Source organism: Pseudomonas sp. S5D5, from assembly GCF_003013355.1.
GTDB classification, from domain to species: domain Bacteria; phylum Pseudomonadota; class Gammaproteobacteria; order Pseudomonadales; family Pseudomonadaceae; genus Aquipseudomonas; species Aquipseudomonas aylmerensis.
On sequence record NZ_PTEO01000001.1, the window covers coordinates 1,056,492 to 1,114,162 of the forward strand.

The 57,671-nt window shown below is 60.8% G+C and carries 48 protein-coding genes (2 of these 48 cut by a window edge); 38 read left to right on the top strand and 10 right to left on the bottom strand.

Annotation, left to right across the window (positions count from 1 at the left end; translation table 11 throughout):
- The 6 genes from queA to C9990_RS05085 all read left to right on the top strand — a co-directional run.
- On the top strand, positions 1–611 hold the 3' portion of the coding sequence (gene queA, locus C9990_RS05060) for a tRNA preQ1(34) S-adenosylmethionine ribosyltransferase-isomerase QueA (protein ID WP_065908609.1). Its footprint begins 439 nt before the window's first position; 611 of the gene's 1,050 nt are visible here — the last part of the coding sequence; its start codon lies off the left edge, out of view; it ends in the stop codon at positions 609–611.
- A gap of 5 nt (positions 612–616) precedes the next feature.
- Positions 617–1,732 (top strand): tRNA guanosine(34) transglycosylase Tgt, encoded by a 1,116-nt coding sequence (gene tgt, locus C9990_RS05065; protein WP_003175976.1) that lies wholly within the window; start codon positions 617–619, stop codon positions 1,730–1,732.
- Positions 1,733–1,775: 43 nt separating this feature from the next.
- Positions 1,776–2,114, top strand: coding sequence for a preprotein translocase subunit YajC (gene yajC / locus C9990_RS05070; protein WP_003175975.1), 339 nt, complete (start codon positions 1,776–1,778; stop codon positions 2,112–2,114).
- Positions 2,115–2,176: 62 nt separating this feature from the next.
- Positions 2,177–4,045, top strand: coding sequence for a protein translocase subunit SecD (gene secD, locus C9990_RS05075; protein WP_106802682.1), 1,869 nt, complete (start codon positions 2,177–2,179; stop codon positions 4,043–4,045).
- Positions 4,046–4,054: 9 nt separating this feature from the next.
- A complete protein-coding gene (gene secF / locus C9990_RS05080; RefSeq protein ID WP_065908613.1) occupies positions 4,055–4,969 on the top strand; it encodes a protein translocase subunit SecF in 915 nt (304 codons plus the stop codon).
- A gap of 123 nt (positions 4,970–5,092) precedes the next feature.
- Positions 5,093–5,635 (top strand): glycine zipper 2TM domain-containing protein, encoded by a 543-nt coding sequence (locus tag C9990_RS05085; protein WP_065908615.1) that lies wholly within the window; start codon positions 5,093–5,095, stop codon positions 5,633–5,635.
- Between the two features lie 203 nt (positions 5,636–5,838).
- Here C9990_RS05085 and suhB read toward each other — a convergent pair whose 3' ends face one another.
- On the bottom strand, positions 5,839–6,654 hold the full coding sequence (gene suhB, locus C9990_RS05090) for an inositol-phosphate phosphatase (RefSeq protein ID WP_003175971.1): 816 nt from the start codon (positions 6,652–6,654) through the stop codon (positions 5,839–5,841).
- Between the two features lie 145 nt (positions 6,655–6,799).
- Between suhB and trmJ the strand changes: the two genes are divergently transcribed.
- The 21 genes from trmJ to C9990_RS05195 all read left to right on the top strand — a co-directional run bounded on the left by trmJ (position 6,800) and on the right by C9990_RS05195 (position 25,651).
- Positions 6,800–7,570, top strand: a complete 771-nt coding sequence (gene trmJ / locus C9990_RS05095) for a tRNA (cytosine(32)/uridine(32)-2'-O)-methyltransferase TrmJ (RefSeq protein ID WP_003210307.1) — start codon at positions 6,800–6,802, stop codon at positions 7,568–7,570.
- Positions 7,571–7,572: 2 nt separating this feature from the next.
- Entirely contained in the window at positions 7,573–8,358 is a 786-nt protein-coding gene (gene cysE / locus C9990_RS05100) for a serine O-acetyltransferase (protein ID WP_106802683.1), read from the top strand.
- Between the two features lie 301 nt (positions 8,359–8,659).
- Entirely contained in the window at positions 8,660–9,151 is a 492-nt protein-coding gene (gene iscR, locus C9990_RS05105; protein ID WP_003194020.1) for a Fe-S cluster assembly transcriptional regulator IscR, read from the top strand.
- Positions 9,152–9,201: 50 nt separating this feature from the next.
- Complete coding sequence (locus C9990_RS05110) at positions 9,202–10,416, top strand: IscS subfamily cysteine desulfurase (RefSeq protein WP_017530022.1); 1,215 nt, start codon at positions 9,202–9,204, stop codon at positions 10,414–10,416.
- 99 nt (positions 10,417–10,515) lie between these two features.
- On the top strand, positions 10,516–10,902 hold the full coding sequence (iscU, locus tag C9990_RS05115; protein WP_003209682.1) for a Fe-S cluster assembly scaffold IscU: 387 nt from the start codon (positions 10,516–10,518) through the stop codon (positions 10,900–10,902).
- 28 nt (positions 10,903–10,930) lie between these two features.
- A complete protein-coding gene (gene iscA / locus C9990_RS05120; protein ID WP_003175963.1) occupies positions 10,931–11,254 on the top strand; it encodes an iron-sulfur cluster assembly protein IscA in 324 nt (107 codons plus the stop codon).
- An 8-nt stretch (positions 11,255–11,262) separates the two neighbouring features.
- On the top strand, positions 11,263–11,784 hold the full coding sequence (gene hscB, locus C9990_RS05125; protein WP_106802684.1) for a co-chaperone HscB: 522 nt from the start codon (positions 11,263–11,265) through the stop codon (positions 11,782–11,784).
- Positions 11,785–11,835: 51 nt separating this feature from the next.
- Positions 11,836–13,698 carry a Fe-S protein assembly chaperone HscA gene (gene hscA, locus C9990_RS05130; protein ID WP_106802685.1) on the top strand — a complete coding sequence of 621 codons (1,863 nt, stop codon included), beginning with the start codon at positions 11,836–11,838 and terminating at the stop codon, positions 13,696–13,698.
- 3 nt (positions 13,699–13,701) lie between these two features.
- Positions 13,702–14,043, top strand: coding sequence for an ISC system 2Fe-2S type ferredoxin (gene fdx, locus C9990_RS05135; protein WP_015885743.1), 342 nt, complete (start codon positions 13,702–13,704; stop codon positions 14,041–14,043).
- Between the two features lie 14 nt (positions 14,044–14,057).
- A complete protein-coding gene (gene iscX, locus C9990_RS05140) occupies positions 14,058–14,258 on the top strand; it encodes a Fe-S cluster assembly protein IscX (protein WP_065908623.1) in 201 nt (66 codons plus the stop codon).
- Positions 14,259–14,350: 92 nt separating this feature from the next.
- The gene (gene ndk / locus C9990_RS05145; RefSeq protein WP_060754319.1) at positions 14,351–14,776 is read left to right on the top strand and encodes a nucleoside-diphosphate kinase; all 426 of its coding nucleotides are present in this window, start codon (positions 14,351–14,353) and stop codon (positions 14,774–14,776) included.
- Positions 14,777–14,805: 29 nt separating this feature from the next.
- Positions 14,806–15,954, top strand: a complete 1,149-nt coding sequence (gene rlmN / locus C9990_RS05150) for a 23S rRNA (adenine(2503)-C(2))-methyltransferase RlmN (protein WP_065908625.1) — start codon at positions 14,806–14,808, stop codon at positions 15,952–15,954.
- 12 nt (positions 15,955–15,966) lie between these two features.
- A complete protein-coding gene (gene pilW, locus C9990_RS05155; RefSeq protein ID WP_065908627.1) occupies positions 15,967–16,725 on the top strand; it encodes a type IV pilus biogenesis/stability protein PilW in 759 nt (252 codons plus the stop codon).
- Entirely contained in the window at positions 16,725–17,732 is a 1,008-nt protein-coding gene (locus C9990_RS05160; protein ID WP_106802686.1) for a RodZ family helix-turn-helix domain-containing protein, read from the top strand. The genes pilW and C9990_RS05160 overlap by 1 nt, the downstream gene beginning before the upstream one ends.
- A 2-nt stretch (positions 17,733–17,734) precedes the next feature.
- Complete coding sequence (gene ispG / locus C9990_RS05165; RefSeq protein ID WP_025859271.1) at positions 17,735–18,844, top strand: flavodoxin-dependent (E)-4-hydroxy-3-methylbut-2-enyl-diphosphate synthase; 1,110 nt, start codon at positions 17,735–17,737, stop codon at positions 18,842–18,844.
- Positions 18,845–18,867: 23 nt separating this feature from the next.
- Positions 18,868–20,157, top strand: a complete 1,290-nt coding sequence (gene hisS / locus C9990_RS05170) for a histidine--tRNA ligase (RefSeq protein WP_065908631.1) — start codon at positions 18,868–18,870, stop codon at positions 20,155–20,157.
- A gap of 41 nt (positions 20,158–20,198) precedes the next feature.
- The gene (locus C9990_RS05175) at positions 20,199–20,840 is read left to right on the top strand and encodes a tetratricopeptide repeat protein (protein WP_065908632.1); all 642 of its coding nucleotides are present in this window, start codon (positions 20,199–20,201) and stop codon (positions 20,838–20,840) included.
- Positions 20,833–21,984, top strand: a complete 1,152-nt coding sequence (gene bamB / locus C9990_RS05180) for an outer membrane protein assembly factor BamB (protein WP_065908633.1) — start codon at positions 20,833–20,835, stop codon at positions 21,982–21,984. Before C9990_RS05175 ends, bamB begins: the two co-directional genes overlap by 8 nt.
- 134 nt (positions 21,985–22,118) lie before the next feature.
- Complete coding sequence (der, locus tag C9990_RS05185; protein ID WP_065908635.1) at positions 22,119–23,588, top strand: ribosome biogenesis GTPase Der; 1,470 nt, start codon at positions 22,119–22,121, stop codon at positions 23,586–23,588.
- 135 nt (positions 23,589–23,723) lie between these two features.
- A complete protein-coding gene (locus tag C9990_RS05190; protein ID WP_065908636.1) occupies positions 23,724–24,872 on the top strand; it encodes a pyridoxal phosphate-dependent aminotransferase in 1,149 nt (382 codons plus the stop codon).
- Positions 24,860–25,651 (top strand): amidohydrolase, encoded by a 792-nt coding sequence (locus C9990_RS05195; protein WP_106802687.1) that lies wholly within the window; start codon positions 24,860–24,862, stop codon positions 25,649–25,651. The genes C9990_RS05190 and C9990_RS05195 overlap by 13 nt, the downstream gene beginning before the upstream one ends.
- Before the next feature lie 60 nt (positions 25,652–25,711).
- Here C9990_RS05195 and C9990_RS05200 read toward each other — a convergent pair whose 3' ends face one another.
- The 5 genes from C9990_RS05200 to C9990_RS05225 form a co-directional block, all read right to left on the bottom strand.
- Entirely contained in the window at positions 25,712–26,476 is a 765-nt protein-coding gene (locus C9990_RS05200; protein ID WP_157955046.1) for a hypothetical protein, read from the bottom strand.
- A gap of 338 nt (positions 26,477–26,814) precedes the next feature.
- Complete coding sequence (gene leuA / locus C9990_RS05205) at positions 26,815–28,494, bottom strand: 2-isopropylmalate synthase (protein ID WP_065908640.1); 1,680 nt, start codon at positions 28,492–28,494, stop codon at positions 26,815–26,817.
- A gap of 324 nt (positions 28,495–28,818) precedes the next feature.
- Entirely contained in the window at positions 28,819–29,640 is an 822-nt protein-coding gene (locus C9990_RS05215; RefSeq protein WP_106802689.1) for a M23 family metallopeptidase, read from the bottom strand.
- 3 nt (positions 29,641–29,643) lie between these two features.
- Entirely contained in the window at positions 29,644–31,023 is a 1,380-nt protein-coding gene (gene xseA, locus C9990_RS05220) for an exodeoxyribonuclease VII large subunit (RefSeq protein ID WP_065908643.1), read from the bottom strand.
- 10 nt (positions 31,024–31,033) lie between these two features.
- Positions 31,034–31,924, bottom strand: coding sequence for a LysR family transcriptional regulator (locus C9990_RS05225; RefSeq protein ID WP_106802690.1), 891 nt, complete (start codon positions 31,922–31,924; stop codon positions 31,034–31,036).
- Between the two features lie 99 nt (positions 31,925–32,023).
- Here C9990_RS05225 and C9990_RS05230 point away from each other — a divergent pair, with 99 nt between their 5' ends.
- The 4 genes from C9990_RS05230 (at position 32,024) to guaA (ending at position 36,833) form a co-directional block, all read left to right on the top strand.
- Positions 32,024–32,791 (top strand): sulfite exporter TauE/SafE family protein, encoded by a 768-nt coding sequence (locus tag C9990_RS05230; protein ID WP_106802691.1) that lies wholly within the window; start codon positions 32,024–32,026, stop codon positions 32,789–32,791.
- 143 nt (positions 32,792–32,934) lie between these two features.
- On the top strand, positions 32,935–33,483 hold the full coding sequence (locus tag C9990_RS05235; RefSeq protein ID WP_025859262.1) for a hypothetical protein: 549 nt from the start codon (positions 32,935–32,937) through the stop codon (positions 33,481–33,483).
- A 220-nt stretch (positions 33,484–33,703) separates the two neighbouring features.
- The gene (gene guaB / locus C9990_RS05240; RefSeq protein ID WP_010207937.1) at positions 33,704–35,173 is read left to right on the top strand and encodes an IMP dehydrogenase; all 1,470 of its coding nucleotides are present in this window, start codon (positions 33,704–33,706) and stop codon (positions 35,171–35,173) included.
- A gap of 82 nt (positions 35,174–35,255) precedes the next feature.
- Entirely contained in the window at positions 35,256–36,833 is a 1,578-nt protein-coding gene (gene guaA / locus C9990_RS05245; protein ID WP_065908647.1) for a glutamine-hydrolyzing GMP synthase, read from the top strand.
- Between the two features lie 71 nt (positions 36,834–36,904).
- Here guaA and C9990_RS05250 read toward each other — a convergent pair whose 3' ends face one another.
- Together C9990_RS05250 and treR are read right to left on the bottom strand one after the other, a co-directional pair.
- Positions 36,905–39,961, bottom strand: coding sequence for a membrane-targeted effector domain-containing toxin (locus C9990_RS05250; protein WP_106802692.1), 3,057 nt, complete (start codon positions 39,959–39,961; stop codon positions 36,905–36,907).
- A 65-nt stretch (positions 39,962–40,026) separates the two neighbouring features.
- Positions 40,027–40,731: a trehalose operon repressor gene (gene treR, locus C9990_RS05255; RefSeq protein WP_065908651.1), complete on the bottom strand. Its 705-nt coding sequence runs from the start codon at positions 40,729–40,731 to the stop codon at positions 40,027–40,029.
- A 254-nt stretch (positions 40,732–40,985) separates the two neighbouring features.
- On the opposite strand from treR, the gene treP reads away from it, so the two are divergent.
- The 5 genes from treP to C9990_RS05280 all read left to right on the top strand — a co-directional run bounded on the left by treP (position 40,986) and on the right by C9990_RS05280 (position 48,479).
- On the top strand, positions 40,986–42,428 hold the full coding sequence (treP, locus tag C9990_RS05260; RefSeq protein ID WP_065908653.1) for a PTS system trehalose-specific EIIBC component: 1,443 nt from the start codon (positions 40,986–40,988) through the stop codon (positions 42,426–42,428).
- A gap of 49 nt (positions 42,429–42,477) precedes the next feature.
- Positions 42,478–44,124 (top strand): alpha,alpha-phosphotrehalase, encoded by a 1,647-nt coding sequence (gene treC / locus C9990_RS05265; RefSeq protein WP_106802693.1) that lies wholly within the window; start codon positions 42,478–42,480, stop codon positions 44,122–44,124.
- 156 nt (positions 44,125–44,280) lie between these two features.
- Positions 44,281–45,501 (top strand): carbohydrate porin, encoded by a 1,221-nt coding sequence (locus tag C9990_RS05270; protein ID WP_065908656.1) that lies wholly within the window; start codon positions 44,281–44,283, stop codon positions 45,499–45,501.
- 165 nt (positions 45,502–45,666) lie between these two features.
- Positions 45,667–48,198, top strand: coding sequence for a phosphoenolpyruvate--protein phosphotransferase (gene ptsP, locus C9990_RS05275; protein WP_106802694.1), 2,532 nt, complete (start codon positions 45,667–45,669; stop codon positions 48,196–48,198).
- 2 nt (positions 48,199–48,200) lie between these two features.
- A complete protein-coding gene (locus C9990_RS05280) occupies positions 48,201–48,479 on the top strand; it encodes a PTS transporter subunit EIIB (protein WP_106802695.1) in 279 nt (92 codons plus the stop codon).
- A gap of 322 nt (positions 48,480–48,801) precedes the next feature.
- Here C9990_RS05280 and mltF read toward each other — a convergent pair whose 3' ends face one another.
- Positions 48,802–50,262: a membrane-bound lytic murein transglycosylase MltF gene (mltF, locus tag C9990_RS05290; RefSeq protein ID WP_065908659.1), complete on the bottom strand. Its 1,461-nt coding sequence runs from the start codon at positions 50,260–50,262 to the stop codon at positions 48,802–48,804.
- A gap of 287 nt (positions 50,263–50,549) precedes the next feature.
- On the opposite strand from mltF, the gene purL reads away from it, so the two are divergent.
- Together purL and C9990_RS05300 are read left to right on the top strand one after the other, a co-directional pair.
- Positions 50,550–54,446, top strand: coding sequence for a phosphoribosylformylglycinamidine synthase (gene purL / locus C9990_RS05295; RefSeq protein WP_106802697.1), 3,897 nt, complete (start codon positions 50,550–50,552; stop codon positions 54,444–54,446).
- 4 nt (positions 54,447–54,450) lie between these two features.
- Positions 54,451–54,762, top strand: coding sequence for an NIF3 1 (locus C9990_RS05300; RefSeq protein WP_003193986.1), 312 nt, complete (start codon positions 54,451–54,453; stop codon positions 54,760–54,762).
- An 84-nt stretch (positions 54,763–54,846) separates the two neighbouring features.
- Here the strand turns inward: C9990_RS05300 and C9990_RS05305 are convergent, their stop codons facing one another.
- Positions 54,847–57,671 carry the 3' end of a membrane-targeted effector domain-containing toxin gene (locus tag C9990_RS05305; RefSeq protein WP_106802698.1) on the bottom strand. Its footprint extends 2,908 nt past the window's final position, so the window shows 2,825 of its 5,733 coding nt (coding positions 2,909–5,733); its start codon lies off the right edge, out of view; it ends in the stop codon at positions 54,847–54,849.

Consider the following 57,671-nt stretch of genomic DNA (forward strand, 5'->3'; position numbering starts at 1 on the left):
CTTATATAGACCGCCCCGACGAAGATTCGGACCGCGAGCGCTATCAGACGGTCTACTCCCAGCGCCTCGGCGCCGTGGCTGCACCGACTGCCGGGCTGCATTTCGACCAGCCGTTGCTGGACGCGATTGCCGCCAAGGGCGTCGAGACCGCCTATGTGACCCTGCACGTGGGGGCCGGTACGTTTCAGCCGGTGCGTGTGGATAAGATCGAAGATCACCATATGCACAGCGAATGGCTGGAAGTCAGCCAGGAAGTCGTGGACGCGGTTGACGCGTGCAAGGCGCGCGGCGGGCGGGTGATTGCAGTAGGCACTACCAGCGTGCGTTCCCTGGAGAGTGCAGCGCGTGATGGCGTGCTCAAGCCGTTCAGTGGCGACACCGATATCTTCATTTACCCAGGCCGGCCGTTCCATGTGGTCGATTGCCTGGTCACCAACTTCCATTTGCCGGAATCCACGCTGTTGATGCTGGTGTCGGCATTTGCCGGTTATCCCGAGACCATGGCCGCTTATCAAGCCGCGATCGATAACGGATACCGTTTTTTCAGCTACGGTGATGCGATGTTTATCACCCGTAATCCGGCGCCGCGCGGCCCAGAGGAACAACTATGAGTCGTATGTCGTTTGAACTGCTCGCCACCGACGGCAAAGCCCGTCGGGGTCGCCTGACTTTCCCGCGCGGCACGGTCGAGACCCCGGCGTTCATGCCCGTGGGCACCTACGGCACCGTCAAGGGCATGCTGCCGCGCGACATCGTCGCCACCGGCGCGGAAATCATCCTCGGCAACACCTTCCACCTGTGGCTGCGCCCAGGCACGGAAGTGATCAAGAAGCACGGCGACCTGCATGACTTCATGAAGTGGCAAGGCCCGATCCTGACCGACTCGGGTGGTTTCCAGGTGTTCAGCCTGGGCGCCATGCGCAAGATCAAGGAGGAGGGCGTGACCTTCGCCTCGCCGGTGGACGGTTCCAAGGTGTTCATGGGCCCGGAAGAGTCGATGCAGGTGCAGCGTGACCTGGGCTCCGACATCGTGATGATTTTCGACGAGTGCACGCCGTACCCGGCCGATGAAGACGTCGCGCGGATTTCCATGGAGCTGTCCCTGCGTTGGGCCCAGCGCTCGAAGAATGCGCATGGCGACAACACTGCCGCACTGTTCGGTATCGTCCAGGGTGGCATGCACGAAAGCCTGCGCAAACGCTCGCTCGAAGGCTTGGACAAGATTGGCTTTGACGGCCTGGCCATCGGCGGTTTGTCGGTGGGCGAGCCCAAGCACGAAATGATCAAGGTGCTGGATTACCTGCCGGGCCTGATGCCGGCTGACAAACCTCGTTACCTTATGGGCGTTGGCAAACCCGAGGATCTCGTAGAGGGTGTGCGCCGCGGTGTGGACATGTTCGATTGCGTGATGCCAACCCGTAATGCCCGCAATGGGCATCTGTTCATCGATACAGGCGTGCTGAAGATCCGTAACGCGTTCCATCGCCATGATGATTCGCCGCTGGATCCCACCTGTGATTGCTACACCTGCCAGAACTTCTCCCGTGCTTATCTGCACCATCTGGACAAGTGTGGGGAAATGCTGGGTAGCATGTTGAATACCATCCACAATTTGCGTCACTACCAAGTCCTGATGGCTGGTTTGCGCGAGGCTATTCAACAGGGTACATTGGCCGCCTTCGTCGATGCCTTCTATGCCAAGCGCGGGCTCCCTGTGCCGCCCTTGGACTGAGTTTTCCGACCCTAAGATTCACTATTTGCAACTGGAGTGCTAAATGAGCTTTTTTATCTCTAACGCCATGGCTGATGCCGCTGCGCCTGCCGCTGCCGGTCCTATGGGCGGTGGTTTCGAGTGGATTTTCCTGGTCGGCTTCCTGGTCATCTTCTACCTGATGATCTGGCGTCCACAGGCCAAGCGCGCCAAAGAGCAGAAGAACCTGCTCGGCAGCCTGCAGAAAGGTGACGAAGTTGTGACCACCGGCGGCATCGCTGGCAAGATCACCAAGGTTTCCGACGCTTTCGTGGTTCTGGAAGTCTCCGACACCGTAGAAATGAAGTTCCAGAAGGGCGCCATCGCCGCCACGCTGCCTAAAGGCACGCTCAAAGCGATCTGAGTAACAACCTTTACCAATCGACGGGGCGCGCAAGGCGCCCCGCGTTATAAGCGGGCGGCGTGATGCTGAACAAATACCCTCTGTGGAAATACGTACTGATCCTGGCGGTGCTGGCGATCGGTTTTATTTATTCCGCTCCCAATCTCTATCCTGATGACCCGGCGATCCAGATCACTGGCGCCAGCACTTCGCTGCAAGTCAATCAGGCTGACCTGGAACGCGCGAGCAAGGCACTGACCGACGCTGGCATCCAGGTTAAAGCGGCAACGTTGGCGGCTGATGCGAAGGGCGGCTTGCTGCGCCTGACCAAGGCAGAAGACCAATTGCCGGCCAAAGACGTTGTGCGCAAGGTCATGGGTGATGACTACGTCGTCGCGCTAAACCTGGCACAGACCACGCCGACCTGGTTGCGCAAGATCGGCGCGCACCCGATGAAGCTGGGCCTGGACTTGTCCGGTGGTGTGCACTTCCTGCTGGAAGTCGACATGGACAAAGCCCTCGACGCTCGCCTGAAAGTCTACGAAGGCGACGTGAAGAGCCTGCTGCGCAAAGAGAAGTTGCGTTATCGCAGCCTGCCGCAGCTCAACGGTGCCATCCAGCTGGGCTTCTCTGACGAAGCTTCGCGCGAACAGGCCCGTGCGCTGATCCGCAAGAATTTCAACGATTTCGACATCGTGCCGGCTGACCTCAATGGTCAGGCTGTACTGCGTCTGGCGATGACCCCAGCCAAGCTGGCGGAAATCCGCGAATACTCCATCAAGCAGAACTTGACCACGGTACGTAACCGCGTCAACGAGCTGGGTGTGGCCGAGCCGATCGTTCAGCGCCAGGGCGCCAACCGCATCGTGGTTGAGCTGCCGGGCGTACAGGACACTGCTGAAGCCAAGCGTATCCTGGGCAAGACTGCCAACCTGGAATTCCGTCTGGCGGCTGAGCCGGGTGCTACCCGCGCGACTGCCGAAGAGTTCGAGTTCCGCGAAGGCAACCGTCCTCCAGCGCTGATCGAGCGTGGCTTGATCATCACCGGTGACCAGGTGACTGACGCCAAGGCTGGTTTCGGTGAGCACGGTACCCCTGAAGTGAACATCCGCCTGGATGGCCACGGCGGCGAACTGATGAGCCGCGCCACGCGCAGCAACGTCGGTCGCAGCATGGCGGTGATCTTCATCGAGCAACGCCCGGTGACCACCTACACCAAGCAGATCGTCAACGGCGTCGAGAAAGACGTGCCGGTACAGACCTTCAAGGAAGAGAAGAAGATCATCAGCCTGGCGACCATCCAGTCGCCGCTGGGTGCTCAATTCCGTATCACTGGCCTGAACGGCCAGGGTGAGTCCTCGGAGCTGGCCCTGTTGCTGCGTGCCGGTGGCCTGGCTGCACCGATGTACTTCGCTGAAGAACGTACCATCGGCCCGAGCCTGGGTGCCGACAACATCACCAAGGGTATCGACGCGGCCTTGTGGGGCATGCTGTTCGTGTCGCTGTTCATCATCGCCATCTACCGCTTCTTCGGCATCATCGCCACCGTGGCCCTGGCGGGCAACATGGTGATGCTGCTGGCCCTGATGTCGCTGCTGGGCGCTACACTGACCCTGCCAGGTATCGCCGGTATCGTACTCACCATGGGTATGGCGGTAGACGCCAACGTGCTGATCTTCTCGCGGATCCGTGAAGAGATCGCCGCCGGCATGACCGTGCAGCGTGCAATCAACGAAGGCTTCGGCCGGGCATTTACCGCGATTCTCGACTCCAACTTGACCACTTTGCTGGTCGGCGGGATTCTCTTTGCCATGGGCACCGGCCCGGTCAAAGGTTTTGCGGTGACCATGTCCCTCGGTATCTTTACCTCGATGTTCACGGCCATCATGGTGACCCGCGCAATGGTCAACCTGATCTTTGGCGGGCGTGACTTCAAGAAGTTGTGGATTTAAGGGGCTGCCATGTTACGTACAATCAACTTCATGGGCGTTCGCAACGTTGCGTTCGGCGTCACCGTGCTCCTTACCGTTCTGGCGTTGTTCAGCTGGTTCCATAAGGGCCTGAACTACGGTCTGGACTTCACCGGCGGTACGCTCATCGAGCTGACCTACGAGAAGCCGGCCGACGTCACCCTGGTGCGCAACGAGCTGGTCAAGGCCGGCTATCACGAAGCCATCGTGCAGAGCTTCGGTGCCACCACCGACCTGCTGGTGCGTATGCCGGGCGAAGACCCGCAACTGGGTCACCAGGTAGCCGAAGCCTTGCAGAAGGTTGGCGGTGACAACCCGGCATCGGTCAAGCGCGTCGAGTTCGTGGGCCCGCAGGTCGGTGAAGAGCTGCGCGACCAGGGCGGCCTCGGCATGCTGATGGCGCTGGTCGGCATCATGATCTACCTGGCATTCCGCTTTCAGTGGAAATTCGGTGTCGGCGCCATTGTGTCGCTGATCCACGACGTGATCGTGACCGTGGGCATCCTGGCGTACTTCCAGATCACCTTCGACCTGACCGTGCTCGCGGCGGTGCTGGCGATCATTGGTTACTCCCTCAACGACACCATCGTGGTATTCGACCGGGTTCGTGAGAACTTCCGGGTACTGCGCAAGGCGTCGTTGATCGAGAACATCAACGTTTCCACCACCCAGACCCTGTTGCGGACCATGGCGACGTCGATCTCCACCTTGCTGGCGATCGCGGCACTGATGATCTTCGGCGGCGACAACCTGTGGGGCTTCTCCCTGGCGCTGTTCATCGGTGTTCTGGCGGGTACCTACTCGTCGATCTACATCGCCAACGTGGTGCTGATCTGGCTGAACCTCAACAGCGAAGACCTGATCCCTCCTGCTGCGACTGGCAAGGAGGTCGACGACCGCCCTTGATGGGCGCTTGTTGATCTGCTGTTACAAAGAAGGCACGAGTATTGAACTCGTGCCTTTTTTTTTGCTCCAAGGCTGGGTATAGCGCGGATCTTTCGGTCCGTTTGTGATGGTCAGGAGGTTCACGTGAACAAGTCGTTGCTGGTTGGTGCGGTATTGGGTGCTGTCGGTGTGACTGCCGGGGGTGCTGTTGCCACCTACAGCCTGGTGAAAAGCGGCCCTGAGTATGCGCAAGTGCTGGCGGTGCAGCCGGTAAAAACCCAGATCAAAACCCCGCGCGAGGTCTGCAAGGACGTCGCAGTGACCCGGCAGAAGCCGGTTCAGGATCAACACCAGATCGTCGGCACGGTAGTCGGCGCACTGGCCGGTGGCCTGTTGGGCAATCAGGTCGGTGGCGGTAATGGCAAGAAGCTGGCTACTGTAGCTGGCGCGGTCGGTGGCGGTTACGCCGGTAACAAGGTTCAGGAAGGTATGCAGAACCGCGATACCTACACCACCACTCAAACCCGTTGTAACACCGTCAATGACATCAGCGACAAGGTGGTCGGTTATGACGTGCGTTACAACCTGGATGGCAAGGAAGGGTCTGTGCGCATGGACCGTGATCCGGGTGGCCAGATTCCAGTCGATAAAGAAGGTCGGCTGATCCTGGGTCAGAACCAGCAGTAATTGATAAGCCTGGCACTGGCCAGGATGTAGGAGCTGGCTTGCGATTGCGGTGGGTCCAGCTGATTAGCTAGCTGGCTGACCGCTATCGCAGGCAAGCCAGCGCCTACATTGGATTGTGGTTGAGTCAGTGGTACTGGGTTTGCCCCCAAATCCCAGGCATAAAAAAAAGCACCCCTCGGGGTGCTTTTTTTGTGCTCGCTCGCTTAGCGTTTCAGCGAAGCCGGCAGGTGCGGCTGGATCGCCGTCAGTACTGCCTTGAAGCATTTGGTGTTGCCGGCAACCACGTGGCCTTTCTCAAGGAAGTCGTGACCGCCGGTGAAGTCGCTCACCAGGCCGCCTGCTTCCTGGATCAGCAGGGCGCCTGCAGCCATGTCCCACTCGGACAGGCCCGATTCCCAGAACGCATCAAAACGACCTGCGGCCACATAGGCCAGGTCCAGGCTGGCGGCACCGGCGCGGCGGATGCCGGCGGTCTGGCCAACCAGGGCGCGGAACATGCCCAGGTAGTTTTCCAGGTTGTCCATCTGGTCGTCACGGAACGGGAAGCCGGTGCCGAGCAGGGCGCCGTCCAGGCTGGTACGGCCGCTGACACGCAGGCGACGACCATTCAGCTGGGCGCCACGGCCACGGCTGGCGGTGAATTCTTCCTGGCGAACCGGGTCGAGTACGACGGCGTGCTCCAGGCGGCCACGGTATTTGCAGGCAATGCTCACCGCAAAGTGTGGGATGCCGCGCAGGAAGTTGGTGGTGCCATCCAGTGGGTCGATGATCCACAGGTAGTCTTCGCCTTCGCCGCTACCTTTGTGCAGGCCGGTTTCTTCACCGAGGATGCCGTGGGTAGGGTAGGCCTTGCGCAGGGCGTCGATGATTTTCTGTTCGGCGGCGCGATCCACCTCGGATACATAATCCTTGGCGTCTTTTTCGTCGACCTTGATGGTATCCAGGCGCTCGATGGAGCGGAAGATCAATTCACTGGCGCTGCGGGCGGCGCGCAGCGCGATATTCAGCATGGGCTGCATGGATGTGTCACCTAAGGTTGTTAAAGAAAGCCGGGCATTCTAGCAGAAACTTTCTTCAGGTGAAGGACGACGTTAGCTTTCATGGCATAACCTTAGGCTGTTCTGTAAGATTTGCTCCCCTTTCCCGTGTCCGAGAGCGCCTCCCTTGCTGCAAAACATTCGTGTCGTCTTGGTCAATACCAGTCATCCCGGCAACATCGGCGGGGTGGCGCGAGCCATGAAAAACATGGGGCTGACGCGCCTGGTGCTGGTCGAACCGCGCGTGTTCCCCCATCACGAGGCTGATGCCCGTGCGTCCGGCGCCAATGACATCCTCGAAAAGGCCCAGGTCGTCGCCACCTTGGAAGACGCCCTGGTCGGTTGCAACCTGGTGCTCGGCACCAGTGCTCGCGATCGCCGCATTCCCTGGCCGCTGCTGGATCCGCGCGAGTGCGGGACCAAGGTCGTGGAAGAGGCGGCTGGCGGCGCTGAGATCGCGCTGGTGTTTGGCCGTGAAGACTCCGGCCTCACCAATGAAGAGCTGCAGCGATGTCATTACCACGTGCACATTCCATCAGACCCGGAGTTCAGCTCGCTGAACCTCGGGGCAGCGGTGCAGGTGTTGAGTTATGAAGTGCGCATGGCCTGGCTGGCTGCAGAAGGGCAGCCGAGCAAGGTCGAGAAGGACGAAGTGGCGTCGACCAAGAGTGGCGAGTTGGCCACCATGGACGAGCTGGAGCGATTCTATGAACACCTGGAGCAAACCCTGGTGGCCATTGAGTTCCTCGATCCGGAAAAACCACGGCACTTGATGGCGCGCCTGCGTCGGTTGTACGGACGCAGCTCGGTCAGCCGGGCGGAAATGAATATATTGCGTGGCATCCTCACGGAAACCCAGAAAGCGGCCCGTGGCGAGCTTCTTAAGCGGAAGGATTAAAAATGTTCGAGCGTTTGCGAGAAGATATCCAGAGTGTTTTCCACCGTGACCCGGCGGCGCGCAACGCCTTTGAAGTGCTGACGTGCTACCCGGGCATGCATGCAATCTGGATCCATCGCCTGTCCGGCGCCCTGTGGGGCATGGGCTGGAAATGGCTGGCGCGGCTGGTGTCGAACTTCGGTCGCTGGCTGACCGGGATCGAAATCCACCCGGGGGCCAAGGTCGGGCGTCGCTTCTTTATCGACCATGGCATGGGCATTGTGATCGGCGAGACGGCTGAAATTGGGGATGACGTAACCCTCTACCAGGGCGTGACCCTCGGTGGTACCAGCTGGAACAAAGGCAAGCGCCACCCAACCCTCGAAGACGGCGTGGTGGTCGGGGCGGGCGCCAAGGTGCTGGGTCCGTTCACGGTCGGCGCGGGCGCCAAGGTCGGCTCCAATGCGGTGGTGACCAAGGCGGTGCCGGCCGGCGCAACCGTGGTCGGCATTCCGGGGCGGATCATCGTCAAGCCGGAAGTCGGCGATGAGCAGGAAGCCAAGCGCAAGGCCATGGCCGAGAAGATCGGCTTCGATGCCTACGGCGTCAGCGAAGACATGCCGGACCCGGTGGCGCGCGCCATCGGCCAGCTGCTCGATCATCTTCAGGCAGTAGATGGCAAGCTGGAGGGCATGTGCGGTGCGCTGAAGGATCTGGGCAGCCCTTACTGTGCGAAAGATCTGCCTGAGTTGCGCGAAGAAGACTTCGCCGAGATCAAGGACGAAGCATCAGCCACCAAGGTAGGCTAGATATTACGGTTGATAGAAATCTCCTGTGGGAGCTGGCTTGCCGGTGATAGCGGTCTGCCAGCTACCCCTTGAGCTGCTGATCCACCGCCAATCGCAGGCTAGCGAGCTCCCACATTTGATCTCCATTGGTCATGAGATCGGGCGTTGACCTTGTTCCTGCTGGTCGTCCCCACCCCGTCCTGCTATGATTCGCGCGCCCTTTTTACGGGTAATCCTGACTAAAGTACTAGGTCTTATAGTTGACTTAAATACTCGGGAATCGCATACTTGCTCCCATTCTGAAACACCTTGGTACTTGTCCATGAGACTGACTACAAAAGGCCGATACGCGGTGACCGCCATGCTTGACCTGGCCTTGCACGCGCAAACTGGGCCGGTGTCCCTGGCCGATATCTCCGAGCGCCAAGGCATTTCCCTGTCCTACCTCGAGCAACTGTTCGCCAAGTTGCGCCGCAGCAACCTGGTTTCCAGCGTGCGTGGGCCGGGCGGCGGCTATCAACTGTCCCGCGACATGCAGGGCATCCAGGTAGCCCAGGTCATCGACGCGGTGAACGAATCCGTCGATGCAACCAAATGTCAGGGTCTGGGTGACTGCCACGCCGGCGACACCTGCCTGACGCACCACCTGTGGTGTGACTTGAGCCTGCAGATCCATGAGTTTTTGAGTGGTATCAGCTTGGCTGATCTTGTGACTCGCCGTGAGGTGCAAGAAGTAGCCCAGCGTCAGGACCAGCGCCGTTGCAACACCAAGGCGCCGCGTCTGGACAAGATTGAAGCGTCCGCCGTCGAGTGACAGCCGCAGAGCTAACGGCACGCCAGCCAGCCTGATTTAGGAGAAAGTCCATGAAATTGCCGATTTACCTTGATTACTCAGCGACCACCCCGGTTGATCCGCGTGTCGCGCAAAAGATGAGTGAATGCCTGCTGGTTGACGGAAACTTCGGCAACCCGGCCTCCCGTTCCCACGTATTCGGTTGGAAAGCCGAGGAAGCGGTCGAGAATGCTCGTCGCCAGGTCGCCGACCTGGTGGGTGCAGATCCGCGTGAAATCGTCTGGACCTCCGGTGCCACCGAGTCCGACAACCTGGCAATCAAGGGCGCGGCGCATTTCTACGCGACCAAGGGCAAGCACCTGATCACCACCAAGATTGAGCACAAGGCTGTCCTCGACACCATGCGCCAACTGGAGCGTGAGGGTTTCGAGGTGACCTACCTCGAGCCAACCACCGACGGTATCGTCACCCCGGCCATGATCGAGGCCGCGCTGCGTGAAGACACCATCCTGGTTTCCGTGATCCACGTGAACAACGAAATCGGCACAATCAACGACATCGCGGCCATTGGCGAGCTGACCCGTTCCAAGGGCATCCTGCTGCACGTCGACGCTGCCCAGTCCACCGGCAAGGTCGACATCGACCTGTCGAAACTGAAAGTCGACCTGATGTCGTTCTCTGCCCACAAGACCTACGGCCCTAAAGGCATCGGCGCGCTCTACGTGAGCCGCAAGCCTCGCGTGCGTATCGAAGCCACCATGCACGGCGGCGGTCACGAGCGCGGCATGCGTTCGGGCACCCTGGCGACCCACCAGATCGTCGGCATGGGCGAAGCTTTTCGCGTAGCCAAGGAAGACATGGCTGCCGAAAACGTGCGCATCAAGGCCCTCAGCGATCGCTTCTACAAGCAGGTCGAGAACCTTGAAGAGCTGTACATCAACGGCAGCATGACCGCCCGTGTACCGCACAACCTGAATTTGAGCTTCAACTACGTCGAAGGCGAGTCGCTGATCATGGCACTCAAGGACCTGGCGGTTTCGTCCGGTTCGGCCTGCACCTCGGCCTCGCTTGAGCCTTCGTATGTCCTGCGCGCCCTGGGCCGCAACGACGAACTGGCACATAGCTCGATCCGCTTTACGTTCGGCCGCTTCACCACCGAAGAACAAGTCGACTACGCCGCGCAGAAAGTCTGCGAGGCCGTCAACAAGCTGCGCGTTTTGTCGCCGCTGTGGGACATGTACAAAGACGGTGTCGATATTTCCAAGATCGAGTGGGCGGCACACTAAATATAGAAGCCGCCACCCAAGCTCTGTAGGAACGTGGCGGAAAACGCAGGCGTTTTTACAGGGTTCCAGAGCGGCCCTGATGAGTGAGGATTCAGTACCATGGCTTACAGCGAAAAGGTCATCGACCACTACGAAAACCCGCGCAACGTCGGCAAGATGAACGCGGAAGACCCTGATGTCGGCACCGGCATGGTCGGCGCTCCGGCGTGCGGCGATGTGATGCGCCTGCAAATCAAGGTTAACGAAGCTGGCGTTATCGAAGACGCCAAATTCAAGACATATGGCTGCGGTTCCGCCATTGCCTCCAGCTCCCTCGCTACCGAGTGGATGAAAGGCAAGACCCTGGATGAGGCTGTCACCATCAGCAACACCCAGCTGGCCGAAGAACTGGCCCTGCCGCCGGTGAAAATTCACTGCTCGGTACTCGCTGAAGACGCCATCAAGGCGGCTGTTCGCGACTACAAGCAGAAGAAAGGCTTGATCTAAGCATTTGGCGACGAGTAAGGAGTCAACGATGGCTATCAGCATGACAGAAGCGGCTGCGCAGCACATTCGCCGCTCCCTGAATGGGCGCGGTAAAGGTGAGGGGATTCGTCTGGGTGTTCGCACCACGGGCTGTTCCGGCCTTGCCTACGTGCTGGAGTTTGTCGACGAGGTGGTTGCGGAAGACCAGGTGTTCGAAAGTCACGGCGAGAAAGTGATTATCGACCCCAAGAGCCTGACCTACCTGGACGGAACCGAGCTCGATTTCGTCAAGGAAGGGTTGAACGAAGGCTTCAAGTTCAACAACCCCAACGTGCGCGGTGAATGTGGCTGCGGCGAAAGCTTCAACATCTGAGGCTATTCGTGGGTACTCCTTGTCATTTCGCTTTATTCGAGCTGCAGCCGAGTTTCCGGCTGGACCTCGAACAGCTGGCCACGCGCTACCGTGAATTGGCGCGTGGCGTGCACCCGGACCGCTTCGCTGACGCTTCCGAGCGTGAGCAACGCCAGGCCCTGGAGCAATCGGCCAGCCTCAACGAAGCCTATCAGACGCTCAAAAGCCCTCCGAAACGCGCGCGTTACCTGCTCGCGATGAACGGTGGCGAGTTGCCGCTGGAAGTCACGGTGCACGACCCAGACTTCCTGATGCAGCAGATGCAGTGGCGCGAAGAGCTCGAAGACTTGCAGGACGAAGCCGATCTGGCGGGTGTCGCGGTCTTCAAGCGTCGTCTGAAAACGGCCCAGGATGAGCTTAACGAAAGCTTCGCAGCCTGTTGGAACGATGCTGCGCAACGCGAACAGGCCGAACGCCTGATGCGGCGCATGCAGTTCCTCGACAAGCTCACCTACGAAGTGCGCCAGTTAGAAGAGCGCCTCGACGATTAACCCAGTGCTGCCCGTGATGCACGCCTGATAGACAGATAAGACCTGATTACCATGGCTCTACTGCAAATCGCCGAACCCGGCCAAAGCCCTCAACCGCACCAGCGTCGCCTGGCGGTGGGGATTGACCTGGGCACCACCAATTCCCTGGTTGCTGCCTTGCGCAGCGGCCTGTCCGAGCCGCTGCCCGACGCCAATGGCCAGGTGATCCTGCCGTCCGCCGTGCGCTATCACGCTGATCGCACCGAAGTGGGCGAGTCGGCGAAGCTGGCCGCGTCTACCGATCCCTTGAACACCGTGCTGTCGGTCAAGCGCTTGATGGGTCGTGGTCTGTCCGACGTCAAGCAATTGGGCGACCAGCTGCCGTACCGCTTTGTCGGTGGCGAATCCCATATGCCGTTCATCGACACTGTCCAGGGGCCGAAGAGCCCGGTGGAAGTGTCGGCCGATATTCTCAAGGTGCTGCGCCAGCGTGCGGAATCCACCTTGGGCGGCGAACTGGTGGGCGCGGTGATCACCGTTCCGGCGTATTTCGATGATGCTCAGCGTCAAGCCACCAAGGACGCGGCGAAACTCGCCGGCCTCAACGTGCTGCGCCTGCTCAACGAGCCGACTGCGGCGGCCGTGGCCTATGGCCTGGATCAGCACGCAGAAGGCCTGGTCGCTATTTATGACCTGGGCGGCGGCACCTTTGATATTTCGATCCTGCGCCTGACCGGCGGTGTCTTCGAAGTGCTGGCCACCGGCGGCGACAGCGCCCTGGGCGGCGATGACTTCGACCACGCCATTGCGGGCTGGATCATCACCAGCGCCGGCTTGTCGGCTGACCTGGATCCGGGCGCGCAACGCAACCTGTTGCAAACCGCCTGTGCGGCCAAGGAAGCGTTGACTGATGCTGCCTCGGTTGAAGTGTCCTACGGCACTTGGTCGGCTCAACTGACCCGCGAAGCCTTCGATGCGTTGATCGAACCGATGGTTGCCCGCAGCCTCAAGGCTTGCCGTCGCGCCGTGCGTGATTCCGGCATTGAGCTGGAAGACGTCGGTGCCGTGGTCATGGTGGGTGGCTCCACCCGTGTACCGCGCGTTCGCGAGGCCGTGGCCGAAGCCTTTGGTCGCCAGCCGCTGACTGAAATCGACCCGGATCAGGTAGTCGCCATTGGTGCTGCGATCCAGGCCGATACCCTGGCTGGGAACAAGCGCGATGGTGGCGAATTGCTGCTGCTCGACGTGATTCCGCTGTCCCTGGGCCTCGAAACCATGGGCGGCCTGATGGAGAAGGTGATTCCACGTAATACCACCATCCCCGTTGCCCGCGCCCAGGACTTCACTACTTACAAAGATGGCCAGACGGCCATGATGATTCATGTGCTCCAAGGCGAGCGCGAGTTGATCAGCGATTGCCGCTCCCTCGCGCGCTTTGAATTGCGCGGCATTCCGGCGATGGTGGCCGGTGCGGCGAAGATTCGCGTGACCTTCCAGGTCGACGCCGATGGCCTGCTCAGTGTCGCTGCGCGCGAACTCGCGTCCGGCGTCGAAGCCAGCATCCAGGTCAAGCCGTCCTACGGCCTGACCGACGGCGAAATCGCCAAGATGCTCAAGGACTCGTTCCAATATGCCGGTGACGACAAGGTCGCCCGCGTATTGCGTGAGCAGCAAGTGGATGCCCAGCGCCTGCTCGAAGCGGTGCAGGGCGCCCTTGAGGCGGATGGCGAGCGCCTGTTGGATGCCGAAGAGCGCATGGTCATCGACCTGCAAATGCAGGAGCTGGCTGAACTGATGAAAGGCAACGATGGTTACGCCATCGAGCAGCAGACCAAGCGCTTGTCGCAGGTCACGGATGCGTTTGCCGCCCGGCGCATGGATCAGACGGTGAAAGCCGCACTGGCCGGGCGCAACCTGAATGAAATCGAGGAATAATTAATGCCGCAGGTCATTTTTCTGCCACACGCCGAGCATTGCCCGGACGGTATGGTCGTGGAGGCTGAGACCGGCAAGTCCATCCTCGAAGTTGCCCATGACAACCACATCGAGATCGAAAGCGCCTGTGGCGGTGTGTGCGCCTGCACTACCTGCCACTGCGTGATTCGCGAGGGTTTCAACTCCCTGGAAGAAGCGGATGAGCTCGAAGAGGACTTTCTGGACCGCGCCTGGGGCCTGGAGGCGACTTCTCGCCTAAGCTGTCAGGCAAAGGTCGGAACTGAAGACATCACCGTCGAAATCCCGAAATATTCCCTCAACCATGCAGCCGAAGCGCCGCATTGATTCAAGGAAATGTCATGAGCCTGAAATGGGTTGATGTACAAGAGATCGCTATACAACTTGCGCAAGCTCACCCGGAGGTCAATCCTCTGACGGTCAACTTCGTCAAGCTGCGCAATCTGGTGATGGAGCTGCCGGACTTCGACGACATCCCCGACCGGGGTGGCGAAAAGGTTCTGGAGGCGATTCAAGGCCTGTGGATCGAAGAAGCAGACTGAACCGCCTTTTTACGCAGTTAGGCAATACCCAATAACCCGCGTATAATTCGCGGGTTTAATTTTTCGTAAATTACCGTTTCTGGAGTTACACCATGGCTGTTCAACGTACTTTCTCCATTATCAAGCCTGACGCTGTTGCAAAAAACGTCATCGGCGAGATCACCACTCGTTTCGAAAAAGCCGGCCTGAAGGTTGTAGCTTCGAAACTCAAGCAACTGTCCAAGGCTGAAGCTGAAGGCTTCTACGCTGAGCACAGCGCTCGTGGCTTCTTCGGTGACCTGGTTGCCTTCATGATCTCCGGTCCTGTTGTTGTTCAGGTCCTGGAAGGCGAAAACGCTATCGCTCTGAACCGTGAGCTGATGGGCGCTACCAACCCTAAAGAAGCAGCTGCCGGCACCATTCGTGCTGATTTCGCTGAGTCCATCGACGCCAACGCTGTACACGGTTCGGACTCCGAAGCCGCTGCTGCTCGCGAAATCGCTTACTTTTTCGCTGCTACTGAAGTAACCGCTCGCTAAGCATCGGCTTAAAGAGTGAGGGTGAATCCATGACTACATCGACTGTTAAAACCAACCTGCTGGGTCTGACTCAACAGGAAATGGAAAAATTCTTCGACTCAATCGGGGAGAAGCGTTTCCGTGCCGGTCAGGTAATGAAGTGGATTCACCACTTTGGCGTCGACGATTTCGATGCCATGACGAACGTCAGCAAGGCTTTGCGCGACAAGCTCAAGGCTATTGCTGAAGTGCGTGGTCCGGAAGTGGTCAGCGAGGACATCTCCAGCGACGGCACCCGTAAATGGGTGGTGCGCGTGGCGTCCGGCAGCTGTGTCGAGACCGTGTACATTCCCCAGGGCAAACGCGGCACCTTGTGCGTTTCGTCCCAGGCAGGCTGTGCCCTGGACTGCAGTTTCTGCTCCACCGGCAAGCAAGGCTTCAATAGCAACCTCACCGCCGCCGAAGTCATCGGCCAGGTGTGGATTGCCAACAAATCCTTTGGCAGCGTCCCGGCAACCGTCGACCGTGCCATCACCAACGTGGTGATGATGGGCATGGGTGAGCCGCTGCTGAACTTCGACAACGTCGTTTCGGCCATGCATCTGATGATGGACGACCTGGGCTACGGCATCTCCAAGCGCCGTGTGACCCTGTCGACCTCCGGCGTGGTGCCGATGATCGATGAGTTGTCCAAGCACATCGACGTCTCCCTGGCGTTGTCGCTGCACGCACCCAATGACGCATTGCGTAACCAATTGGTGCCGATCAACAAGAAGTATCCGCTTAAGATGCTGCTCGAGTCTTGCCAGCGCTATATGTCGTCCCTGGGCGAAAAGCGCGTGCTGACCATTGAGTACACCCTGCTCAAGGACATCAACGACAAGGTCGAACACGCGGTCGAGATGATCGAGTTGCTCAAGAACATCCCGTGCAAGATCAACCTGATTCCGTTCAACCCGTTTCCACATTCTGGCTACGAGCGGCCGAGCAACAACGCCATCCGCCGTTTCCAGGATCAACTGCACCAGGCCGGCTACAACGTCACCGTACGCACCACCCGTGGTGAAGACATCGACGCCGCCTGTGGCCAATTGGTAGGACAGGTGCTGGATCGCACCCGTCGCAGCGAACGTTATATCGCGGTGCGCGAACTGAGCGCCGCCGACGATATGCCACAAAGCGCTGCGAATCGAAACTGAGAGAGGATCTCTATGCCCTTGCGCCTTGCGCTGCTTTTACTGGTGACCGGCCTTGCGGCCGGATGTGTTTCATCGGGACATGAAAGCCCGTTGCAAACCGGTAAAGGCCGTGACGCGGCGCGAGTTGCCTATGTGCAACTGGGGTTGGGGTACCTGCAGCAAGGCATGAGCGAACAGGCCAAGGTGCCATTGAAAAAGGCCCTGGCGCTGGACAGCGACGATGCCGACGTCAACGCGGCATTGGCCCTGGTATTCCAGGCCCAGGCCGAGCCTGAACTGGCCGATCAGTATTTCAACAAAGCCCTGGCCGTCCGGCCTGCCGATCCGCGGTTGCTGAACAATTACGGCAGCTTCCTGTTCGCGCAGCAACGTTATGACCAGGCAGCCGTTAATTTCCAGCAAGCCAGCGCCGATACCCTCTATCCTGAACGCTCGCGGGTGTTCGAGAACCTTGGGGTGACCTCGATGCGCCTCGGCCAGCGCGACAGCGCACGCCAGCAACTGGAAAAAGCCCTGCACTTGAACGGTCGTCAGCCACGCGCGTTGCTCGAAATGGCTGAGTTGTCCTACGAAGACAGGCATTATGTGCCGGCACGTGACTATTACGAGCGTTTTAGCCTGCTCAGCGGGCAAAATGCACGTAGTCTATTGCTCGGTGTGCGCCTGGCGACGGTTCATGAAGAACGCGACACGGCCGCACGTTTTGGCCAGCAACTCGAACGACTCTATCCCGGTACGCCGGAATATCAGCAATACCTGTCGGAGCAATGATGAAAGCGGCGCACCCGGAAGTTGTAGCAGCTAATCGCGTAAACCCAGGCGACACCTTGCGTCAGGCCCGTGAAAGCAATGGTTGGTCGTTGGCGGAAGTGGCCCTCAAGCTCAATTTGACCACCACCTCCCTGGGCAACCTGGAAGCCGGCGCGTTCGACAAGCTGCCTGGGCATACCTTCGCCCGCGGCTACATCCGCGCCTACGCCAAGCTGCTGGGGATCGACCAGGCCGTATTGGTCCAGGAATTCGACCAGTTCACCGGCACCGACTCCCAGGGCAGCAATGTCCACGGCCTGGGCCGCATCGAAGAGCCGGTGCGGGTTTCCCACACGATTTTACGCATTGTCAGCCTGTTGCTGCTGATCGCTGTCATTGGCGGCGGGTTTGTCTGGTGGCAAGACCAGACTTCCCAGCGCTCCAAGGACCTGACCAGCAACGCCATGGAGCACGTCGAAGTCGAAAGCGCCGACGGCACCACCCAGATTCACCCGCTCGATGAGCCAGAGGACCAGGCTGTGGCTGAGAGCCAGGCCGCGCCTGAAGCGCCGGTTGCCACTGAGCCCCCAGCAGCAGAAACCGCACCTGCCGCAACCGCTGCTGTACCAGCACCTGCGACGCCGTCTGCACCCGCTCACACGCCGGCAGCTCCGGCCGCCCAGGCGCACACTCCAGCGACTCCGGCGCAGGCGCCAGCGGCCCCAACGCCGGCCACTCCGGCAGCGCCTGCGATTTCACCGCCTACCGCCCCGGCATTGATCGCGGGTGATGGGCGCGTACAGATCACCTTCATCGCTGACTGCTGGACGCAGGTCACCGATGGCAATGGCAAAGTGCTGTTTAGCGGTCTGAAGCGTAAGGGAGATACTCTTGACCAAGGCGGCAAGCCTCCTTTGACGCTGCGTCTGGGCTTTGCCCGTGGCGCGCAAGTGGCCTACAACGGCCAGCCTGTGGACGTGGCGCCGTTCACCAGTGGCGAGACCGCTCGCCTCAAGTTGGGACAATAGTCATGCACGGCGAATCTCCAATCAAACGTCGCGTATCGCGCAAGATCTGGGTCGGCTCGGTGCCGGTGGGCGGCGATGCCCCCATCGCGGTGCAGAGCATGACCAACAGCGACACCAATGACGTGGCCGCCACCGTTGCCCAGATCAACCGTCTGGAAGCGGCCGGCGTGGACATCGTACGGGTATCCGTGCCGGACATGGATGCTGCCGAAGCCTTCGGTCGCATCAAGCAACTGGTCAAGGTGCCGTTGGTGGCCGACATTCACTTCGACTACAAGATCGCACTGCGCGTAGCCGAACTGGGTGTGGACTGCCTGCGTATCAACCCGGGCAACATCGGTCGCGAAGACCGTGTGCGTGCCGTGGTGGATGCCGCGCGTGATCGCGGCATTCCGATCCGCATCGGCGTCAACGCCGGCTCCCTGGAAAAAGACCTGCAAAAGAAATACGGCGAGCCGACCCCGGCGGCGCTGGTTGAATCGGCGCTGCGCCATGTTGAACACCTTGAACGCCTGAATTTCCAGGACTTCAAGGTCAGCGTGAAGGCCTCCGACGTGTTCATGGCCGTAGAAGCCTACCGCCTGCTGGCCAAGGAAATCGTGCAGCCGCTGCACCTGGGTATCACCGAAGCCGGCGGTTTACGTTCAGGCACAGTGAAATCTGCGGTGGGTCTCGGTATGCTGCTCGCCGAAGGGATTGGCGATACTATCCGCATCTCCCTCGCGGCAGACCCGGTAGAGGAAGTGAAGGTCGGTTACGACATTCTCAAATCCCTGCATTTGCGTTCCCGTGGCATCAACTTCATTGCCTGCCCGAGCTGCTCGCGGCAGAACTTCGACGTGGTGAAAACCATGAACGAACTGGAAGGGCGCCTCGAAGACCTGCTGGTGCCGCTGGATGTCGCGGTAATCGGTTGTGTGGTCAACGGCCCGGGTGAAGCCAAAGAGGCGCACATCGGCTTGACCGGCGGCACACCGAACCTGATCTACATCGACGGCAAGCCGTCGCAGAAGTTGACGAATGACAATCTGGTGGATGAGCTCGAAAGACTGATCCGCGAGAAAGCGGCCGAAAAGGTCGCGGCTGACGCAGCGCTGATCGCGCGCGGCTGATTGAACGAATTTAAGGATTTGATGTGAGCAAGTCTCTGCAAGCCATTCGTGGCATGAACGACATCCTGCCTGAGCAGACGCCCCTGTGGCGTTACTTCGAGAGCACTGTCGCGCGCCTGCTGGATAACTACGGTTACAAGCAGATCCGCATGCCGATCGTCGAGTTCACCGAGCTGTTCAAGCGCTCGATCGGTGAAGTGACCGACATCGTCGAAAAAGAGATGTACACCTTCGAGGACCGCAACGGCGACTCCCTGACCCTGCGTCCGGAAGGCACAGCCGCGTGCGTGCGCGCCGTGCTCGAGCATGGCCTCACCGGTGGCGGCCAGCCACAGAAACTCTGGTACATCGGCCCGATGTTCCGCCACGAGCGCCCGCAGAAAGGCCGTTATCGCCAGTTCCACCAGATCGGCCTGGAGGTGTTCAACCTCGACGGTCCGGACATCGACGCCGAGCTGATCGTGCTGACCTGGCGCCTGTGGGGCCTGCTGGGCATCCGCGATGCGGTCAAGCTTGAGCTCAACAGCCTGGGCACCAGCGAGTCGCGCGGTCGCTATCGCGAGGCCCTGGTCGAATACCTGTCCGCCCACCTGGACAAACTGGATGAAGACAGCCAGCGCCGCCTGAAAACCAACCCGTTGCGCGTCCTTGATACCAAGAACGCCGACACCCAGGCCGTGCTGGTTGATGCGCCGAAAATGGCCGACTACCTGGACGACGAATCCCGACTCCACTTCGAGGGCCTCAAGGCTCGCCTGGAGGCGGCCGGGATTCCGTACGTGATCAACCCGAAGCTGGTACGCGGCCTCGATTACTACAGCAAGACCGTGTTCGAGTGGGTCACCGACAAGCTCGGCGCCCAGGGCACCGTGTGTGCCGGTGGGCGTTACGACGGCCTGGTTGAACAGATGGGCGGCAAGCCGACCGCGGGTGTAGGTTTTGCCATGGGTATCGAGCGGCTGATCCTGCTGCTGGAAACCCTGGAGCAGGTCCCGGAAGAAATCTCCCGTCAGGTGGATGTGTACCTGTGCGCGTTCGGCGAGGCGGCCGAACTGGCAGCCCTGGCCCTGAGCGAAAAGGTTCGCGACCAACTGCCGAACCTGCGCCTGCAGATCAATGCCGGCGCCGGCAGCTTCAAGAGCCAGTTCAAGAAGGCCGACAAGAGCGGTGCGCTGTATGCACTGATCCTCGGCGATGACGAGTTGGCCCAGCAAGTGATAGGTTTCAAACCCCTGCGTGGCCAGGGCGAGCAACAGAACATTGCCTTTGATGCGCTCGCCGCGCACTTGGCCACCTGCGTCGTGCAGGGTTGAAGCTGTCGAACAGCCGAATTTAGCGATTAAGGAGTATTGGGGTGTCGAGTACTGATGATGAGCAACTGGCCGAGTTCAAGGACTGGTGGCAGCGTAACGGCAAGCCCCTGGTTACTGGCGGCCTGCTGGCTTTAGTGGTGGTGTTCGGCTGGCAAGCCTGGACCAAGTATCAGGCCAACCAATCCCAGGGCGCCTCGATCCTCTATCAGCAATTGCTGGAAACCACGTTGACGCCTGACGGCAAACCCGACCCTGCACAAGTAGCGGATCTGGCCGGCAAGCTGAAGAACGAATTTGGCGGTACCACCTACGCCCAGTACGGCAGCCTGTTCGTCGCGAAAGTCGCGGTCGACACCGGCAAGCTGGATGACGCAGCCACCGAGCTGAAGGCCATCGCCGACAAACCGACCAACCCGACCCTGGGTGAAATCGCACGTCAGCGCCTGGCTCAGGTATTGGCGGCGCAGAACAAGGCTGACGAAGCACTCAAACTGCTCGACGGCGATGCTGACAAGGCATTTGTAGCCACTCGCGAAGAGCTCAAGGGCGACCTGTTGGTCCAATTGGGTCGTACCGACGAAGCCAATGCTGCGTACCAAAAAGCCAAGGCGGCGCTGTCTGATGAAGCGGCGGTCGGTGGCTTACAAATCAAGCTGGACGACTTGGCCAAAGGGGATGCGTGACGTGATCCGTTGGAAACATGCAGCATTGCTGGCTCTGGCCGTTCTGGCCGCGGGTTGCAGCAGCAACAGTAAAAAAGAACTGCCTCCGGCCGAGCTGACCAGCTTCAAGGAAGAAGTGGTCCTGCAAAAGCAGTGGAGCCGCTCCATCGGTGACGGTCAGGGCGACACCTACAACATGTTGGTACCGGCAATCGACGGTGACAACATTGTGGCCGCTGACGTGACCGGCGTCGTGATCTCCATGGATCGCATGAACGGCGACGTGAAGTGGAAGAAAGACCTCGAATTGCCTGTGTCCGGCGCCGTTGGCGTGGGTTATGGCCTGGTGATGCTCGGCACGCTCAAGGGCGAAGTCGTGGCGCTGGATTCCAGCACCGGTGAAGAGAAATGGCGCGCTCGCGTGACCAGTGAGGTTCTCGCACCGCCTGCCACCAACGGCGATATCGTCGTGGTGCAGACCCAGGACGACCGTGTGATCGGCCTCGACGCCAGCACCGGTGAACAGCGCTGGTTGTACGACAGCACCCCGGCGGTACTGACGTTGCGCGGTACCAGTGGTCCGATTGTGACCAACAATCTGGCCGTTGCAGGCCTGTCGACCGGTAAAGTGGTCGCCCTCGATACCCAGAACGGCGTGCCGGCCTGGGAAACCCGTGTGGCCATCCCGCAAGGTCGTTCGGAACTCGATCGCGTGGTCGACATCGATGGTGGCTTGCTGCTGTCGGGTGAAACGATCTACGTCGCCACTTACCAGGGCCGTGTAGCGGCGCTGGACCTGCAGAGCGGTCGCGTCAACTGGCAGCGTGATGCTTCCAGCTACGCGGGTGTCGCCCAAGGGTTTGGCAGCGTCTACGTCAGCCTGGCATCCGGCACCGTTGAAAGTGTGGATGAGCGCACCACCACTGCGCTGTGGAGCAACGACTCGCTGGCCCGCCGTCAACTGTCGGCACCGGAAGTGTTCTCCAGCTACGTGGCTGTTGGCGACTTCGAAGGCTACCTGCACCTGCTGAGCCAGGTGGACGGTCGCTTTGTAGGTCGTGAGCGTATCGACAGCGACGGCCTGCGTGCCCGTCCGCTGGTCGTGGGTAACATGCTTTATGTGTTTGGCAACAGCGGTAAGCTGGAAGCCCTGACCATCAAGTAAGAACTATGCTTGGGGTAACCCCCAGGCGGCCCCGTTTCGGCGGGGCATGCGGCATTTGAATATGCTGCCCCGAGCACCAGCCGCTGCCTTGCAGCGGCTTTTGTATTTTCTGAAATAACGAAGTGGAGAGCCGCATGGTTCCCGTAATCGCCCTGGTGGGCCGACCAAACGTCGGCAAGTCCACCTTGTTCAACCGCCTGACCAGGACTCGCGACGCCATCGTCGGCGACTTGTCCGGTCTGACCCGTGATCGCCAATACGGTGAGGCAAAGTGGCAAGGGCGCTCCTACATTATTGTCGACACCGGTGGTATCTCCGGTGACGAGCATGGCATGGACGAAAAAATGGCCGAGCAGTCGCTGCTGGCCATTGAAGAAGCCGATGTCGTGTTGTTCCTGGTGGACGCCCGTGCGGGCTACACCGCTGCCGACCAGATGATTGGCGAGCACCTGCGCAAGCGCAACAAGCGTTCCTACGTGGTCGCCAACAAGATCGACAACATCGATCCTGAATTGGCCCGTGCCGAATTCAGCCCGATGGGCCTGGGCGACGCGATCCCGATCGCCGGTGCACACGGTCGCGGCATCACCCAGATGCTGGAAATTGCCCTGAGCAGCTTCCCCAAGGATGACGCTGAGGAAGAAGAGGGCGAGGAAGAGATCGTCGCCGAGGGTGAGGAAGCCAAGCGCATTCCTGGCCCGAGCGAAAAAGACGGTATCAAGATCGCCATCATCGGCCGTCCGAACGTGGGCAAGTCGACCCTGGTCAACCGCATGCTCGGTGAAGACCGGGTTATCGTGTATGACCAACCCGGCACCACGCGCGACAGTATCTACATCCCGTTCGAGCGTAACGACGAGAAGTACACGCTGATCGACACCGCCGGTGTGCGCAAGCGCGGCAAGATCCACGAGGAAGTTGAAAAGTTCTCCGTGGTGAAAACCCTGCAGGCGATCAAAGACGCCAACGTGGTGATCTTCGTGATGGACGCCCGCGAAGGCGTGGTGGACCACGACCTCAACTTGCTGGGCTTTGCCCTGGAAGCCGGTCGCGCCTTGGTAATCGCGATCAACAAGTGGGACGGCATGACGCCGAGCGAGCGCGATTTCGTCAAGATCGAGCTGCAGCGCCGACTGTTCTTCGTCGAGTTCGCCGACATCCACTTCATCTCGGCACTGCACGGTACCGGCGTGGGCAACCTCTACGCATCCGTACAGAACTCATTCAAGTCCGCGGTCACCCGCTGGCCGACCAACCGCCTGACCCAGATCCTCGAAGACGCGGTGGGCGAACACGCGCCACCGATGGTCAACAACCGCCGGATCAAACTGCGTTACGCCCACTTGGGTGGTGCCAACCCGCCGATTATCGTGATCCACGGTAACCAGATCGAGAAGGTGCCAAAGTCCTATGTGCGTTACCTGGAGAACACCTACCGCCGTGTCCTGAAGCTGGTCGGTACACCGATCCGCATCGAGTTCAAGGGCGGCGAGAACCCATACGAAGGCAACAAGAACACACTGACTGACCGTCAGGTGAACAAGAAGCGTCGTTTGATGACTCACCACAAGAAGGCCGACAAGAAGCGCCGCGACAAGCGATAGCAGCAGCTTCAAGTCGTCAGCTACAGGCTGCAAGAGAGGGCTCCTTTGGAGCCCTTTTTTGTGCCTGGCAGTTTGTCGCTTGACCTGCTTGCAGCTTGCAGCTTAAAACTTGGGGCTCACCTGCAGGGGCCTCCGATGATCACCAGTAAGCTGCCAAATGTCGGCACGACCATTTTCACCACCATGTCGCAACTCGCTGCCGAAACCGGCGCGCTCAACCTGTCCCAGGGCTTTCCCGATTTCAATGGCCCGCAGGGTTTGCTCGACGCGGTAGGCAAGCATATCGCTCTTGGCCATAACCAATATGCGCCGATGACCGGGCTGCCCGTGTTGCGTCAGCAAGTAGCCGCCAAGATCGCCCGCAGCTACGGCGCCACGGTGAATGCGGACACTGAAGTGACCATCACCCCAGGCGCCACCGAGGCGATCTTCTGCGCGATCCAGGCAGTGATTCGCAGTGGTGACGAAGTCATCGTCTTCGATCCCTGCTACGACAGCTACGAGCCCTCGGTCGAACTGGCTGGTGGCCGTTGCGTGCATGTGCAACTGAGCCTGCAAGGCTTTGCGCTCGACTTCGAAAAGATCAAGGCCGCGCTGTCATCGCGCACGCGCATGATCATCCTCAACACCCCGCACAACCCCACCGGTGCGCTGATCAGCCGCGCCGAGCTGGACCAGTTGGCCGAATTGATCCGCGACCGCGATATCTATCTGGTCAGCGATGAAGTCTACGAGCACCTGGTATTCGATGGTGTGCCCCACGTCAGCGTGCTGGCCCATGAAGAGCTGTACCGGCGCGCCTTCGTGGTCAGCTCCTTCGGCAAGACCTACCACGTCACCGGCTGGAAAACCGGCTACGTGGTCGCGCCACCGGCCCTTAGCGCCGAACTGCGCAAGGTGCATCAATATGTCAACTTTTGCGGCGTAACGCCTTTGCAGTACGCTCTGGCGGACTTCATGGCCGAACACCCGGAGCACGTCGAGGAACTGCCGGCCTTTTATCAGGCCAAGCGCGACCTGTTCTGTGATCTGCTGGCGCCGTCGCGTTTGAGCTTTACCCGGGTGACCGGCACCTACTTCCAACTGGTGGATTACTCACAGATTCGCCCGGACTTGGATGACGTCGCCATGTCGCTGTGGATGACCCGCGAACACGGTGTGGCGACCATTCCGGTCTCGGTGTTCTATCAGGATCCACCCCAAGGCCAGCGCCTGGTGCGCCTGTGCTTTGCCAAACGCGAGGAGACGCTGCAGCAGGCAGCGGAAAAACTATGCGCGATCTGAGTGCACTGCCCGACCTGAACATTGCCTTGGTCCAGACCAGCCTGGTGTGGCATGACCGTCAGGCCAACCTCGAGCATTTCGAGCTGTTGCTGGAGCAGGCGCGCGGCGCCGACCTGATCGTGTTGCCGGAGATGTTCACTACCGGCTTCTCCATGGAGTCGGCCACCCTCGCCGAACCGGAAAACGGCCCTACCCATCATTGGCTCAAGGCCCAGGCGAAGAAGTACAACGCGGTAATTACCGGCAGCGTGATCATCCAGGCCGCCGACGGCAGCCATCGCAATCGCCTGCTGTGGGCGCGGCCGGATGGCGAGGTGCTGCACTACGACAAGCGTCATCTGTTTCGTATGGCCGGTGAACACAATCACTACACCCCCGGCGAGCGCCAGGTGCAGTTCGAATTGAAAGGCTGGCGTGTTCGGCCGCTGATTTGCTACGACCTGCGCTTCCCGGTGTGGAGTCGGGATGCCCAGGACACTGACTTGCTGCTGTACACCGCCAATTGGCCAGGGGCGCGGCGCCAGCACTGGAACCGGTTGTTGCCGGCGCGGGCTATCGAAAACCTGTGTTACGTGGCGGCAGTGAATCGGGTTGGTACCGACGGCAAGGGTTTTGCCTACACCGGTGACAGCCAGGTGCTGGATTTCCAGGGCGAGACCGTGCTGAGTGCGGGGGAGGCGGATGGGGTTTTTCAAGTTCGTCTTGAGGCCGGGGAGCTGGCGGATTATCGCACTCGGTTTCCTGCCAATTTGGACGCCGACACGTTTCACTTGGGCTGATGGGGCGATGTTGAGTACGGGTACCTCGACCTTCCAGTCGAGGTACCAGGGGATTAGCTTTTAGAGGGCAAATTCGCTGCTTCGAATGGCCGCGTAGTAGTTCTTGCTTTGCTGGGCGATGTCTTTGGCTTCTGTGCTGTTGGGATCAAGTGTTCGATATTGCTCATAAAACTTGTGTCCCAAACCTCCTTTTTGTCCGGACGTTTCTTCCAGCTGCTTGCAATAATCCTCTCCCAACATGGATTTGGCGGTACTTGGATTCATCTTTCCAAAGATCATTGCAGGTGTGATGACTTGCATTTCACAATTGCCGCCGGCCTCGGATTTATAGGTGGCATTGATGCCGCTGTAACCGAGTGGGTCTACATCTCCATCAATTCTTTTTATATTGATGCCGCCTTTTTTTTCCAGATCGGAAACCACGTTGTCTACTTTTTCGCTATTGATAATGACGGTCGTGCGGGTGAGGTCTTTGATTTTGCCCATGTCGCCGCCGTAGTCATTATTTATTTTGGTCAATGCTCGATCAATTGTTTTCATCGGGGCGGTAATTAACTTGCCGCCATAATCTTTAGCTATTTTTTTGGAAAAATCATCGTTTTCCGATTTCGAGGTGTACATCTTTTCGTAGATGAACGTTCCCAGCTTGGTATGCCCTTTTTTTATACCCAAACGTTCAGGGTCACTATTGTTTGTAGGCGGGAGGGTTTCTTTATTGTCCGTTGACCATTCGTTTGGCCTTTGCTGTCGGGGGCTTGCTTGTTGTGCAGGCGTGTGCGCGATAAAGGGGTTGCTGGCTGGATGAGAAGGAGCGGTCGTAATCATGAGCGAGTGCTCTCACTGTGATTATTATCTTGCGGATCAATACGGAAGATTTCATCAGAGAGATTTTTGCAGTGATAATGCTGTTTCATGTGATTCCTCAATACTTACCTCAAATGCATTCCCTTAGAGATTAATGCAGGGCGCTCCTCACCTTGCAGGCGCTTATTGGGTGGTTGCATCTAAGTTTAAAGTTCCATCATGCCGTAAGGGTCTATGTCTGGAGCAGGTAGGCAGGGAGGCGTTGAGTCTCTCGAAAAGTACTTGGTATGATTTTTAATACTCAATAAAAAAGCCCCTGAGTTTTAACTCAGGGGCTTTTTGCATTGCCGCGATCAGTTTTACGCCGCTTTCGCTTCCAACTGGCTCAACGAGCGGTTCAGCGCGCTGAACAGGGCCTTGAAGCTCGCCGTAGTGATGTTTTCATCAATGCCCACGCCGTGCACCGGACGCTCGCCGTTCACGCGCAGTTCGATGTAGGCCGCAGCCTTGGCGTTGGTGCCCGCGCCGATTGCGTGTTCGTTGTAGTCCATGATCTCGACCGCTACCGGCAAGCCGGCTACCAGGGCTTCCAGTGCACCGTTGCCTTTGCCTTTCCAGTGCAGGTTGGTTTCGCCCTGGCCTTTGCCCGAGACTTCCACCTCGACAAAGCTGTTGCCATTCTCTTCCTGCAGGCGATGGCTGACCAGCGCGTACGGGGTGTTGGCCTGCAAGTATTCACGCTGCAGCAACGCGTAGATCTGCGGGGCGGTCATCTCCAGGCCCACGCGGTCGGTTTCAGCCTGGACCACCTGGCTGAACTCGATCTGCATGCGGCGTGGCAAGCTGATGTCGTATTCCTGCTCCAGCAGGTAGGCGATACCGCCTTTGCCCGACTGGCTGTTCACGCGGATCACCGCTTCGTAGCTGCGGCCGATGTCCGCCGGGTCGATCGGCAAGTACGGCACTTCCCACAGGGCGTCGTCTTTCTGCTGGGCAAAGCCCTTGCGGATCGCATCCTGGTGGGAGCCGGAGAACGCGGTGTGCACCAGGTCGCCGACATAGGGGTGACGTGGGTGCACCTGGATCTGGTTGCACTCCTCAACGACCTTGCGCACGCCGTCGATGTCGGAGAAGTCCAGCTGCGGGTCGAGGCCCTGGGTGTACATGTTCAAGGCCACGGTGACCAGGTCGACGTTGCCGGTACGCTCGCCGTTGCCGAACAGGCAGCCTTCGACACGGTCGGCGCCGGCCATCAGGCCCAGCTCGGTGGCGGCGACGCCGGTGCCACGGTCGTTGTGGGTGTGCAGGCTGATGATCACGCTGTCACGACGGTTGATATGGCGACCGAACCATTCGATCTGGTCGGCATAGATGTTCGGCGTGGCGCACTCGACGGTGGCGGGCAGGTTGAGAATCACCTTGTGCTCAGGCGTTGGGTTCCACACCTCGATCACTGCGTCACATACTTCCTTGGCGAATTCCAGTTCGGTGGCGCTGAAGGTTTCCGGGGAGTATTCGAAGGTCCACTGGGTGTCTGGCTGTTGGGCCGCGTATTTGACAAACAGCTTGGCTGCGTTGACCGCGATGGCCTTGATGCCTTCCTTGTCCTGGTTGAACACGATGCGGCGGAACGACGGCGACGTGGCGTTGTAAAGGTGCACGATGGCCTTCTTGGCGCCGCGCAGCGATTCGAAGGTGCGTGCGATCAAGTCTTCACGGCCCTGGGTCAGCACCTGGATGGTGGTGTCCTCGGGGATGTGGTTGTCTTCGATCAGGGTGCGCACGAAGTCGAAGTCGGTCTGCGAGGCGGCCGGGAACGACGCTTCGATTTCTTTCACACCCACCGCGACCAGGGTCTTCCAGAAACGCAGCTTCTTCACCGCGTCCATCGGCTCGATCAGCGACTGGTTGCCATCACGCAGGTCGGAGCTGCACCAGATCGGCGCTTCGGTGATGGTTTTCGACGGCCAGGTGCGATCCGGGATATCGATGGTCGGGAACGCGCGGTATTTCGAAGACGGGTCTTTGAGCATGCTCATCGGGAAATCCTTTGTTGTAGGGGCCGAGAAAAGGCGGCCTGCCGTAGAACTGTTTTTAGGGATAAAACGTAAAGACGAGGCAGATCGATTCAGCCTGGCAGTCGTGCGCTGACAAGGCACAGGCTGCGGTGCTGGCGGAGCTGAATGAGGGTGTGAGAGGTTTTCATAAGCTCAACCCTAACCGCCGGGGTGAAAGATGGCAAGCAGTCGAGAAAAATTGAGATAAGTTCTGCTATTGGCGTAGGAAACGAGAGTTTATGCCTGAGAATGAGTCAGCGGCTGTTTTTAATTGCGCACCCATTATCGGGTGCGCAATTCCACGTTTCAGGGCTGGAACGCGCCGATGAAGATCGCCGGGTCGACCCGTGCATCGTTCAGGCTGACATTCCAATGCATGTGCGGCCCCGTCGCGCGGCCTGTCGAACCGACCTTGCCGACCACCGCCCCGCGCGCCAGTTGCTGGCCGACTTTCACGTCGATCTTCGACATATGGCAGAACATGCTGATGAAGCCCTGGCCATGGTCGACGAACACGGTGTTGCCATTGAAGAAGTAGTTGCCGACCAGAATCACCTTGCCGTTGGCCGGCGTCTTGATCGGCGTGCCGGCTGGCACGGCGAAGTCCAGGCCCGAATGAGGGTTGCGCTCTTCACCGTTGAAGAAACGGCGTACGCCGAACTTGCTCGACAGTGGCCCGTTCACCGGTTTATCCAGCACCAGGTTGCTCGGCAGGTTTGGGCTGAAACTGCGGTACGCCTTGATCTGTACTGCCAGCTCCGCCTCGATGCGCTTGAGCTGCGCGGGATCGGGGTTGACCTGGCTTTTGTTTTTCAGGGTGATGCGCTGTTCCGGGTACTTTTTGTAGCCGACGATAAACGGCAGGTTGCGCCCACCGCTGCTGATGCGCTCATTGCCGGGCTTGACGGTCAGCGGAATGCCGACAATCGCCAGCCAGTTGTCCGCCTCCTTTACCACCAGCACCGGTTTGCCTTGATACGTCGCTTTCGGCGCGGCGGCCGAAGGGCCCAGTTCGACCACGGCCACGCCGCCCGGCACGGGTTTGTTCAGGGTGCGGGTGATGTAGCTGTCGGCGTGGGCATTGAAGGCGAGGCACAGCAGCATCAATACACTTAAAAAACGTGGCATCAATCAATCCAATAACGAAAGGGTGACGGGTGTCAGGTGGTTGTCTTCCACCCGCACTTGCAGTTGGCCTTCACCGAGACGCGCGGTGAGGCGCTGGCCGGTGTGGGTCTGTGCGGCATTGCGAATGGCCTGGCCACGCTCGTCGAGCAGAATGCTGTAGCCACGGCCCAGGGTCGCCAGCGGGCTGACAACTTGCAGCGTCTGCACCTGGCTTTGCAGTTGCAGGCGGCGCGCCTTGAGGCCCTCGCGCATGGCGCGGGGTAGGCGTTCGGCGAGGCTGTCCAGGCGTTGGCGCAACAGCGCCAGTTGACGGCCCGGGTGCTGGCCGGCAAGGCGGGTTTCCAGGCGGATCAGGCGTTCGCGCCGGGTGTTGAGGCTGCGTTCGAAGGCGCGGCGCAGGCGCATGTCCAGGTCATCCAGGCGCTGGGCCTGCTGGCGCAGGCGCTCACCGGGATGGCGCAGGCGCCGGGCCATGCCTTCCAGGCGCAGACGGTCGTGGCGCAGGCGGTTGCGCATCAGCATTACCAGGCGGCGGTGCAGGTTTTCGACCTGGCGCACCAGGTGGCTGGCGTCGGGCGCGAGCAGTTCGGCGGCGGCGGAGGGCGTGGGCGCGCGCACGTCGGCGACGAAGTCACTGATCGATACATCCGTTTCATGGCCGACGGCACTCACGATCGGCGTGACACACGCATCAACCGCGCGAGCCACGGCCTCTTCGTTGAAGCACCAGAGGTCTTCCAGCGAGCCGCCGCCACGCGCCAGGATCAACGCATCGAAGCCACGCGCATCTGCCAGTTTCAGCGCTCGCACAATCTGAGGTATGGCTTCGCGGCCTTGCACGGCGGTGGGGATCAATGTCAGTTCGACGTTCGGGGCGCGGCGGCGGAACACGCTGATGATGTCGCGGATCACCGCGCCCGTCGGCGAACTGATAATGCCAATGCGTCGAGGGTGCGCCGGCAGCGGCACCTTGCGTTCGGCACTGAACAGGCCTTCGGCGCTGAGCTTTTCCTTCAAGGCATCAAAGGCCAGGCGCAGCGCGCCATCACCGGCCGGCTCCACGGTGTCGAGGATCAACTGGTAGTCGCCGCGGCCCTCGAACAGCGAGACCTTGCCACGCACCTTGACCGCCAGGCCGTCCTTCAACGCCTGGCGCACCCGCGCAGCGTTGTTGCGAAACAACGCGCAACGCACTTGGGCGCCGCTGTCCTTGAGGGTGAAATACACATGGCCGGAGGCCGGGCGCGCGAGGTTGGAGATCTCGCCCTCGACCCAGATATTGGTGAACACGTCTTCCAGCAACACCCGCGCGCGGCCGTTGAGCTGGCTGACAGTCAGGACTTCGCGGTCCAGGCCCAGACGGGCAAAGGGATCTTTAATCATGGGCGGCAGTTTATAGGCATTCGTGCAGGGTTTGACAGAACTGCTCCACCAGCGCGCTCGGCGACTGCGGGCAGGCCAGGGCCACGGTGCTCAGGCAGTCCGGGTCGGCCAGGGGCAAAAAGTGCATGTTGGCGGGCGCGATGTCCTGCATGGATTTTGGTAACAAGGCAATACCGAAGCCGGCCTGGATCAGCTGCAGCTGGGTGGTCTTGCGCGACATCACCCGCGCGGCCTTGGGGAAAAATCCTGCGCGCATGCACAGCTCGGCTGACAGATAACTCAATCCGCCGCGCTGCGGATGCGGGATCGAGATAAACGCCTGATCCTTGAGTTGGGCCAATTCGACCGGCGCCTGACTGCGCGCCAGGGGATGGTTCGGCGGTACCGCCAGCAGCAGTTGTTCACTGTATAAAGGCACTACTCGCACGCCTTCGCGCTGGCGCAGCACGGGCAGGCGCAACAGGCCCACTTCCAGGCGACCGTCGGCGATTTCTTCCAGCTGCGCTTCGGAGGACAGTTTGACGATGTCCATCGACGCACCGGGGCAGCGCGCGAGCCAAGTACTGATGCCCTCAAGCAAAGGCCCGCTCATCGGCACGGTGCTCGAATGGCTCAGGCGTAGCGTGCCGAGTTGGCCGTTGCCCACCTGCGTCGCCATTTCGCTGGCTTTGAGCAACTCGCTCAGCAGGTTGCGTGCACGCGGATAGAAGGCCTCACCGGCGGCCGTCAAGCGCGGCTGGCGCGCCGTGCGTTCGAACAGCGGGGTTTGCAGCTGGATCTCCAGCTCCTTGATCTGCCGGCTCAGTGCCGATTGCGCGACAAACAGGCGCTCGGCGGCAGCGCTGAAACTGCCACTGTCGGCGATTTCGACGAAGTAGCGCAGTTGGCGGGTAGAGATCACGCGTCATGCCTTTTCGAGATGGGTGGAGGGCTTTGAAGATATTAGTCGCAACCCTCGCGAATGGCTAAAGTGATGGCCATCTCTTACAAGGAATCACCCATGGGCCCGGTTGAACTGATGAGTCAGTGGTCGTTTGGCGGTGTGGATTGGCTGGTGATCGGCCTGGGCATTGTCGTGGCCTACATCGTGTTTGGCATCGCCGGCTTCGGCACGGCGCTGGTGGCGGGGCCGATCCTGATCGTGTTCATGCCGCTGTCGAAGATCATCCCATTGCTGGTGCTGCTGGATTTTGTCGCGGCGTTTGGCAACCTGCTGCAGTCGCGCCGGGATGTGAACAAGCCGGAGCTGCTGCGGTTGCTGCCCTGCATGGCGATTGGCTGCACCCTGGGCGTGGTGTTCTTGCTCAACCTGCATTCGGACCTGTTGCTGCTGTTGATGGGGCTGTTTATCAGCGCCTACGCGATTTACAGCCTGGCGGTAAAGGCGCGGCCGACCCAACTGGCGGCTGGCTGGTCGATCCCGATGGGCACGGTCGGCGGGCTGTTTGGTGCGTTGTTCGGCAGTGGTGGCTTTTTATATGCCATCTACCTCAACAGTCGCCTGCCCAAGGACGCGGCGCGCGCCACGCAAAGCGCGCTGATCAGTTGCAGCACGGTGGTGCGCTTGACTCTGTTCCTGATTGCCGGGGTCTATGCGGATCTGCCGTTGCTGATGTTGGCGCTGTGCCTGTTGCCGGCGATGGCCCTGGGATTGTGGTGCGGGCGCAGGCTGACGATGCGCATGTCTCGCGAGGCGTTCGTGCGGTTGGTGACATGGCTGGTGCTGGCGAGTGGGATTGCGTTGATCGGGCGGTATTTGAGTACTTGACCTGATTTCTTCAGGGATTAAGCTGCCAGCCTCTAGGGCCCCATCGCGGGCAAGCCCGGCTCCCACATAGGTAAGCGATCACTGTGGGAGCCGGGCTTGCCCGCGATGAGGCCAGAAGCCACACCGCAGGACTCCCAGGCCTCATGAACTCGCAAAGCATCCTTGTCCCGAAAATCTCCACCTTGCCCGTCCACGAACCCCGCGCCCGGGCGATCGTGCGTTGGCTGGTGCGCAAGAACATCATCAAGGAAGAGCTGACCACCTGCGGGCGCACCGGCAATCGCATGGGCTACGCCCTGGCCGATGGCGCGCGTGCCGTGGTGCTGCACCCCGAGGCATTGCCGTTCAACGAGCCGATCAACGGCCTGGAGATCATCTACAAGCGCTGCATCTACACGCCGGCCAAGGGTTTCCTCGAAGAAGCCGGCTGCCCGGAGTGCCTCAAGGAAGTCGGCGAGGCGCTGTTCGAAAGCCTCGAAGACTGGATGCCCGGCCACACCGACAACTTCACCTGCCCGCTGTGTGGGCATGAGGACGACATCAACGGGTTTCTTTTCCTGCAGGAATGCGGGTTTTCCAACCTGGGATTCATCTTCAACAACTGGGCCGAGGCGGGGTTCAAGCAGAGCTTTATCGACGAATTTGCCGATTGGCTCGATCAGAAGATGAGTTGGGTCAAGGTCGAGCTCTAAACCACCGCCGTTCAACGCTGTAGGAGCCCGGCTTGCCGGCGATGGCGCCCGGGGGTCGAGCGCAAGGCTCAAGGACTTCATCGCCGGCAAGCCGGCTCCTGCAGTGGCTGTTTTTCTCCATCTATCAGTATTACCAAGTTTGTCAGAGTTTTACATTGAGCCTGACAGGGTGCATGTATATAATGGCGCGCTTCCATTTTCCCGCTCGGGAGCCCCCGCGATGCTGCGTATCAGCCAAGAAGCTCTGACATTCGACGACATTCTCCTAGTGCCCGGTTATTCCGAGGTGCTTCCTAACGAAGTCAGTCTCAAGACCCGCCTAACCCGTGGCATCGAGCTGAATATTCCCCTGGTTTCCGCTGCCATGGACACCGTCACCGAAGCCCGTCTGGCCATCGCCATGGCTCAGGAAGGCGGCATCGGCATCATCCACAAGAACATGACTATCGAGCAGCAAGCTGCCGAAGTGCGCAAGGTCAAGCGTTACGAAGCCGGTGTGGTGAAAGATCCCATCACTATCGAAGCCGACGCCACCGTGCGTGACCTGTTCGACCTGACCCGCCTGCACAACATCTCCGGCGTTCCGGTGCTGCACGATGGCGACCTGGTCGGCATCGTCACTTCCCGTGACGTGCGTTTCGAGAACCGTCTTGAAGTTACCGTCCGCGAAGTGATGACGCCCAAAGAGCGTCTGGTCACTGTCAAGGAAGGCGCCGACAAGAACGATGTGCGCGAACTGCTGCACAAGCACCGCATCGAGCGCGTGCTGATCGTCGACGACAAATTCGCCCTCAAGGGCATGATGACCGTCAACGACATCGAAAAAGCCAAGGCCTACCCGCTGGCCAGCAAGGATGACCAAGGTCGTCTGCGCGTGGGTGCGGCAGTCGGTACCGGTAAAGACACCGGCGACCGCGTTTCGGCCCTGGTGGCTGCCGGTGTTGACGTGGTGGTGGTCGACACGGCTCACGGTCACTCCAAAGGTGTGATCGACCGCGTTCGCTGGGTCAAACAGAATTTCCCTGAAGTACAGGTGATCGGCGGCAACATCGCCACCGGCGCTGCTGCCAAGGCCCTGGCCGAAGCCGGCGCCGATGCTGTCAAGGTCGGTATCGGCCCTGGCTCGATCTGCACCACGCGTATCGTCGCCGGTGTAGGCGTGCCGCAAATCAGCGCCATCGCCAACGTCGCCGCGGCCCTTGAAGGCACCGGCGTACCGTTGATCGCCGACGGCGGCATCCGTTTCTCCGGTGACCTGTCCAAGGCCATCGTTGCCGGTGCTTCCTGCGTGATGATGGGCTCGATGTTCGCCGGTACCGAAGAAGCGCCAGGCGAGATCGAACTGTTCCAGGGCCGTTCGTACAAGGCATACCGCGGCATGGGTTCGCTGGGCGCCATGTCCCAGGCGCAAGGTTCCTCCGACCGCTACTTCCAGGACTCTTCGGCAGGCGCCGAGAAGCTCGTACCGGAAGGCATCGAAGGCCGTGTTCCGTACAAGGGCACCCTGAGCGCGATCATCCATCAACTGATGGGCGGCCTGCGTTCCTCGATGGGCTACACCGGCAGCGCCGACATCGAAGAAATGCGCACCAAGCCTGAGTTCGTGCGGATCACCGGTGCTGGCATGGCCGAGTCCCACGTCCACGACGTACAGATCACCAAGGAAGCGCCAAACTACCGCGTAGGTTGAGGCTTCCAGCAAATAGTTAAGTAACCGGGGCTGTCTTATTCAGCCCCGAGTTGTTTCTGATTCATTAGACGAGACTGATCTCATGGCCCTCGACATTCACGCCCACCGCATCCTGATCCTCGACTTCGGTTCCCAGTACACCCAGCTGATCGCCCGCCGCGTGCGCGAAATCGGCGTGTACTGCGAACTGCATCCGTTCGACATGGATGACGAAGCGATTCGCGAATTCGCTCCAAAAGGCGTCATTCTCGCCGGCGGCCCCGAGTCCGTGCACGAAGCCAACAGCCCGCGTTGCCCACAGGCAGTGTTCGACCTGGGCGTGCCGGTCTTCGGTATCTGCTACGGCATGCAGACCATGGCCGAGCAACTGGGCGGCAAGGTCGAAGGTTCCGAGCTGCGTGAGTTCGGTTACGCGCGTGTCGACGTGGTCGGCAAGAGCCGCCTGCTGGACGGCATCGAAGACCACATCGACGCCGACGGCCTGTTCGGCCTCGACGTATGGATGAGCCACGGTGACAAGGTCACCAAGATGCCGGAAGACTTCCACATCCTGGCCAGCACCCCGAGCTGCCCGATCGCCGGCATGTTCAGCGACGAGCGTCGTTACTACGGCGTGCAGTTCCACCCGGAAGTGACCCACACCAAGCAAGGCGGGCGCATCCTGTCGCGCTTCATCCTCGACATCTGCGAGTGTGAAGCCCTGTGGACTCCGTCGAAAATCGCTGAAGACGCCATTGCCCAGGTGCGCGCCCAGGTCGGCACCGACAACGTGTTGCTCGGCCTGTCCGGCGGCGTTGACTCCTCCGTGGTTGCTGCGCTGCTGCACAAAGCCATCGGCGACCAACTGACGTGCGTGTTCGTCGACAACGGCCTGCTGCGCTTGCACGAAGGTGAGCAAGTGATGGCCATGTTCGCCGAGAACATGGGCGTCAAGGTGATCCGCGCTAACGCTGAGGACCAGTTCCTCGACAACCTGGCCGGCGAGTCCGACCCTGAGAAGAAGCGCAAGATCATCGGTCGCACCTTCATCGACGTCTTCGATGCCCAGTCCAACAAGCTGGACAACATCAAGTTCCTCGCCCAGGGCACCATCTACCCTGACGTGATCGAGTCGGCCGGCGCCAAGAGCGGCAAGGCCCACGTGATCAAGTCCCACCACAACGTGGGTGGCCTGCCTGAGGAAATGAACCTCAAGCTGGTAGAACCGCTGCGCGAGCTGTTCAAGGACGAAGTCCGCCGTCTCGGCCTGGAACTCGGCCTGCCGTACGACATGGTCTACCGCCACCCATTCCCGGGCCCGGGCCTGGGCGTGCGGATCCTCGGTGAAGTGAAGAAGGAATACGCCGACCTGCTGCGTCGCGCCGACCACATCTTCATCGAAGAACTGCGCAAGGCTGACTGGTACCACAAGGTCAGCCAGGCCTTCGTGGTGTTCCAGCCGGTCAAATCGGTTGGCGTTGTCGGCGATGGCCGTCGCTACGCATGGGTCGTGGCCCTGCGTGCGGTGGAAACCATCGACTTCATGACCGCCCGTTGGGCACACCTGCCGTACGAACTGCTGGAAACCGTCAGCGGCCGTATCATCAATGAGATCGAAGGTATTTCGCGCGTGACTTACGACGTGTCGAGCAAGCCGCCGGCGACCATTGAGTGGGAATAAGCAAGGCGGGCCTGAATGGCCTGCGTTGAGTGAGTAAAAAACCTGGTCTCGGCCAGGTTTTTTATTGCCTATCAGGCAGGAACCCGACTTTGCAGGCTCATGCCCATATTGGTAAGGGCGCTGGAGAGTTTTTCCAGGGTGGGGAAGTGCACCTCATGCACGCCTACCCAGGCGGGACGTTCGATGTAAAAGCTGCCGTCGACCAGCCGATTGATGGGCGTGGAGACGATCCCCCTGTCACGGCTGTGGTGCAGCAAGGTGTAGTTGCCCTGGTTTTCGTCGATCACGTACATGCCCTTGCGAAACAGCAGTCGCTGGTTTTGCTCCAACGTCCGGTGCACCCGCGGGGCTTCCACTTGTACGCGCAAGTCGGCATGCAGGGTGTCGAAGCTGTCGCCGACGCTTTCATGGCTGGGGGCGCTGTCGCGATCAATGGCGATGCCGGGGTCGATACGCACGTCGTGACCCTGCCCCGGCAGCACCTCTTCTATACGCAGCCCGATCCCCCCTTCCAGCTCACTGATACCGGCGAAGCCGTTGAAGGTGTTGATGTTTTTCGCGTCGGTGAGGACCAGCCATTTGCCGCCGCCGTTCAGGGCTCTGTCGGTTTGCATGACGGTGTGGGCGAGGTAGTTGCTCATCGCTTGTTCTGAAAGGTCGGCGATAGGGTTGGGGTATTTGTAGTGCGCTGCGCAGTCGAAGGCCTGCACGCGTATGCCGTTGGCCCTGGCTGCCTTGACCAGTTCCCGTTCATTGAATTGCCCGGCCGGGTCGGTGCCCAGTCGGCTCAGGTAGTTGTCGAGGTCTTCGGACATTTCCCCTGTGTGCCAATATTGGTTCAAGTCATCCTGGACGAAGTCGTTGAGCAGGCGGCGCATGTATAGGGTTTTCACGCCTTTGCGTGCAAAAAACGCGAGCTTTTCGATCACCAGGCGGGTGCTGGTAATACGGTCGAGGGTTTCACCGATGGCGTAGCCCGGTATGGCGTCAGGCAGGCGTTCAAGCACTTCATCGAGGGTGGCGGCGGGTTCGAAAGCCGCCATAGCCGGACGAGGTGGTAATGGGGTCCAGGACAGCTCGTTGTAGAAGTCTTTCGCCGATTGCAGCAGTTTGTTGTGTGTTGTGCTGAAGTAGTGGGTGAAGCGATCAATGTGGCTGAAGCGGCTGTGAATATGGGTTTCAGGCAGGCCCAGTGCCCAGCGTTTGACCTCGGCACGGGTGGAGGGTGGGGTGTCGAATGGCGTGGTCACCCTGCGCAGTGGGTTGGTGGGCGCAATCGTCGGCTCCGGGGGCGCTGTGATGGGCGTGGGGGCCGGCACCCGAGCGGCTTTGCTGGAATTGCCGCCGCCGCCTTTCAAGCCGTTGACGGGCACCCGTTCCCATTTATCAAGTGGATTGAGCCGCACTGGCAGCGAGCCGGAAAAACCGTGGGGGTTGTCCGGGTCGACGACGGCCCAATAACCGCGACCGTTGGGATCAGCCTGGTAGCGCACGTAATAGGCCTCATCGTTCAGCAGGATCGCGTGCTGTGCCATGTCGTCGGAGGACCTGAGGGTGTAGACCTGGTGAAACTTTCCCGGGGCAGTGTTGAGGGTTTCGCCTTCCAGTATGAGGTTGGTCTGGTAGGTGGCGGGCACTGCGGGTTCATAGGCGGCAGGTATGACGGCAGGCTTTGCGGGTTCGGTCGCTGCAATCGATTCAACTGCCCGAGTGTCGGCCACTTCAATGATATCCGGCATGACCCCGTCGGCTTTCAGCAGGCTCAGGTTGAATAAAGTGTCGATGGCGCTGAGTATCGCGCCCAGTTCTCCGGCGCGGCGTTCAGCCGGGGTTTTGCCGTTGATTGCCTGGTCGAGATTCAAGCCAAGATTGGCCATGCTGGCGCCCACGACCACCAGCGCCACTGGCCAGCCCGCCACGGCCATCGGGCCGAAGGTTTTGCCGAAGGCATTCAGGTAACCGATCCACAGTTTCTTGCGCAGGTCGCCATTACTGCGCAGGGAGAAATCGGCATCGTTGCGCATGCGCGCTTGGCTGGAGTGCGCCAGCCACGTGAATGCATCACCCGTAATCGTCTGGTCGATCTGATTGATCAGGTGGTGATCCCAGGTGCCCCATTCGATAAACAGCTGGTCGAGTTGGTGGTACAGGCCCTTGTCCACCCAGTCTGGCGGCAGGGTGCCCGCCAGGGCCTGGCCGGTGCGATAGATCAGCACCGGCGTGAGCAGCATTTGCTTCCAGGTGACGGCGTCGGTGTCGTCCTGCTGGACCTGGGCCGACAGGGGGAAATGGGCCATGAAGCGTGCGCGTTTATCCGGGTGATTGGTCTGGTTCAGCAGCCAGAAATGCAGGTCGGCCGGTGTCTCGAAACAGTGGAAGGTCTGCGTCTCGCCGGGGATATAAAGAATTTGCCGGCCGTCGGCATCGATGATGCGCAGCAGGTCCGTGGCGATATGCCCACCGATATCCAGCGCCGCCACGCGCAGCCCGTGTGCCGAAGGTGCTTCGGTTTGCAGGTTGGGCAGCGTCGGCGGCCAGCACAGGTTGCCAGCGCACGCGCTGATGACGGTCTGCAACTGTGACGCGCTGAGCTGTCCGGCCTGCCGGGCTTGCAGGGCCTCGGCCAGGCAGTTGACCTTGGCCAGGGTGCGGAAGTGCTCGAGGTGTGTGCGCCAGAAGGTCTCCGTGCGCGTGGTGTAGCGGTCGCAGAAGTTGATTGCCCAGAAGTCATTGAGCACTGCGCGAGCCGACAGTCGCACTTCGTTGTGGTGGTCGAACAGCCGCGCCTCGGCACCCTCGCGATAAAAACCGCCGTCGCCATCGAGCAGGTCGGCGTTGTCCTGGTCGTGCACATTGAAACGGTGAATGACCAACTGCGTGAGGGTCATCGACTCTTGCGGTTTCTCGTTATGGCCCCAGCCGGTGAAGGTGGCAGGGTCGCTGTAGCCGCCCTTGAAGCGGTGCCAGTACAGGTGATCGGGATCCAGGGTTGCCAGGTCATGCCTGGCGAGAATTTCACACGCGGCCTCGCGGGCCATCGTCTGCATGTTCGGGCAGGCATCCAGCACCACGGGGGCCAGGGCCCGGAGTTGGTGCTGGGCGGCGGGGGAGGTGTCGGCAAGTGGCATGGTGCTCTCCTTGAAGGGGGAGAGCGGAGCATGCCCAGCCCTTCAGAAGGGCGGCAGGTAGATAATTAACGCCGCGCAATATCCGAAAAATAAAACTTATCCAGCGTATGCCGCGACTCGGTGTATTCGAACTGCCGCCCATCCTGCAAAAACGTCTGGTTACTTACCACGATCACATGGCTCTGGCCTTCGAGGTCCAGGTGCGTCTGATCGTCCTTGCCACGCGGCAGGGCTTCGATCGTGCGTTGGGCGTAGCTGATCTGCAGTTGCAGGGTCTGTTCGATGAAGGCGTAGATCGACTGCTCGGCAATCGAGCGGTCGAGGCCTGGGATCAGGTCGGCGACGAAGTGGTTGATGTCGAGGATCACCCGTTTGCCGCCGATGCGCCGCACGCGTTTGATACGCGTAATCAGCGTGCCCGGCTCGGCCTCGATGTGTTGCAACAGTGGGCCGTCGAGGGGCAGCTGGGTGAATTCGACGACCTCGGTGCGGACGTCGTCGCCCAGGTCGGCGTGGGTTTCGTGGAAGCTGACGATGCCGCCCAGTTGGAATTCAATCGGGTTGGGCGACAGCACAAACGTGCCCTTGCCGTGGATTTTTTGCGCGAACCCGCGCTCCTGCAACTGCTCGATAGCCCGACGCACGGTGCCACGGCTGGCCTGGTAGGCGTCCATCAATTCGGTTTCGGAGGGAAGGCGCGTGCCGCGTTGCAAACGTTCAGTGGTGATGCTGGCAAGCAGATCCGTATAGATCTGGTTGTATTTGCTCATGGGGATGGCTCTGTGCCCGACTTGATGAAAGTGAACGGTGCGTTCACGGCAGGAACCTTAGTGGCAGAGGTGGGGTTTGTCCATCAGACCCTTGGATATCTGCGGCCTCCAGCGATATGACAGCCTACAAGATATAAACATTTTGTAACTCGTACAGACGAGTTGTTGCTTTAACTCGTACAGACGAGTACTTTTGCCCTCGGCGTGCTGCCAATGACTGCCCCCAAATAAAAAAATCAAAGTGGAAACCAAGCATGAGCCACGACTATTCGACGATTGCCCGCGAGATTCTCGAGAACCTCGGTGGCAGCGATAACCTTGAACAAGCTGCCCACTGCGTGACCCGCCTGCGCCTGGCGCTCAAGGACCCGAGCCTGGTCAACAGCAGCGCGCTGAACCAGGTCGACCTGGTCAAGGGCTCGTTCTTTACCGGCGGCCTGTTCCAGGTCGTGATCGGCCCCGGTGAAGTGGAAAAGGTCTACGCCGCCCTGCGCGAACAGACCGGCCTCGCCGCTGCCACCATCGCCGACGTGAAGAAGAAGGGCGCCGACAAGACCAACGCCATGCAGCGTCTGGTGCGGGTCTTTTCCGATGTGTTCATGCCGATCCTGCCCGCGCTGATCATCGCCGGCCTGCTGATGGGGGTGAATAACCTGATGGGCGCCAAGGGCATGTTCATCGACGGCAAGACGCTGCTCGAGGCCTACCCGAACCTGGATGGGCTGTGGAGCCTGATCAACCTGATGGCCAACACCTCGTTCGTGTTCCTGCCGGCGCTGGTCGGCTGGTCGGCGGCCAAGCGTTTTGGTGGCAGCGAAATCCTTGGCATCGTGCTTGGCCTGATGCTGGTGCACCCGGACCTGCTCAACGCCTGGAACTACGGCAAGGCGGTCGCCGGGCTCGACGGCCAGAGCCTGCCGTACTTCGATATTTTCGGCTGGTTCAAGATCGAAAAAGTCGGCTACCAGGGGCAGATCCTGCCGATCCTGATGGCGGCCTACGTGATGAGCGTGATCGAGAAGTGGCTGCGCGCTCGCGTGCCCAACGCGATTCAACTGCTGGTCGTGCCGATCACCACCATCGTCGTCACCGGTGTGCTGGCGCTGGCGATCATCGGCCCGGTCACGCGTCACCTCGGGATCCTGATCACCGAAGGCGTGGTCACCTTGTTTGACCTCGCGCCGATGGTCGGCGGGGCGATTTTCGGCCTGTTGTATGCGCCGCTGGTGATCACCGGCATGCACCACATGTTCCTCGCCGTGGACCTGCAGCTGATCTCCACCCAGGGCGGCACGTTTATCTGGCCAATGATTGTGATGTCCAACCTGGCCCAGGGCAGCGCAGCACTCGCGGTGTTCTACACCACCCGCAATGCGCGGGATAAAAGCATGGCCTCGACCTCGGCGATTTCCGCGTACTTCGGCATCACTGAGCCGGCGATGTTCGGCGTGAACCTGCGCTTCAAATTTCCATTCTATGCCGCGCTGCTCGGCTCGGCGCTGGGCAGTATTTTCCTCTCGCTGAACAAGGTGCAGGCCTCGGCCATCGGTGTCGGCGGCTTGCCCGGATTCATCTCGATCATTCCGCAGTACATCCCAAGCTTTGTGATTGGGATGGTGGTGGCGATGGTCGTGCCGTTTGTTCTGACCTGTGCATTGAGCATGAAGATCGTTCGGCCTGGTTATCGCGTCGCCTGACCGACCGCTATCGCCGGCAAGGCCCGCACACATTTCAAAGGAGTCCACCATGCAAGACTGGCAACACTCGGTGATCTACCAGATCTACCCCAAAAGCTTCCACAGCCACGCGGGTAACGCCACCGGTGACCTGCTCGGCATCGTGGACAAGCTCGATTACCTCAAATGGCTGGGCGTGGATTACCTGTGGGTCACCCCGTTCCTGCGCTCGCCGCAACGTGACAACGGCTACGACATCAGCGACTACTACGCCATCGACCCGAGCTACGGGACCATGGCCGATTGCGAATTGCTGATCAGCGAAGCGGCCAAGCGCGGCATCAAGCTGATGCTCGACATTGTGGTCAACCACACCTCCATCGAGCATGCGTGGTTCCAGCAGGCGCGCAGCAGCCTCGACAACCCGTACCGCGACTTCTACATCTGGCGCGACCAGCCGAACAACTGGGAATCCAAGTTCGGTGGCTCGGCCTGGGAATACGAGGCGCAAACCGGCCAGTATTTCCTGCACCTGTTCGATCACACCCAGGCCGACCTCAACTGGGACAACCCCCAGGTGCGCGCCGAGGTGTTCAAGTTGATGCGCTTCTGGCGCGACAAGGGCGTGGGCGGCTTCCGCCTGGACGTGATCAACCTGATCTCCAAGCCAGCGGACTTTCCCGAAGACCACAGCGACGGCCGCCGTTTCTACACCGACGGCCCGAACGTGCATGAATACCTGCAGGAAATGCACCGCGAAGTCTTCGAAGGCCATGACCTGATCAACGTCGGCGAGATGTCATCCACCAGCCTGGAACACTGCATCCGCTACTCGAATCCGGCGTCGAAAGAATTGTCGATGACCTTCAACTTTCATCACCTGAAAGTCGATTACCCGAACCTGCAGAAGTGGGTGAGGGCGGACTTCGACTTCCTGCAACTCAAGCAGATTCTGTCCGACTGGCAGCTCGGCATGCAGGCCGGTGGTGGCTGGAACGCGCTGTTCTGGTGTAACCACGACCAGCCGCGGGTGGTCTCGCGTTTCGGTGACGACGGTGAGCACCGCGTGGTCTCGGCGAAGATGCTCGGCACCGCGTTGCACTTCCTGCAGGGCACGCCGTTCGTGTATCAGGGCGAAGAGCTGGGCATGACCAATCCGGGGTTCGACCGGATCGAGCAATACCGCGATGTCGAGACCCTGAACATCTTTCGTCTCAAGCGCGATGCCGGTGAGTCCGAGGCGTCGAGCATGGCGGCGATCATGCAGAAGTCCCGCGACAACAGCCGCACGCCGATGCAGTGGGACACCCAGGCGAATGCCGGTTTCAGTCGCGGCGAACCGTGGATCGGGATCCCGGCCAATGCAGCGCAGATCAATGCGCAGAGCCAACTGGATGACCCGGATTCGGTGCTGCATCACTACCGCGCGCTGATCGACTTGCGTCGCCACGAACCGCTGATCCAGACCGGCGTTTACCGCCAATTGCTGCAGGACCATCTGCAGGTCTGGGCGTACCTGCGCGAGGGGCAGGGCGAGCGCTTGCTGGTACTGAACAACTTCTATGGCACGCCATGCGAAATCCAGCTGCCGGATGACGTGATCAACCCTGCCAGCGAACAACGCCTGCTGATCAGCAACTACCCCGATTGCCCGCAGCGCACGAGCACGGTCGCACTGCGCCCCTATGAATCGTTCGTCCTGCACCTGAAAGACTGAAACACCACCATTCCCTGTAGGCGCCGGCTTGCCGGCGATAGCGCCCTCCAGACCGCTATCGCTCGGCGGACCGCTATCGCCAGCAAGCTGGCGCCTGCAAGGGATCGTGTCGGGTAAAAAAAAGTAAGAAAACAATAAAAATAAAAGGAGCGCTGCATGAAAACAACAATAAAACTGGGCCTCGTCGCATCCTGCCTGACCCTTCCACTGGGCGCTCAGGCGCTGGAATTTGCCGGTTACTTGCGTAGCGGCGCGGGGACTTCCACGGGCAGTGGCAAACAGCAATGTTTCCAGTTGCCGGGGGCGCAAACCAAGTACCGCCTGGGCAACGAATGTGAGCAATATGCGGAGCTGGAATTGCGCCAGGACCTGCTGACCCTCGACGACGGCTCTGTACTCAGCGTCGACGCCATGGCCTCGCTGTACAACAAGTACGACCGCGCGCTTAAATTCCAGGGCGAGGACAACGGCTCGGCGCGCATGCCGCAGATGTATGCGCAATGGTCGAACCTGCCCGCGCTCAACGGCGGTTCGGTGTGGGCCGGTCGGCGTTACTACAAGCGTAATGACATCCATATCTCCGATTTCTACTACTGGAACCAGAGCGCCACGGGCGGTGGCATCGAGGACGTGCTGATCGGCGACCTGAAGTACAGCTACGCCATTTCGCGCAAGGACAACCTGTACCAGAAGGAATACGCCACCCGTCACGACTTCAACGTCGCGGGTTTCAAGACCAACCCCGGCGGCGAGCTGGAGCTGGGCTTGAGCTACATCGAAAAGGCCGGTGGGCGCGACACCAACAGCGGCTGGGCAATCACCGCGCAACACGTGCAGAAGCCTTTCCTCGGCGGCAAGAACAAGTTCGCCCTGCAGTACGGCGAAGGCCCCGGCACCGGCCTGGGCTACACCGGTAATACCTTCCTGGATAACAGCAGCAAAAGTTATCGCGCCGTCGAGTTTTTCGACTGGCAAGTGACCCCGCGTTTTGGCGGGCAGATCGAGGCGGTGTACCAGAAGGACATTCGCCCAGGCAGCCAGGACCAGACCTGGATGTCGGTCGGCGTGCGCCCGGCGTATGCCATCAGCGAGCAGTTCAAGCTGGTCACCGAACTCGGCCATGATCAGGTCGAGGCCAGCGGCGGCACGCGCAAGCTGAGCAAATTTACCTTCGCCCCGACCTGGTCGCCCAACGGCCCGGATTTCTGGGCGCGGCCGGAAGTGCGGTTGTATTACACCTATGCGAGCTGGAACGAAGCGGCCAAGCGTGCGGCGAATGAACTGGCGGCGGGCTCGGCGTTGTCCGATACCGGCGCCTATGGCACGGCGCGGCATGGGTCGAATGTGGGTGTGCAAGTCGAATATTGGTGGAAATAGCTCGTATTCAAGTGAGCGAGCTTTATGTAGGAACTGGCTTGCCTGCGATAGCAACACCTCGGTCTTACTGAGAAACCGAGTCGCCGGCATCGCAGGCCAGCCAGCTCCCACATTGGACCGTCGTTCGCCCTATGATTTTTACAGAACAAAATAGCAGGTGAAGTCATGACCACAACGCAACCCTTGGAACTGCTGGCACCCCTGTCCGGGGTGCTGCTGGCCCTGGACCGGGTACCCGACCCGGTATTCTCCAGCCGTCTGATCGGCGACGGCCTGTGCATCGACCCGACCTCGCAGACGCTCTGCGCACCGTTGGCGGGTGTGATCAGCAATATCCAGGACAGTGGTCATGCCGTCAGCATCACCGACGACAATGGCGTCCAGGTGCTCATGCACATCGGCCTGGACACCGTGAACCTGGCGGGCCAGGGCTTCACGCGGCGGGTCGTGGAAGGCCAGCGGGTGGACGCCGGGCAAGTGCTGATCGAGCTCGATGCCGACTATGTGGCGCTCAATGCCCGCAGTCTGCTGACCTTGATGCTGGTGGTCAGCGGCGAGCCGTTTACGCTGCTGGCGGCGGACAACGGCGTGGTGGCGGTGGGGCAGCCGTTGTTGCAGGTATCCCCAGGCGAAGTGGCTGAAGGTGCGGAGGAAGAAGAGGGCGACGCGCTGTTCTCCAAGCCGCTGACCTTGCCCAATGCCAACGGCTTGCATGCACGCCCGGCAGCCGTGTTTGCCCAGGCGGCGAAAGGTTTTGCCGCGAGCATTTATCTGCACAAGCAGACCCAGAGTGCCAACGCCAAGTCGCTGGTTGCGATCATGGCGCTGCAGACCGTGCAGGGCGATACCTTGCAGGTCAGTGCGGCGGGGGCAGACGCCGAGGCGGCGATCACGGCCTTGGTCGAATTGTTGGCCAAAGGCTGTGGCGAGCGCGTGACGGCGCCGGCTGAAGAGGTCGAGGTGGTTGCGCAAGAATCGTCGGCGAGTGTCTTGCGCGGCGTGTGTGCGTCACCGGGTTCGGCGTTCGGCCAGGTGGTTCAAGTGGCTGAGCCCGAACTGAGCATCACTGAGCAGGGCAGTACGCTAGCTGCCGAGCGCGCGGCGTTGGCGCGTGGCCTGCAGGCGGCAACCGACGCCTTGCAAACCCTGCAAGCCAAGGCTGCCGGCAGCGCCCAGGCGCAGATCTTCGCTGCCCATCAGGAACTGCTCGAAGACCCGACCTTGCTGGAGCAAGCCCACCGCCTGCTGGACGAGGGCAAGAGCGCTGCGTTCGCCTGGAACAGCGCCACGGTGGCCACCGCCAAATTGTTCCAGGGCCTGGGCAATGCGTTGCTCGCCGAACGTGCGGCAGACCTGGCGGATGTGGGCCAGCGTGTGCTGAAACTGATCCTCGGGATCCAGGACAGTGCCTGGGACTTGCCTGAGCGCGCGATCCTGATCGCCGAGCAACTGACGCCGTCGCAAACCGCCAGTCTCGACACCCACAAGGTGCTGGGGTTTGTCACCGTTGGTGGCGGTGCGACGAGCCACGTGGCAATCCTCGCCCGCGCCCTTGGCTTGCCGGCGATCTGTGGAGTGCCCGCGCAGGTACTGGCGCTGGCAAATGGCAAGCAGGTCCTGCTGGATGCCGACAAAGGCGAGTTGCACCTGGACCCCAACCTGGCCGAGATCGAACAGCTGGAAACGGCGCGCAAGCAGCACGTCCTGCGACGCCAGCGTGAAGTGGCGCAGGCCTCGTTGCCGGCGATCACCCGCGACGGCCATCATGTTGAAGTCACTGCCAACGTCGCCTCGCTGCAGGAAGTGGAGCAGTCCCTGAACCTGGGGGGCGAAGGCGTCGGCCTGCTGCGTTCGGAATTCCTCTACCTGGATCGCAATCGCGCGCCCAGCCCGGATGAGCAGGCGGCGACCTACAGCGCCATCGCCCGCGCCTTGGGCCCGCAGCGCAACCTGGTGGTGCGCACCCTGGATGTCGGCGGCGACAAACCGCTGGCGTACGTGCCGATGGACAGTGAGACCAACCCGTTCCTCGGCCTGCGCGGGATTCGCCTGTGCCTGGAGCGCCCGGAGCTGCTGCGCGAGCAGTTTCGCGCGATCCTCGCGAGTGCCGGGCTGACACGCCTGCATATCATGTTGCCGATGGTCAGCCTGCTGTCGGAGCTGCAGGCGGCACGCCGCATTCTTGAAGAAGAAGCGCTGGCGCTGGGGCTCAGCGAGTTGCCGAAGCTGGGCATCATGATCGAAGTACCGTCGGCGGCGCTGATGGCGGACGTGTTTGCGCCGCACGTGGATTTTTTCTCGATCGGCACCAATGACCTGACCCAGTACACCCTGGCCATGGACCGCGATCACCCACGCCTGGCCAGCCAGGCCGACAGCTTTCACCCGGCGGTGCTGCGCCTGATCGCGACCACCGTCACGGCGGCGCATGCCCATGGCAAGTGGGTCGGGGTGTGTGGCGCGCTGGCGTCCGAAGCACTGGCGGTGCCAGTGTTGATCGGGCTTGGCGTGGATGAGTTGTCGGTCAGCGTGCCGCTGATCCCGACCATCAAGGCCGGCGTGCGTGAGCTGGACCTGGACGGCTGCCAGACCCTCGCCCGCCACGTGCTGGGCCTGGAGGAAGCCAGCCAGGTGCGCGAGGCTGTGCGCCGGTATCGCGCGGCCACTGTTGAAACCTCACCTGTCGTGGAGCACTGAGCATGTTCGAGAAATTGCAGCGGGCGTTCTGGAAAGCCCTGACCCCGGATCTGATCGCCGAAACCGTGGTGGCGCCAGCACCGAGTGGGTTGTCGGCCGAGGTGCTGAGTGCACTGGGCGGCGCGGATAACCTCAAGTCGCAACAGCGCGTGGCACTGACGCGGGTGCGCGTGCAACTGCAGGACACGGGACGGTTGGATGAGTCGGCGTTGAAGGCGGCGGGTGTGCCGGCAGTGATGGTATTGACCGGCGGCGTCGTGCATCTGCTCACTGGCCTCTGAAGCCAGGCGCAGATCAAAAATGTGGGAGCTGGCTTGCCTGCGATAGCGGTGGGTCAGCCACTACCTTCAGTGACTGGCACACCGCTATCGCGGGCAAGCCCGCTCCCACAGTTTTGATCGTTGTTCGGGCTTGTGATTCGGGGCGCCGCACCGGGATTTGAGCGGTCTGATCAACCCGGTTCCAACCTTGGAATACCTGCAAAATGTGGGAGCTGGCTTGCCTGCGATAGCGGTGGGTCAGCCACTACCTTCAGCGACTGACACACCGCTTTCGCGAGCAAGCCCGCTCCCACATTGGTTTTCTGGTGTTTGGGAGAGTGGCTTACAGCTGCGGGGTGTCTTCCGGCGGCTTGGTCTTGTCGACGCCCGGTACATGCAGGTTGCCTTCGACCACCTGATTGCCTTCCAGCTGCGGCTGGGTCACCCAGGTGAGGATGTCGTAGTAGCGCCGGATGTTCGCCACGAAGTGCACCGGCTCGCCGCCCCGGGCATAGCCGTAGCGCGTCTTGCTGTACCACTGCTTCTGCGCCAGGCGCGGCAGCATCTTTTTCACGTCCAGCCATTTGTTCGGGTTCAGGCCTTCTTTCTTCGCCAGCAGGCGCGCGTCGTCCAGGTGCCCGGTGCCGACGTTATAGGCGGCGAGGGCGAACCAGGTGCGATCCGGCTCGGCGATGCTGTCGTCCAGCTCATCCTTGATCTTGGCCAGGTACTTGGCGCCGCCCATGATGCTTTGCTTGGCGTCCAGGCGGTTGGACACGCCCATCGCCTGGGCGGTGTTCTGGGTCAGCATCATCAGGCCGCGCACGCCGGTCTTGGAGGTGACCGCCGGTTGCCACAGGGACTCCTGATAGCCAATGGCAGCCAACAGGCGCCAGTCGACCTTTTCTTCCTTGGCGTAGGTGCGAAAGTGCTTTTCGTACTTGGGCAGGCGCTGCTGCAAATGCTGGGCGAAGGTGTAGGCGCCGACATAGCCGAGTACATCGACGTGCCCGTAATAGCGGTCTTTCAAGCGCTGCAGGGTGCCGTTCTTCTCGACCTTGTCCAGGTAGCTGTTGATCTCGTTGAGCAGGCTGTTGTCGTCGCCGGCGGCCACGGCCCAGCTCTGGTTGCTGGCATTGCCGAGGTCGAATGCCACGCGCACGTTGGGGAAGTACACCTGGTTCATCGCGACTTCGTTGGAGTCCACCAGGGTCAGGTCGATTTGCCCCTCGTCGACCATGCGCAGCAGGTCGACTACTTCAACGGCGTCGGATTCTTCGTATTCAATCGCAGGATTCTGCTTTTTCAGCTCCGCCAGTTGTTCGGCGTGAGTGCTGCCCTTGAGCACCATGATCTTCTTGCCCACCAGGTCCGCCGCGTTGGTCGGGCGTGACTGGCCGTTGCGGTAGATGATCTGCGGGGTGACTTCCAGGTAAGGGTGGGAGAAACGCACCTGCTGCTGGCGCTGCTCGCTGCTGACCAGGCCGGCGGCGGCGAGCACCGGACCGTTGGGCTTGCCCAACTGGCCGAACAGGTCATCGAGGTTGTCGGCGGTCTCGATCTCCAGTTTCACGCCCAGGTCATCGGCAAAGCGCTTGACCAGTTCGTATTCGAAACCGGTTTCACCGTTGCGGTCCTGGAAATAAGTCGCCGGGCTGTTCCGGGTGATCACCCGCAATACGCCATCCTCCTTGATTCGCTCGAGCGTGCTGGGTTTATCAACACAGGCGCTGAGCATCAGGAAGAGTCCGGTTGCGATGAGCCATTTGGCGCATCGCGGGCGCAAAGCAGTAGGGGAGAACATCTGCGCAGTATACGCAAACGGCCCACGGCGCCATATCTCGACAGCATGGGACTTGTCTGCTAGCGCCGGCAAAACTGTGCTGCAGCCCGCAGAAACGTGGCCTGGCAGCCGATTGTGACGGTTAAAATAACTGCTCCGAATACCCGGGAAAACGCCCCGATACCGTGCAAACCGTGCCAACTGACGTCCGGCAGCGGCCACTGGTGCCGTTTCGGGTGCCGTTGGCGATGGTTTACGCTAGAATGCACGGCCTCAAAGCACACCCCCTTCCCGAGGCTGTCCCGAAGATGTTGATCCTGCGCGGCGCTCCTGCCCTTTCTGCCTTTCGCCACAGCAAACTCCTTGAGCAACTGAGCCAGAAGGTTCCAGCTGTTACAGGCTTGTATGCTGAATTTGCTCACTTCGCCGACGTTACCGGCGTCTTGACCGCCGACGAACAGCAAGTGCTCGCACGCCTTCTGAAGTACGGCCCCAGCGTTCCCGTTCAAGAGCCGACCGGCCGCTTGTTCCTGGTTCTGCCACGGTTCGGCACCATCTCGCCCTGGTCGAGCAAGGCCAGCGACATCGCCCGTAACTGCGGCCTGGAGAAAATCCAGCGCCTGGAACGCGGTATTGCCTTCTATGTAGCCGGGCAGTTCAGCGATGCCGAGGCCGAGCTGATCGCCAGCAGCCTGCACGACCGCATGACCCAGATCATCGTCAGCCAGCTGGAACAGGCCGCCGGTCTGTTCAGCCACGCCGAGCCCAAGCCGCTGACCGCGATTGACGTGCTTGGCGGTGGCCGCGCCGCCCTCGAGAAGGCCAACACCGAACTCGGCCTGGCCCTGGCCGAAGACGAGATCGACTACCTGGTCAACGCCTTCAACGGCTTGAAGCGCAACCCGCACGACATCGAACTGATGATGTTCGCCCAGGCCAACTCCGAGCATTGCCGTCACAAGATCTTCAACGCCAGTTGGGATATCGACGGCGAGAGCCAGGAAAAAAGCCTGTTCGGCATGATCAAGAACACCTACGTGATGCACAGCGAAGGCGTTCTGTCGGCTTACAAGGACAACGCCTCGGTGATCGTCGGCTCCGTTGCCGGCCGTTTCTTCCCGGACCCTGAGACCCGCCAGTACGGCGCGGTGCAGGAGCCGGTGCACATCCTGATGAAGGTTGAAACCCACAACCACCCGACCGCGATTGCCCCGTTCCCGGGCGCAGCCACCGGTTCCGGCGGCGAGATCCGCGACGAAGGTGCAACCGGCCGTGGCGCCAAGCCCAAGGCTGGCCTGACCGGCTTCACCGTGTCCAACCTGCAGATCCCGGGCTTCGAACAGCCGTGGGAAGTGCCGTACGGCAAGCCTGAGCGCATCGTTACCGCGCTGGACATCATGATCGAAGGCCCGCTGGGCGGCGCCGCGTTCAACAACGAATTCGGGCGTCCGGCGCTGACCGGTTACTTCCGTACCTTCGAACAATCCATCACCACCCCGCGTGGCGATGAAGTGCGCGGCTACCACAAGCCGATCATGTTGGCCGGCGGCATGGGCAACATCCGTGAAGAACACGTCAAGAAAGGCGAGATCCTGGTCGGCTCCAAGCTGATCGTGCTCGGCGGCCCGGCGATGCTGATCGGCCTGGGCGGCGGCGCCGCTTCCTCCATGGCCACCGGCACCAGCTCGGCAGACCTGGATTTTGCTTCCGTGCAGCGTGAAAACCCTGAGATGGAGCGTCGCTGCCAGGAAGTCATCGACCGTTGCTGGCAGTTGGGTGACAAGAACCCGATCAGCTTCATCCATGACGTCGGCGCCGGCGGTTTGTCCAACGCCTTCCCGGAACTGGTCAACGATGGCGACCGCGGCGGCCGTTTCGAACTGCGCAACATTCCAAACGACGAGCCGGGCATGGCCCCGCACGAAATCTGGAGCAACGAATCCCAGGAACGCTACGTGCTGGCCGTCGGCGCCGAAGACTTCGCACGCTTCCAGGCCATCTGCGAACGCGAGCGCTGCCCGTTTGCCGTGGTCGGCGAAGCCACTGCCGAGCCGCAACTGACCGTCACTGACAGCCACTTCGGCAACAGCCCGGTCGACATGCCGCTCGAAGTACTGCTGGGCAAGGCCCCGCGCATGCACCGTTCGGCGGTACGTGAAGCCGAGCTGGGCGATGATTTCGACCCAAGCACCCTCGACCTGGCCGACAGCATCGAACGCGTGCTGCACCACCCGGCCGTGGCGAGCAAAAGCTTCCTGATCACCATCGGCGACCGCACCATCACCGGCCTGGTAGCCCGTGACCAAATGGTTGGCCCGTGGCAGGTTCCCGTGGCCGACGTTGCCGTCACCGCCACCAGTTTCGACGTCTACACCGGCGAAGCCATGGCCATGGGCGAGCGTACGCCGCTGGCCCTGCTGGACGCCCCGGCGTCGGGCCGCATGGCCATTGGTGAAACCCTCACCAACATCGCAGCCTCGCGCATCGGCAAGCTTTCCGACATCAAATTGTCGGCCAACTGGATGTCCGCTGCTGGTCACCCGGGTGAAGACGCGCGTCTTTACGACACCGTAAAAGCGGTCGGCATGGAGCTGTGCCCTGAGCTGGGCATCACCATCCCGGTGGGCAAGGACTCGATGTCCATGGCCACCCGTTGGAACGATGAAGGCGTGGACAAGAGCGTCACCTCGCCGCTGTCGCTGATCGTCACCGGTTTCGCCCCGGTCACCGACATTCGCCAGACCCTGACCCCGCAACTGCGCATGGACAAGGGCACCACCGACCTGATCCTGATCGACCTCGGTCGCGGCCAGAACCGCATGGGCGCCTCGATCCTCGCACAAACCCACGGCAAGCTCGGCAAGCAGGCGCCGGATGTCGACGATGCCGAAGACCTCAAGGCCTTCTTCGCCGTGATCCAGGGCCTCAACGCCGATGGCCACCTGCTGGCTTACCACGACCGTTCCGATGGCGGCCTGCTGACCAGCGTTGTCGAGATGGCGTTTGCCGGTCACTGCGGCCTGAACATCGTGCTCGACAGCGTTGCCGAGGATGCTGCCGAAATCAACGGCATCCTGTTCAACGAAGAGTTGGGTGCGGTGATCCAGGTGCGCCAGGACGCAACCCCGGACGTACTCGCACAGTTCAGCGCCGCTGGCCTGGACGACTGCGTGGCGGTGATCGGCCAGCCGATCAACAACGGCGAGATCAACATTTCGTTCAATGGCGACACCGTGTTTGCCGGCCAGCGCCGCTTGCTGCAACGCCAGTGGTCCGAGACCAGCTACCAGATCCAACGCCTGCGCGATAACGCCGACTGCGCCGAGCAGGAATTCGACGTGATCCTGGAAGAAGACAACCCGGGCCTGAGCACCAAGCTCAGCTTCGACGTCAACCAGGACATCGCCGCGCCGTACATCAAGAAAGGTATTCGCCCACAAGTTGCCGTACTGCGTGAGCAGGGCGTCAACGGCCAGGTGGAAATGGCGGCCGCGTTCGACCGTGCCGGCTTCAATGCGATCGACGTGCACATGAGCGACATCCTCGCCGGTCGCGTTGACCTCAACGAGTTCAAAGGCCTGGTGGCCTGCGGCGGTTTCTCCTACGGCGACGTGCTGGGTGCCGGCGAAGGCTGGGCCAAGTCGGCCCTGTTCAATAGCCGTGCCCGCGACGCCTTCCAGGGCTTCTTCGAACGCAACGACAGCTTCACCCTGGGTGTGTGCAACGGTTGCCAGATGATGTCCAACCTCCACGAGCTGATCCCGGGCAGCGAGTTCTGGCCGCACTTCGTGCGTAACCGTTCCGAGCAGTTCGAAGCCCGTGTTGCGATGGTGCAGGTGCAGGAATCCAACTCGATCTTCCTGCAAGGCATGGCCGGTTCGCGTATGCCAATCGCCATCGCCCACGGTGAAGGTCATGCCGAGTTCGAAAGCGAAGAAGCCTTGCTCGAAGCCGACCTGTCCGGTTGCGTGGCCATGCGTTTCGTCGACAACCACGGCAAGGTCACCGAGACCTACCCGGCCAACCCGAACGGCTCGCCGCGCGGGATCACCGGTCTCACCAGCCGTGACGGTCGCGTGACCATCATGATGCCGCACCCTGAGCGTGTGTTCCGTGCCGTGCAGAACTCGTGGCGCCCGGAAGAGTGGAACGAAGACGGCGCCTGGATGCGCATGTTCCGCAACGCGCGCGTGTGGGTGAACTAAGGCGGTGTACAAGCTTGCCTTCTTTGTGCCCGACAGCCATGTAGAGACGGTGAAAACCGCCGTCTTCGCAGCCGGCGGCGGGCGCATCGGCGACTACGACAGCTGCGCCTGGCAAGTGCTGGGCCAGGGCCAATTTCGCGCGTTGGACGGCAGCCAGCCGTTTATCGGGCAAGTCGGCCAGGTGGAAGTGGTTGAGGAATGGAAGGTTGAGCTGGTGGTGGCGGATGAGCTGATTGTGGCTGTTGTGGCCGCGCTGAAACTCAGCCACCCCTATGAAACACCGGCTTATGAAGTGTGGCAGTTGGCGGATTTCTGACCCGCAAGCTGTCATCAAGAAACCCGCTGGGCCAGGTTGGCCAGCGGGTTTTTTGTGGGCTGTCATCCAGCCGCAGCTGACACTTTACGGTGCGGGGACTAACCTCACTTCAACATGCAACGCGTCGATCAATATCTTTTCGTGGCTGAAGCGCTGGCCTTGCATCTGCGCCCAGCGGTCGACATAAAACAGCCCATCCTTATCGATCTTGATCGGTGTCGAGACGATCTCCCCGCTGCGGGAGTGATGCACCAGGTTGCTCTGTGACGGCGACGGGCGTTCGATCAGGTACAAGCCGGGTCGGTTCAAGCGCGACCTGTCCGCAGGCACAAAGGGGGCTGGAGCCTGGGTTCCGGCAACGCCGGCGTCGAGTATGAAATCGCCGCGCAAGGCCCTCGGGCTAATGCCCTCGTGCAGGGTCTCCCAGCCACCCGGACGAATGTTCTTGGCCAATGCCGGGGCCGTATCCCTGACATGCAGGCTGACCGCGCCTTGCAGTTCCGCCAGGCCCGGAACGCCCAGGTTCATGTTGGTGTGAGTGCTGCCAACGAAGGCGACCCATTTGTGAGGCCCGTGCGCCGCCTGGTCGGCCGCGATGACCTTGGAGGCGAAGTAGCTGAACATCCGGTTGCGGGCCAGGTCTTTCTCCGCCAGCCCCTTGATGTTGTAACTGGCGATGCAGTCCAGGGCGCGGATGCGCAGGCCGTGCCTGGCCGCCGCCTGGACAACCTCGGTATAGGTGTCGCTGCCTTTGTAATTGGGCATGTAACCCCGATCCAGTTGTTTGAGGTAGCGCTTGAGGTCGTCCGGAAGCCGTTGCGTGGTCAAGAACAGATCCAGCTGGGCCTGATGCATATCGGTCAGCAGGTGCTCCACGTAAAGCGTCTTGAATCCCAGCGTCTTGAGTTTCCCCATCGACTCGCGCAGCCACCGCTTGCTGGATCGTGCAGTTTGACCCTCACCGATTACGAGCCCTGCGAAGTCGCTCTGGCGCAGGTTGTCCAGGAACGCCTCCGCAGGCTTGGGCGAAGCCAGGATGGCGGGATCTGGCCGGGTTGGCGGTACGTGGGTGTCCAGGTAGTTTTTTGCATCTGTACTCAAGCGATGCCTGGCGTCCTTGAAGGCCTGGAATGCTTCGTGATGGGCCGGATTCTGCGGAACATAGATGGGATTGAGCCCATGCGGCACCTCGGCCTGGCGGGTGATGCTGCCATGTAGTGCGGGGGCAATGTCGTAGTCGCTGTAATGCGTCACCGCATCCGCCACCGCGCTGGACGCCGCTGCAGCCTTGGGCGCTGTGTACGGGGTCTGCAGGGTCAGGCGGTAATCGCCCTTGGCCAGCGAGTCACCGGCGATGGCGCCCGGCGCGTCGAGCCACACGCCGACAGGCTGATCCGCGGCCACATCCACCACGCGCAGTGCGACGGCGTCCTGCAGGTCTGCCAGGCCTGGGGTGCCCTCGAACGTGCGTACGCGGGAATGATCCACCAAGGCTATCCAGCGCTCATCCAGCTCGTTGAGCGCATCGGCCTCAATGGCCTTGTGGGAGTAGAAATTCCTCACACTGTTGCTGCGTGGCAGAGTCGGTGGGGTGTCGCCCATCAGCAGGGCATCGTCCAGCAGGTAAGACGTGGAGGCGTCCAGGGCGTTGACCTTCATGCCCTTTTCCTGGGCCTTGCGCACCAGGCTGACGTAGGAATACTCGGCGTTTTCGGCAAAGCCCAAGGCTTTATCCACAGCCTTGAGATGCTTTTCGATGTGTAGCCAGGATTTGCCGCTGTTGAGCTTCTGCAGTTTCGAGCGGAAGACATCGGTGGGCAGGTACTCGATGTAGAGGTGTTTGAAGCCTTTGCTGATCAAGGTGTCCATCTGGGTGATCAGCAGTTGTTTGCTGGCGATGGAGTCGGGTATCGCGCCGATCACCAGGTTCTTGTTGGCGCTGAAGGCGTCGCTGGCGAGCAGTTGCGAGAACGGCATGCTGGCGTCGATCGCCGGTGGATCAGCGCGAACGGGCAGCGGGTCGAGGTTCTTGAAAAAATCCTCGGCGTCCGTGGCCAGGCGTTCGGCCTGTTGCAGGTACGTGGTGCGCAGGGGTTTGAGTTCCACCGCAGCACTGCCCAGAACCACGTTCGGCGAGTCGAAATTCCATTCAGACCAGCGCATCATCCCTTCGCGCACCTGCGGGTTGAGGACCGGCTCCAGTTTGCTCGCGTACTTTGCCGGCATCTCATAGGGTGTGAGCTGCTGCGGTGTGTCGGGTAGCCTTTCATATTTGGGCGCGCCACCGACGACCCCGGTACGGCGCCACACGCCTTGCGCGTCAGGGGCTGCCACGCGGGTGGTGGAAACCAGCTTGCCGGTGGCCGGGTCGAGCCGGTAGAGCAAATAGCGACCGATCGGGTCCGGGGTGTTTTTCGCCCACAGGGCTTCACCGTCAAACAGCACGGGTTGCATGTTCTGCGGCGCCGGCGGCTTGGGTTGCAGCGGCTCGACCAGGTTCAACCGCTCGCTCGACAACGCGCTGCTTTTGGCGACTTGGCGTACGCCCGGACGTGCAAGCTGCTTGAGCGAAACCAGCGCCGGGCGCAGGTCGGTGAACGCTGCGCCGGCGCTGTTGAGCACGTAACCGATCAAGTGCTCCACGGCCGCTTCGTTGTCACCCTGCTGATAAGCGTGCAGGGCCAGCATGCCGTCCTTGAATGCCAACAGCATGCCCAGGCTCAAGCTGAGAGTCGGGAACGGCGCAGTGGCGATGGCGGTGACCCACTCCACGCAGGTCCACAGGATGCCGGTGACCATTCGGGTGCGGTTGTTCGTGGTGCCTTCAATGTCGTCGATCTTGCGCTGCAGCGGCATGTCATACAGGGCCCGGCGCAGATCCTGCAGCGGTGTTTGCTCGCGGGTCGAGT

Bases quoted from the DNA above. Each gene is read 5' to 3' on its own strand.
- tgt (WP_003175976.1), top strand. From the start codon at position 617: ATGTCGTTTGAACTGCTCGCCACCGACGGCAAAGCCCGTCGGGGTCGC.
- yajC (WP_003175975.1), top strand. From the start codon at position 1,776: ATGAGCTTTTTTATCTCTAACGCCATGGCTGATGCCGCTGCGCCTGCC.
- secD (WP_106802682.1), top strand. From the start codon at position 2,177: ATGCTGAACAAATACCCTCTGTGGAAATACGTACTGATCCTGGCGGTG.
- secF (WP_065908613.1), top strand. From the start codon at position 4,055: ATGTTACGTACAATCAACTTCATGGGCGTTCGCAACGTTGCGTTCGGC.
- suhB (WP_003175971.1), bottom strand. From the start codon at position 6,654: ATGCAGCCCATGCTGAATATCGCGCTGCGCGCCGCCCGCAGCGCCAGT.
- cysE (WP_106802683.1), top strand. From the start codon at position 7,573: ATGTTCGAGCGTTTGCGAGAAGATATCCAGAGTGTTTTCCACCGTGAC.
- iscR (WP_003194020.1), top strand. From the start codon at position 8,660: ATGAGACTGACTACAAAAGGCCGATACGCGGTGACCGCCATGCTTGAC.
- C9990_RS05110 (WP_017530022.1), top strand. From the start codon at position 9,202: ATGAAATTGCCGATTTACCTTGATTACTCAGCGACCACCCCGGTTGAT.
- iscU (WP_003209682.1), top strand. From the start codon at position 10,516: ATGGCTTACAGCGAAAAGGTCATCGACCACTACGAAAACCCGCGCAAC.
- iscA (WP_003175963.1), top strand. From the start codon at position 10,931: ATGGCTATCAGCATGACAGAAGCGGCTGCGCAGCACATTCGCCGCTCC.
- hscA (WP_106802685.1), top strand. From the start codon at position 11,836: ATGGCTCTACTGCAAATCGCCGAACCCGGCCAAAGCCCTCAACCGCAC.
- fdx (WP_015885743.1), top strand. From the start codon at position 13,702: ATGCCGCAGGTCATTTTTCTGCCACACGCCGAGCATTGCCCGGACGGT.
- iscX (WP_065908623.1), top strand. From the start codon at position 14,058: ATGAGCCTGAAATGGGTTGATGTACAAGAGATCGCTATACAACTTGCG.
- ndk (WP_060754319.1), top strand. From the start codon at position 14,351: ATGGCTGTTCAACGTACTTTCTCCATTATCAAGCCTGACGCTGTTGCA.
- rlmN (WP_065908625.1), top strand. From the start codon at position 14,806: ATGACTACATCGACTGTTAAAACCAACCTGCTGGGTCTGACTCAACAG.
- pilW (WP_065908627.1), top strand. From the start codon at position 15,967: ATGCCCTTGCGCCTTGCGCTGCTTTTACTGGTGACCGGCCTTGCGGCC.
- C9990_RS05160 (WP_106802686.1), top strand. From the start codon at position 16,725: ATGAAAGCGGCGCACCCGGAAGTTGTAGCAGCTAATCGCGTAAACCCA.
- ispG (WP_025859271.1), top strand. From the start codon at position 17,735: ATGCACGGCGAATCTCCAATCAAACGTCGCGTATCGCGCAAGATCTGG.
- bamB (WP_065908633.1), top strand. From the start codon at position 20,833: ATGCGTGACGTGATCCGTTGGAAACATGCAGCATTGCTGGCTCTGGCC.
- der (WP_065908635.1), top strand. From the start codon at position 22,119: ATGGTTCCCGTAATCGCCCTGGTGGGCCGACCAAACGTCGGCAAGTCC.
- C9990_RS05190 (WP_065908636.1), top strand. From the start codon at position 23,724: ATGATCACCAGTAAGCTGCCAAATGTCGGCACGACCATTTTCACCACC.
- C9990_RS05195 (WP_106802687.1), top strand. From the start codon at position 24,860: ATGCGCGATCTGAGTGCACTGCCCGACCTGAACATTGCCTTGGTCCAG.
- C9990_RS05200 (WP_157955046.1), bottom strand. From the start codon at position 26,476: ATGATTACGACCGCTCCTTCTCATCCAGCCAGCAACCCCTTTATCGCG.
- leuA (WP_065908640.1), bottom strand. From the start codon at position 28,494: ATGAGCATGCTCAAAGACCCGTCTTCGAAATACCGCGCGTTCCCGACC.
- C9990_RS05215 (WP_106802689.1), bottom strand. From the start codon at position 29,640: ATGCCACGTTTTTTAAGTGTATTGATGCTGCTGTGCCTCGCCTTCAAT.
- xseA (WP_065908643.1), bottom strand. From the start codon at position 31,023: ATGATTAAAGATCCCTTTGCCCGTCTGGGCCTGGACCGCGAAGTCCTG.
- C9990_RS05230 (WP_106802691.1), top strand. From the start codon at position 32,024: ATGGGCCCGGTTGAACTGATGAGTCAGTGGTCGTTTGGCGGTGTGGAT.
- C9990_RS05235 (WP_025859262.1), top strand. From the start codon at position 32,935: ATGAACTCGCAAAGCATCCTTGTCCCGAAAATCTCCACCTTGCCCGTC.
- guaB (WP_010207937.1), top strand. From the start codon at position 33,704: ATGCTGCGTATCAGCCAAGAAGCTCTGACATTCGACGACATTCTCCTA.
- guaA (WP_065908647.1), top strand. From the start codon at position 35,256: ATGGCCCTCGACATTCACGCCCACCGCATCCTGATCCTCGACTTCGGT.
- C9990_RS05250 (WP_106802692.1), bottom strand. From the start codon at position 39,961: ATGCCACTTGCCGACACCTCCCCCGCCGCCCAGCACCAACTCCGGGCC.
- treR (WP_065908651.1), bottom strand. From the start codon at position 40,731: ATGAGCAAATACAACCAGATCTATACGGATCTGCTTGCCAGCATCACC.
- treP (WP_065908653.1), top strand. From the start codon at position 40,986: ATGAGCCACGACTATTCGACGATTGCCCGCGAGATTCTCGAGAACCTC.
- treC (WP_106802693.1), top strand. From the start codon at position 42,478: ATGCAAGACTGGCAACACTCGGTGATCTACCAGATCTACCCCAAAAGC.
- C9990_RS05270 (WP_065908656.1), top strand. From the start codon at position 44,281: ATGAAAACAACAATAAAACTGGGCCTCGTCGCATCCTGCCTGACCCTT.
- ptsP (WP_106802694.1), top strand. From the start codon at position 45,667: ATGACCACAACGCAACCCTTGGAACTGCTGGCACCCCTGTCCGGGGTG.
- C9990_RS05280 (WP_106802695.1), top strand. From the start codon at position 48,201: ATGTTCGAGAAATTGCAGCGGGCGTTCTGGAAAGCCCTGACCCCGGAT.
- mltF (WP_065908659.1), bottom strand. From the start codon at position 50,262: ATGTTCTCCCCTACTGCTTTGCGCCCGCGATGCGCCAAATGGCTCATC.
- purL (WP_106802697.1), top strand. From the start codon at position 50,550: ATGTTGATCCTGCGCGGCGCTCCTGCCCTTTCTGCCTTTCGCCACAGC.